The organism is Listeria floridensis FSL S10-1187 (genome assembly GCF_000525875.1).
GTDB classification, from domain to species: Bacteria; Bacillota; Bacilli; order Lactobacillales; family Listeriaceae; genus Listeria; species Listeria floridensis.
This window is the reverse complement of the sequence record NZ_AODF01000024.1, coordinates 1-57,671: the sequence shown is the minus strand read 5'-3', so window position 1 is coordinate 57,671 and position 57,671 is coordinate 1. Positions and strand designations below refer to the sequence as shown.

The window sequence follows — 57,671 nt, the reverse complement described above, 5'->3', positions numbered from 1 at the left end:
AAAAAGTCTTTTAGATACTGATTTTTATTCCATTAAAAAGCCAGTTATAACCTCATTAAAAATGCTGGATGATCAATCATCATCCAGACCAAAGCAGACACAACAAAGAACATAATTCCAATACTGAGCCGCCTATTTTTTTTCATGTGCTTCACTCCTCATTTCATCTAGTTGATTTAAGCCAAGAGATAGAGCTACATTGAAAACATGAAAATAACACCCCCAAAAAAAATGATGCGCAACTCTTTTCATTTTTTTCACGCTTCATCCTTTGCCTTTTGTAGCTCAGCTCCGTAGCGAAAAACTTCAGTCAAACAGAAAAACAAAAGCGCGAAGAAAAACGTTGCCCCAACACCGATTCTAACATAATATCCCGGCATGAAAAGCGTATATAAAATCGAAAACAAAAGCTGTGGAATTATCGCATAAACCAACAATACCCAAGAAATTTTCCGAAGCCGCGTTACCTGTTTCTCCTCAAATGGTTTAAAACGCTTAGAAAGGTCCTGCAAAATCCTTCCAAATGTCCAGAACAGAAAAGTAAGCAAACTCGCTGAAACTAGCATAACAATCATAAAAATCCATGATTCTCTCACAGAAAGATTGAAGCTGCTTTCAACCGTTTTTTGAAAAGTAAAGAAAAATCCGCTCTCATCCTCAAGCATATTTTTAGTCAGATCTGCACCGCTAAATTTCGCAATTATACTGATCAAAGCAATAATTAAACTGCCGACTGCCACAAGCTTACAAAGCACACTTAACATAAAACTAATCTGTTGAATTCGTATTTTCTTCATCTGTTTTCTTCCTTTCTTCTAGCTGCATAAGCCAAGTATAGCACGAAAACAGTTCCTCACTATAGTATTTTTGTAAGCTCTTTCTTTTTTTGCAAACTAACACTCATTTTATCGCTGCATTTCATTCATTTTACATATTCTGCATACAAAAACAACCTGCGAATAAAGTCGCAAGTTGTTTTATTTCAAGATCATTGTTTTATCTTTCAAAAGCACATTCCCAGAGATCATACCGCTATAAGCTCCACCAAGAACAAGCATCCCCATGCTACTTACCCGAAGATAATTACCCTCGTCTAAATACTTGAGCGAATATGGTTTTGCAAAAATCGTCCCAAGATTTGATTCAATTTCTGCTGCATATTCGCCAAGTTCCGCATCCTGATTCGCGAACACAACGTCAAACAGCAAATCGAGGCTACAGCTTCCGGCAACGTCAGAAAACATTCCCGCACCGTCATTCAGATTTAAAACCAGCTTAGCATTCTCAGGTTTCCGCTTACGAATAATTTCTGCAGCTTCTTCCGAAATATCTATCCGCATCTTCCTCACCACCTCATAAAATAAAAAAGGCGGCCGAAGCCGCCTTTCGAATTTCCCTTACAAGTTCGCAAATTTTTCAAGCAAGCGAATCATTTGGCAAGTGAAACCATATTCATTATCATACCAAGAAACTGTCTTAACTAGTTGTTTATCACCAGCAGTTGTTACCTCAGTTTGAGTTGGATCATAAATCGAACCGAAAGTCGTTCCGATCACATCACCAGAAACGATTTCACGATCATCATAACCGAACGATGGGTTATCAATCGTATGTTTCTTAAGTGCTTCGTTCACTTCATCAGCTGTTACCTTTTTATCAAGAATTGTAACAAGCTCAGTAAGAGAACCGTCGACAACTGGAACACGTTGTGCGTGACCTTGAAGACGTCCGTTTAATTCCGGAATAACAAGACCAATGGCTTTTGCAGCACCAGTCGAGTGAGGAATTGTATTGTCAGCAGCCGAACGAGCAGCACGCAAGTTTCCACCGCGAACCGGACCGTCAAGAAGCATTTGTGTCGATGTATACGCATGCACAGTTGTCATCGTACCTACTTGGATACCGAATTCTTTGTGTAAGAAGTAAGCCATTGGTGCCAAGCAGTTTGTTGTACAAGAACCAGCCGAGATGATCTTATCGTCAGCCGTAAGTGTATCATCATTAACATTATAGACAATCGTTTTCATTTGACCAGCCGGAGCTGAGATTACAACACGTTTCACACCAGCATCCAAATGCGCTTTCGCTTTTTCTTCGGATGTATAGAAACCTGTACATTCAAGAACAATATCTACACCGTTTTCTTTTGCCCATGGAATTTTGCTTGCATCTGGTTCTGCATAAACACGAGTTTCTTGTCCGTCAACAACAATCGAATTTTCAGTTGCTGTAACCGTTCCTGGATAAGTACCGTGAGTCGAATCAAATTGAAGCAGTTGTGCGAGCATTTTCGGATTGGTCAAATCATTAATTGCTACAACCTCAATATCATCAGAAACTTCCTTGATTCTGCGGAAAGCTAAACGTCCGATCCGTCCAAATCCATTAATACCAACTTTTACTGTCATATGAGTTCTCCTCCTAAAAATAAATATATGAAAGTAAATCCTGCTGTCCGTGCTAAACTCACGCGGGTTATAAAAAACCCCACAATCCATCTATACCCACTTTTTTCCATTCTAACTACATATTTTTTCACTTTTTTTTAATGAAAGCGTTATTATTTATTATTTTTTCGTTTCATCCACGTATAAATCTCATCGAACGGCTCAATTTCCTCAAAGCCAAAACTTTGATAGAGTTTAATCGCCGAGTGATTTTCCGGAAGAACACGGATGTAAATGAATGGGTAAGAATAACGTTTCGCCTCGTCAAGCAACCCTTTCAGAACTTGTTTTCCAAAACCTTGCCCTCGAAATTCCGGAGCTGTCATCAAATGGGCAAACTCTAAGTCCTCTTCCGCGTCATCTATCCATATTTCACCATACGCCGCTGCTTTTTCACCGTTCATCACGATGAAAGCTTCTTGATCCTCCGACTCTATCCAGCTTGCGATCCGATCTTTCTCTACAATCCGATTTCCCGTTGCCAAGAAATTATCTGCTTCATTTTGAAAAAGCGGCAAAAGCAGCCGCACATCCGCTGTCGTTGCTCGTCTCACAACAATCCCTCCATTTTCCTAATAAATATCGCGTTTCGTGAATACCCAGTAAGATAGCACGAGTGAGACCAGCCCCCAACATGCTAAAACCATAACCGAAAATCCGAGTGTCATTCCGGGAACAGGAGGTGCCGTCCCATTTAAATAGCCTGTCAGCTGCAAATTCACCATAAATAAATATTTCGCACTTGGCCAAGAACTGACAAGATTCGTCAAAATCGTTCCCGTAATCAGCGCCGCAAGCATGATTCCCATCACAGCCGCTGTTTGCCGAACCAAAACCGAGCAGAAAATCGTCAGCATTCCAACCACAAGACTAACAAACCAAGCAAGCCCAAACTCCATAAGCAGCAAGCGCCAGACTGGAAGCTCGTAAACATTTGCCGTATTTACCGTGTCGCCGTTCACTTCAAACCCTGATAAAACAGGAGCATTCCAGCCACCATAGCCAAAAACGACGCCCGAAATGAGATAGGCAATCACTCCTGCTAAAACCATAATCAGCGAGATGGATAATAAAAGCGACAAATACTTGCTTGTCAGAATTCGTGACCGTGCAACAGGCCGTGTTAACAGAAACTTAATCGTCCCAGAACTCGTTTCAGATGAAATTAAGTCTGCCGCAATCACCATCATGAAAAGTGGGAAAAGCAGGCTGATTCCATTTTCAACAAAGCTCTTCAAAAACATTGGTGCCCCAGGAGCATCTGGATTAATATCGTGCGCAAGATAATACTCAAGCTGTCCGATCAACACCTTAAAATAAGCCTGATAATCATCCGGAAGCCGGCCAGAACCCAGCCGATTTTCAAGGTCAATAATCCGCTGCTCCGTCTGCACATGCCAATCCGCTGTCCCCGCTTTCGCTTCCTCTTCCGCATGTTCGCGGTACTGCGCGTAAGTAAAAATCCCTGAAATAATCGCGACAATCAAAAGAATAATCAACATTCGCCGCTTGCGCCATAATTTCAGCTGTTCATTATACACAAGATTATACATGATCTGCTTTTCCTCCCGTCAGCTCGAGAAAGAGTTCTTCAAGCGAAGGTTTCACGATCTCCATCCGCCGAACCGCAACTTGCCCGCGAACGAGCGCTTCATTCCACAGCGAGTGTTCCGGATTTTTTTCGGTAAAAAGAAACTTTCCACGTGTTTCTACTTCGGTAAACGAAGCCAAAATCTCCCTACCCTGAATTTGCGGCTCCACTTCCCAGCGAATTTGTTCACGCGAACCAAGCAAATGCTTCACTTCATCCGTAACAAGAAGCTTTCCTTCCGTCATAATCGCTACCCGGTCAGCGAGCAATTCAATTTCACTTAACAAATGCGATGAAACAAGCACGCTGATACCAGTTTCCTCCGCCAAAGCACGAATGAAATCCCGCATTTCATGAATACCGGCCGGATCAAGCCCATTTGTTGGCTCATCGAGAATTAAAAGTTTCGGTTCACTTAGAAGCGCTTGTGCAATCCCAAGCCGCTGCCGCATGCCAAGTGAATATGTTGAAACTCGCTCATCAAGTCGTTTATCAAGCCGCACAAGTTTGGCTACTTCGCGAATTCGTTCCGGCTTAATCGACCTGTCCATCCGCGCTAAGTATTCCAAATTTTCTCGCCCCGTTAGAAACGGATAGAATTCTGGGTTTTCGACGATTGCCCCCATCCGCTGCATCGCTTTCTTAAAGTTTTTCCGAATATCATACCCGTCAACCAAAATCGTCCCCGAACTTGGCCTAATCAGCCCAACGAGCATCCGAATCGTCGTCGTTTTCCCCGCCCCGTTTGGCCCAAGAAAACCAAATACTTCGCCGGGCCCCACTTGAAACGAAATATCCTCGATAATCCTTTTTTTCTTAATCATTTTCGTTAAATTTTTCACTTCGAGTACCCATTCGCTCATTTCAGCACGCCTCCCGCCTTCAAAACTTCCGCAAGCCGATTTCCAATAAGCGTGTAGCCAGCATGATTCGGATGGAAATGGTCAGATGCCAAGTAGCTTTCCGTATCAAGCTCAAGCAAATCATAAGTAGGCACAAAAATGATCCGCTCAAATTCCCCTGCAAGCTTCGCCGTATCAAAATTCCATTTCGCAACCACTTGCCCCATTTCCTTTCCGTCCGCTTCAGCCGCAAACGGGTGGTAAAGCCCGACATGATACACATTTGCTTTCGAATTCAATTTGCGGATTCGCTCATAAATTGCCCGCAAATTTTTAAGGTAAACCGTTTCCGCTTGATTGGCTGTTTCCGTTTTAAAATCAGTCAGTGCAGCCCCGCCGCGGAACAAGTCATTTCCTCCGATTGTCATTACAATTAAATTCGCATCTTGAACGCGCTTCACAACATCAGGTTTCCTAAGCTGCTCTAGGAGTCCATTCGATTTTGCCCCGCTAATTGCCAAATTAATCTTCAGCGGATTCAGCCCGGACTTTTGCAGTTTCTTTTCCACAATCCCCACATACCCCGCGCCTTCCTGATCCCCAACGCCGTAAGTAAGCGAATCCCCTAACGCCGTGAGTCGAAATGTATCACTTTGCTTTTCTTGTTTAGCCGTTTCCGGCTGCTTTGTTTGTATCTTCGCTTGATCTTTCGGTGCCGCAAAAACACTTAAAAGCCCAACTGCTGAAAGTAAAACCGCCGCACAAGACAGTATTAGCACAAGCCAAACCGTTTTATTTTTCTTCACTTTCGTCACCGCCGCTCTTGTAGAATTAGTCTCATTATAGCAGAAAAGCCGTGCAACTTTCGCCGCACAGCACGCTAGATTTTTTCAATAAGCCGAATCGAATGTTCGCCCTGCGGAAGGTTTGTCCGAAGCGCATGATCTTTCGTCACTTCAACCATTCCCGTTTCAGCCTGATACATGCCCGGTTCTGGCAAAACATAATCAGAAAGACCCGTCATTAGGCCGGCATCAACCGTTCCCGTGATATACCGCGGATGCCCAAGCAACTGTTCCGCTTCAAGAAACTCAGCACGACGAATCAGCGCTCGAATATCCGTCGAACTAATTTTTCCGTCTTCCCCGTCTCGTTTCACTGGCACTGCCGTTACTTCAATCTCAAATGAACGACATAGCGAACGCAAAAGTTTCACATCCGAAGCCCTGCCCTTACCAAAATTAAATTCCTCTCCAACGATAATATGAGATAAATTCAACTTGCTGAGATGCTCATAAACGAACAACTCCGGCGTTGTCTCTGCATATTCCGCCGTAAAATCCGTTTCAAATAAAACATCAACGCCGTAATGCGCTAGCCAGCGTTCCTTTTCCGTACCCGGCGTAATGGCTTCACGATATTCCGGCATTTTTTTAAGTGCCCAAAGCGGATGCGGACTAAAACTGATGACCGAAAATAGCTCCGCCTCCTTCTTGATCCCGAGTGCCGTTTCAAGAATTCGCTGATGCCCGCGATGCACGCCGTCGAACTTTCCGATTGAAAGCACAGCTGGACGCGGATCTTTCGGCGGCGCCAAACTCACATGATGAACCTCCACACACTTCACCCCCTTTTGTTACTTTATGATAAGAAAGCAAAATTCACAACTTTGCTGTTTCAAGCCAAGTTCGCGATGACGCATTTTAACTTGCTGAGCCGTTCAGTTTCCAAAGAAAACCCCCGCCGCAGTGCAATTTCTTCCGAAAGTTCTTTAAAAACCTCAAGCTTTTCCATTATTTTTCCGGTTTCAAAAAAAAAGCTCCACTTTTCTAAGCCAGCTCGGTTCGAGCCATTCTGCCATATGCCGCCCTGAAAATTCGGGCTCCTGACCATTTAACCGGCTGAGTTCATCTAAAAGTGGCAGTAAATACTGTTCGCGCATTCCTGCTTCTAGGTTGAAAACGAAAAACCGCTCACCGCGGCAAGTAAATTTTGCTACATAGTGCGCCTCAAGATAGAACTGATCAACAAGATCGTGAAAAACGGCTTCCGAAAGCGGTTCTTTGCTATCCATCACAAGAAATCTGGTCAGATTCTTTGCTAAATTCTCCTTGTCTAGTAAAACGAGATAGCGTTCATAATACGGAAACGGTTTCGCAAGCATTTCGATCGGCCAAAACGAAAAATCGGCTTTCACTCCATTTTCAAAGATCACAATCAGCGATCGCATTCCTTTTGCTACAGGAAAATCAAGCGGCACCGCAACAAGCGTTTCCATAATCTGCTCAAGCCAATGCCCGGCTGAAAAGTCCCGCTCTCCCTCTATCCAAAAATTTAGATCAAGGTCTGATAGCTCATCTACATAGCGCTCTTTCGCAAGCGAGCCTTCCTGTACAACCATCCTGATTTCCTCTGTCTGCTCCGCAAACTTTAAAATCTGAGCAAGTGTTTCATTCCGAGCATCCATCCGCATCCCTCCAAGCACTATTATAACAAATAACATCGGCTTCCTACGAAGCCGATGTTTTCAAACGGTAAATCTGCGGGGCACTGACTTGACCTTGCTCGCCTTGTTTTTCTTCCGGAAGTTTCCGGTTCGGCAAAAGCAGTCTAAGACCGTTCAAGATGACCAAAATGGTACTGCCTTCGTGTCCGATAACACCAAACGGCAAATTAATCGTTTGAAACAAGTTGGCAATCACAAGACTGATAATGACGAGAATCGCAAACGCAATATTTTGCTTCACAACACGATCAAGTCGTACCGAAAGCGTTCGTGCATAAGCGAGCTTCTCCAAATCATTTTTCATTAATACAACATCTGCCGTTTCCATCGCGATATCCGTTCCCTCTCCCATTGCAACCCCAACCGTCGCATGAGCAAGCGCAGGCGCATCATTAATTCCGTCCCCGACCATTGCAACAGCGCCATAAACCGACTTCAAATCTTCCAAAACTTCCACCTTATTTTCCGGAAGACAGCCGGCAATCACGTAATCAATCCCAATTTCCGCACCGATCGCAAGCCCCGTTGCTTCGTTGTCCCCCGTCACCATAATCGTTTTAATGCCGCGTCGTTTTAATTCTGCAATAGCACGAACAGCCTCGTCACGTTTCACATCTTTCAGCCCGATCAGCCCAACAATTTTGTCTCCCTTTGTCACATAAACAAGCGTTTTTCCTTGTCGAACCAAATGATCTGCATCCGACTCTGCAAAGTTTTCCGCTTGATTACCTTCCTTGAAAAAGGCTTTCCCAACACGCCAAACTTGATTTTGAAAAATCGCTTCAACACCAAAACCGGGAACATCTTTCATTTCAATCTCTCGAAGCGTGCCACTAACTTTGTCCCCAAACTCATTTACAATTGCCTTAGCAAGCGGATGCATCGAATTTTTCTCAACCGCATAAGCCAAATCAATCACTTCTTGCCGGTCCGCATCAGGATGAACCAAAAAGTCCGTTACAACCGGCTTTCCTTGCGTGAGCGTTCCTGTCTTATCAAACGCAACAGCCTTCACATTCTTTAAGTTTTCCAAGTGAACGCCGCCCTTGAACAGAATCCCATTACGCGCGCCATTTGAGATCGCAGCAAGCGTAGCCGGCGTTACAGCCGCAACAAGCGCACAAGGCGAAGCGACCGTAAGCAGCACCATTGCCCGGTAAAACGTCTCATTCCAGCCCCAGCCGAATGCAAAATGCGGCAAAAATAGCATAACCAGAACGAGCAGCAAAACAATTTTCACATATTTATCTTCAAACCTCTCGATAAACTGCGCGGTACGTGAAGGTTCGCTTTGTGCTTCTTTCACCATTCGGATGATTTGACTGAACAATGTCTGATCAGCCGTCTTCGTAACTTCAAGCGTAATCGCGCTACTGATGTTCACTGTTCCGCCGAATACCTCTTCGTCCATTCCCTTTTCAACTGGTATCGACTCTCCGTTAATCGCCGCTTGATCGACCGATGTCGTCCCTTTTCGGATAACACCATCAATTGGAATCCGTTCTCCAGGACGAACCAAGAGGAGCTGACCTGTTTTGAGATCATCAACCGCTGTTTCTTGCAACTCTCCATTTTCCAAAAGTAAAAAAGCCGTTTCTGGTTGAAAAGACATTAACTTTGTAATTTCACGCCGGCTTTTATTGGTCGTATATGTCTCAAGCGCCCCGCTAAGTGAGAAAATAAAGATTAATACGGCGCCTTCAAGCCAGTACCCAATAATAGAAGCCCCTGTCGCCGCTAGAACCATCAGCAGTTCCACGTTTAACTTCTTCGTCTTAATCGTATCCCTAATCCCATCACGCGCCTGTTCAAAACCACCGATAATAAATGCGGCAACGAAAATAACCGCTGTCATCGTTCCCGATACTTCCCCGTCCAAGCGCCAGCCAATTAAAATCAATATTCCACTGATTGCCGTTGCTGCAAATTGCCAGTTTTCCTTTAACTTCTTCATCATTTTTATCCGCTCCTCTCTTAATGAGAATATTTCTCAGAACCCTAAAAAACACGAAAATCTGCTTTTGCTACCGCAAAACCAGATTAAAATCATTATAATTTATTGAGTTTTTTATCCAACTTAATTATAACATGTATCAAGTTATCCATCAATACAATTGATAAAATTATATTCTAATTGAGAATGAAAACCATTCCCGTTATCCATAAAAAAGAGCTAGAAGAAAAGATTCTTCTAGCTCTAGGTATTCATTTAACTTTAAGGCAATACATTCCCGGCAGCGCGATAAATTTCATACCATTCTTCACGCGAAAGTGTAATATCAGCACCTCTTCGAATCGAAGCAATTCTTTCAGGATTCATTGTACCAAGAACTGTTTGAATCTTTGCAGGATGACGTAAAATCCATGCAACAGCAATTGCCGAGTTGCTAACTTGATATTTATTGGCAATTTCATCAATTTTCGCATTCAGTTCCGGGAATTTCGGATTGTCTAAAAAGACCCCTTCAAAAAATCCATATTGGAAAGGAGACCACGCTTGAATTGTCATATCATGAATCCGACTGTAATCAAGAATACCGTTATCACGATCAAGCCCTGCATCAACCTTCATATTAACATTAAAACCAGCGTCGATCATTCCCGTGTGCATCACACTAAACTGCAGCTGGTTCACGATCAGTTTTTGCTTCACGCTTTTTTTCAAAAGTTCAATTTGAAGCGGACTTTGATTACTCACACCAAAGTGACGTACTTTTCCAGCTGCCTCAAGCTCATCAAAAGCTTCAGCCACCTCATCTGGTTCAACAAGTGTATCTGGACGATGAAGCAGAAGAGAATCCAAATAATCCGTTTTTAAGCGTTTCAAAATCCCATCAACCGATTCTACAATATGTTGCTTGGAAAAATCGAAAAAACCGTTACGAATTCCGCATTTGGACTGCAAAATAATCTTTTCGCGTGTAGCTGCATTCATTCCAATCGCATCTGCAAACACTTCCTCAGATTTTCCGCCACCATAAATATCTGCATGATCAAAAAAGTTAAGTCCATTTTCAAGTGATGTTTGGATCACTTTTTCTGCCTTATCCTTTGTAAGATCAGCCATTCGCATACAACCGATTGCAATACTCGGAGTTTCTAGTTCTCCGCCAAGTTTCAGAGTTTCCACTTGCTTCACCTCTTCATTTAGAATACCTTTATTTTACCATTACATGAAAGGGTTACCAAGTTTTAACTTGATTTTGGAAAAAAGCCTTAAATTCTTAAAAAACACTAGCATTTTCCGCCATTTTATTATACAATTATTTTTGTTGACCAATTATCATGGAGAAATACCCAAGTCCGGCTGAAGGGGACAGACTCGAAATCTGTTAGGCGTCCCTGTGGCGCGCCGGGGTTCGAATCCCCGTTTCTCCGTTCAAAGAAAAAACCTTGAAAACTCAAGGTTTTTTTCTTTGCAAAAAATCTCATTTCTCTCTGCTAATTGACTTTATAATTTTATTTCCCGATCAATCCAGCTTTCATAAAAGCGCTCCTCATGCGAAACCAAGATCAAACTTCCATGATATAACTCAAGTGCTTCCCTAAGAGCCGTTTTACTTGCCGCATCCAAATGATTGGTTGGTTCATCCAAAATTAAGAAATTACTTTCCCGAAGTAGTAGCCGCGTCAACTTGATTTTCGATTGCTCACCTCCGCTAAGAGTTCCAACCGGCCGCGTAATATACTCCGCTTGCATCCCGCTCCTAGCCAGAACTTGACGAATTTCCTTTGTCGAAAGCAACGGATATTCCGCTTGAATAATTTCAAGTGCCGTCAAATTCTGATCTTCAAAATGAATATCCTGTTCAAAGTAACTGACAACAGCATGACGTGCAAAATGAATATCCCCAGAAATCTTTTCAACCTTCCCTAAAATCGTTTTTAGTAACGTTGATTTCCCAATACCATTAAAACCTGTAATTACTACTTTTTCATTTGCTCGAATTCCAAAGTTTAGCGGCGCAAACAAAGCCTGTCCGCCGTATCCAACTTCAAGTTCTTCTACAACAAGACTTTTTCCAGTAACCGTCTCATTCACCTCCGGGAATACAAAGCGCGGCTTCCTTTCAAATTCAGGCGCATCAATTCGCTCCAACCGATTTAACTGCTTTTGCCGACCACGCGCCATTTTCGAATTTACCCCAGCCTTATTTTTCCGAATATAACTTTCCGTTTCCTTAATATGGCGCTGCTGTTTAACATATTCTCGCTGATATTCCTCTCGTAAATGTTCCTTTTGACGCACAAAATGCGAATATGGACCGCTATATTTCTTTATCGTCCCAAACTCAATATCAAGAAACTGTCCCGCTGCCTTTTCCAAAAAGTCAAAATCATGCGAAACCACCATAAACGCTCCTGGAAACTGCGCCAATTGATTACTAAGCCAAGTCACATGCTCCTTATCCAGAAAATTTGTGGGCTCATCCAGCAAAAAAATTTCAGGCTTTTCGAGCAAAAGTTTTGCTAGGATAATTTTAGCTCGCTGTCCCCCGCTTAACTGTCCAATTTTACGATCCATTCCAAGCGCTTCAATTCCTAGTCCGCGTGCCGTTTGTTCAATCAGCCGATCACTGGCATAAAAATCCGATTGAATCAGCCGATCTTGAATCCGAGCCGCCCTTTCAAGTGACTTTTCATCTGCCTCCGCGTAAAGCCCATTCATCTCTGCTTCCATCCGGTAAAATTCTTCAAACGCCAGTTCCAGATATGCTTGAATTGTTAGATCTGCTTCAATTTCCGCATACTGATCCAAATGTGCGACTTTCAATCCTTTTTGCCACTTTATTTCTCCAGAATCTGGCAAACGCTCGCCAAGAAGTATCTTAAGTAGCGTACTCTTCCCAACACCATTTTGACCGACAACACCAACATGATCGCCTTGAAAAATCTCAAATGATGCATCCTTATATAAAGTTTTTTCTGGCAAAGCAAAATTCAAATTTTTAACAGTTACAATACTCATGCTTAATTCCTCTTTCTTTTTCCATTTTACTAACACAAAAAAGCAGGAGACATATACATGCCTCCTGCTAAAAACAAAAGGCCCTCGACAAAGACATGTCGAGAGCCGTTATTTTTCCAATTAACTTTTGTCGGTAAAAATGAGTACACGAAACAAAACTGCATTTTGCAGTATTCACGCACATTCATTTACCGACGGGGAAATTTATAACTGATTAGCCTCTACACAATGCCTCGTCTCTTTCATTTGTGCAGAGGAAATTCTTTCAATAAATGGTAAATTCTTTCTCATAGTTAACACTTCCTATTCCCTAACAGAATAAAGGAAAAAACACGCTTTGTCAACCGCTCCTATTTTACTTTGCAGTTTCAAAAAAACAGCTATTGATAGTCTTGAAAGAACAATCAATGGTTGATTAATTAAAATTTACAACCTATCAGCCATTGATATATTGTATTATTTTTTAACATACAATGCTCTCGAAATGGATTTTTTTAACAAAAACCAAAAAAAAAACACAAAAATGTTTAATTCCTCATAAACAATGGTATATTAAAGCAATTCGTTTTTAAAAGGGGGAATTTTATGTGGCTTTATGAAAAATCTAAAATAGAATGTGAAATTCCAGCAAACATACATGACGTGTTTAAATTTCTAGCCGATAAAAGTAATGTTGCTTGGCGCAAAAACATCGTTCGAGTACAGACAGAAGCTTCGTCAAAAAATATCATTGAAATCTACTTAAATGGACAACAGTTAACATATAATCTTTTAGACGAAAACCCCTCAAAATACCGTATCTATAAAATTCAACATCGTTTTTTTAGTGGCTATATTATGGAGGAATTCAAATTTCTTTCTAAAGAATCCACACGAATAATCATTACTGAAAAAATCCGCATGCATAATGACTTTCTAGGTATTTATTCTAAACTAGCCCTTAATTTCAAATTGGGTCAAGAAAACTATGTGAATGATTTAAAAACTCATCTAATCAAATGAAAAAGTCGATTTGTACAAATCGGCTTTTTCATCATCTGGATTCCTACTGAACTTCAATCCGCAAATCATCTTTTCCTGCCCACCCCATTTTTTTAAATGCTATATAAACCAAAAATGTAATGACACCTGATAGAATAACCCCAACACCAATGTAAACTATAAATTGTGTGATATCAGTTGAAAGAATATTAAGTGGCGCAATAAGTGAGTTCAGCCCAAGCCCAGCCAGCTCGTAGGTTGAGCGAAAACCTAGTCCAGCGGTTGCAATCGGTGCACAAATTATCGAAGCGATAAATGGAGGAATTGCAAGTTGCGGGTGCAAAGTTAAGTTCGGAAACTGAACTTTGGGTGTAATTAATCCTTGAGAAATATTAGCTCCCAAATTATTTTGCCTAAATGACATCACAGTAAATCCAACAAACTGAGCGGTACAACCAATCAAAGCAGCCGCCGATGAAATCGGATCAAGTTGAAGGGCTATAGCAAGCGCAGCAGATGAGGCAGGTGTCATAAGCAACAAACTCCACACTAGCGAAACAACCATTGAACCAATAATCGGATTAATAGTTATGGACTTAGCCATAAATGCACTTACTTGGAGCAGGAGAGGTGTAGTAACCGCCGCTAACCCAAGCCCAGCAACACCACCTACCAAAATCGATAAAAAGGGAATAAACACCATGTCGAGAAAAGTTTTTCCGGTAATCCATTTCCCCACAAGTGCCGCAATTAAGCCCGCTAAAACAGCGCTAATCGGCTGTCCAGTTACAAAAATACCACTACTTTCCGGCTGCATCACAATATGCCCAGTCGCGGTAATCGCCTGCATTGCATCACTAGTAAAATACACTGCATTGGCACCGATTGTAGAAGCAACCATTGCACTAAAAATAACTAAGGTATTTCCTCTTAGTTGATAAGCAATTCCAGCGCCGAACGCAGGAGCCAGTAATAACTTAGCTATAGTTCCAATTGCATGAAAAGCGGGCCAGTGAACAAAATTTCCAATGGTCTCAAATAATAGCCCAATTCCCAACATCACTAACACAGCGTTAGAAACCCCTGCGGCAACCCGATAAACATATTCTTTGATTGTTAGTTTTTCTTCATATGTTTGGTTCATTGTTGTAACACCCCTTTTTAATGTATGTTCATCATCATATCATAACCTAACAAAATTGTCTAAAAATTCTTTTTAGATAAAAAACAAAATATTTTAGAATTATTCCATAAATTGAAAGCGTAAAAAAAGAGCCTTTCATCCCATAAAGCCCTTTGATTTTCTTTATTTTTAAAGTTGCTCAATTGATTGTCTCACTATTAAAGCCGAATTATAAATAACTGCTATTTCGTTATAGGATTCATTTATGATAAAACTTAAATTCTTTATAAATCTATATTTACAGCCTCTTTTCTCTGTACCCTATCTATACATAAGAGAATTGCTCAATTTCATTACGAATATGAGAAATTAATAAAGTCGGATTAATTCGTAAATTTGTTTTATGACAATTAAATCTCAAAATCTTCCGTCGACTTAAATTATTACAAGCTTGCTCTAACTCCCCTTCAGAAGCAGAAATATCAAGGTCAGCCAGTTTTATATCAAACATATACTTCCAAGGAAGTTCTTGAAGTGCTAAATTATCCAGAATTGCTGCATATATTTTCCATTTTATATCATCATTTCTTTTTAGATGGTCTGCCCAACGTGTTTCTTTACAGAGGCCTTCTAACAGCAAAGTTCTAATTTTATTATTTTCTGTTTCAAGTATTTTCAAAAAATCTCGTTCCACTTCCCAAATTATTGTATGTGTCATTGCTTTAAATTTAATATTTTCTTGGCACAATATATCGTCTTCAATATAAAAGGTATGCCCAAATTGTTCGGAAAAAGAATGTAAAATCCCACTGTCTACCAAGAAAAAATTTTCATTAATCCAAACTGTTTCGCCAGGATTCACTTGTAACACCCGCACATGTTCTTGAAAAGCAGGAAAATCAGCAAAATAAAAGATTTTCTTTTTCAAAAAAACATCCCTTTCTGTTGATCCTATTTTAAATTATTTATAGTAGGTCCCGCAAACTGCTTACATTGACCATGAAACAGCTGCGGGATCTCATCTACTCACCTTTAGATTTTCGTTTCAGACGATACATCAAGAATAAAATAATACCTACCAAAATTACTATAACAATAGCACCACAAAGAATATATATCCACGTGTAGTCTACATCTAGCTCAACAGCTTTTTTGTTGAAATCCTTGGCTTCATCACCCTTAATGGTAAATTCTTTATTCAGCACCCACTTTTTATCCCCTGCTTTAGCAACACCTTTGAAGAGGTAAGTTCCTGGCTTAAATGGTTTATTATCCAGTCCTACTCCAAAATTAAAGTTAGTATTGGGAGCCATTCGCAGGCTTTTTTGTGTGCTTTCATAAAGAACATCCGATTCGCCTTTTCTATAAATTTTCGCACTAATCGTCATATCCTTAATAATCGCTGCTCGCTCATTCTGAATGTTGGCAGCAACAGCATTCCGATAATTAATTTGAGTTGCCTTCACAGAATTCAAAACCAAATTAGGTTCAATTTTTGTATCTGTTTCAGTCAACTGAACTCCGATAGTATAAGCATATTTATTGATAATCTGACTTTTTTTTGCTTTTTTTTATCATCGTTTTTCGCTTCATCTTTTTCGGTAAAATACAGTCCGCCTAACACAATACCGTCAAATTTTTCTTGCGGCATCTTGAGATGAACTTTTACACGTTGGCTCGTTCCAGGTTTAAGGGTTGCTTCTTTTTGAACTTTCGCGATTTCATTAAAGTCTACTTTTAAACTAGGGTCCTTCTTTTTCGTAGAATTATTATACTCTACAACTCCATTGTCATTAGTAATGGATCGATTAGCTTGTATTTCAATGGTTACCGCTCGCTTTGTATCATTCCGAAGTTCAACTTCAATATCTTGTTTTTGTCCAGGTTTCATTCTCAAATCAAAATAAGTCTGTGTCTTATCCACTTGATTACTTGGAATAATAGCTTGAACCGCAAAATTCATTTCTGCAGCTTTAGTTGGTTTAGCTACGATTGCAATACTTAGTAAAGCAATTAAAACGACTGCAATGATTCTTTTAAATTTCAATATCATGTTATCCCTCACTTACTATTTTCATCCAAATGTTTGGACGCAACAGGATTTTTTACAATCACGGATGATGAGCTTGTAAAAAATCAGTCCCACACACCTGTTGAATTTTCCTTTGTTACTTCATCACTATACTATTCCAGCAGTTTAAGTGAAGCGAACGCGACAAAGTATGTTTGGAAAGCCCTTATATTTCCTTCTAAAATAAAGCACATGGAAAAATTTAAATAGGTGCATCGAGCAATATCCAATTGAGTATTGCAGAATATGTAGTCCCTTTTAGCTTTACCGATACCCCAGGAACATAGAGTTGTATACTACTTGATCCTGTTGTTTCATCACCAAAACTTTGTATCCAAGTTGCCATTCCCGTATTCTTATCTGCTAAAAAGATAGTTTGTGCATCTCCCGCAACACCATCTTTTCCAGGCTTTAAAATTGTTGTTTCCTTTGTAAATTTTGGTTTGGCAGACTGGTTATTTGCAGTCGTTGTAATTACCGGATTGCTGAGTCGCAGATATGTGCCTTTTAATTCCTGATCTGCACCTGCTGAAAAAGTTGTTTGTTGTTGGACTTGAAGTGCCCACCCTTGATTACTTCCTCGTGTGTCTGTAACTTGAACAAAAGCAGCTCTTTTTTCTACCGCCCCCTCTGCAGTTTTAATTTCGTCTAGCTCTACATCATATGTTTTATCATCTGTTGCAATGACCTGATCACCGAAGTGAAAATCTGATACATAATCAATGCTAAGCGGTCCAGCAGTTCCTTTTGCTTCACTCGGATCGAGAGGCGTAATCGGTTTATCTGTATTAGGAGATTTAGGATCAAGCGGCTTTACAGGAGCTATATCTTGCGAAAAATTAACTTTACCCGTTGTATTTCCCGCCACTTTTCCAGTATCCGCAAAAGCACTCGGAGTCTGGATGAAAGCAATAGAGCTTATTGCTAGAATACTCGCAATCGTAAATTTAAATAAGTTCATTCAAAGCCACCTCCTATCTCCTGCCTGTTTTAACAACAAATAACCGCCTACTAGTAATGCCACCCCAGCAACAAGTACTGGTATAGATGAGCTATCCCCTGTAGTTGGCAATTTCCCTGTCATAACAGCTAGAACAGGCTGACTATCATTTGGAATTCTAAACTCATCTCCAGAAGAGTTTGATCCCTTGTTCCCAGAATTCGTTGTTTCTTTGCTACCAGTAGCTTTACTCGGCGGAGTATACGTCCCGTAGAACTGAATACTCGCATGACTATCTATGCTCTCTGCTGCCACATGAAATGGGGCAACTAGACAAATACCGACTAGCAAAACAAGCCAAATTGCTTTACCAAATAATTTCAAGTCTCTACCTCCCTCATATACTCTGTTAAATTTCTGATGTATCGTGTAAGCATCAATCAAACATCAAAAGTGTCCATTCTTCTCAAGCCCACTCCTTTGTATTTCTCAAGTACACTCACACCTAATATTCCTACCATCATAGTATAAAAGGATTCCTAACTACAGCGCTGTCACTTTGTACCACTTAAATATAGTTTTATTTACAATTTTATGAACGTATTCAAAAATATAAAACACAAAAAAGCACAGACCATCTAAAGTCTGCGCTCTAATAGATTCACTTTTTACAATGTATTTCCACCATCTACACTAAGAATGGCACCTGTCATAAATGAAGATTTTTCAGAAGCTAGAAAGGACACCAATCCGGTTATTTCATTCACTTCGCCAAGTCCACCTTCACGCAAAAGCCCTGCAGCAGATTTAGGCTGAACAAATTGATGCTGCATCATATAAGCACCAATCTTTTCAGTCATACCTGTCATAATACCGCCAGGACAAATTGTATTTACCCTAATATTATTTCTTGCATACTCCATTGCAGCATCTTGAGCAAGCCCTACAACTGCATGTTTTGTTGCAGAATACATGCCAAATCCCGTCTCAGAACGAATACCAGAAGATGAACTTACAAGAACAATATGTCCTTTTTCTTGCTCTAACATCGCTCGAAGCATATATTTCAAACCAAAAAAAGTTCCTTTTATATTTGTGTGGATATTATAATCGGCTTCTTCTTCTGTGATCTCATGAAGTAATTTAGGATCGTGAACAACACCTTGGTTATTCAAGTAAAAATCAATTTTTGAGTACTTATTTCGCGCGAAATCCACCACTCGTTCTGCATCTTTTTCAATTCCCATATCTGCATAAATAAAATCGGCCAGCACACCTTCCGCACGGCAAAGCTCTGCTGTTTTTTCACCATCCTTAGTATTCCAATCTGCTAAAACTAAATCAAAACCATCTTGTGCCAGCTGAATCGCGCTACCACGTCCAATTCCGGTTGCAGATCCAGTAATAACCGCTGTTTTTCTCATTTTAGCTTCCCCCTCGCATAATTAGAATAAACATCTTCCTTTGTTATTATACCACTGGTTTATTCGGCTAACGCGGTACTTTGTTCCATTTATTTTCGCTTTTTTTTTAATATTTCTATGAATTTTCGAATTACTATTCCCATTTTAAAAAGACTGTGCTACAATACATCACTATGTAAAGGAGTTGAAATTGTGAACTTTATCAGTTTTTTCAAAGATGAGGCTTTATATACTTCAGATGTCAGACGCAGCCACTACACATATAAAGATGTTTTGTTCGAATATTCGTCTCTGAAAAAAAATGAAGACATCGGTATTTTACTTTCTGGAAATGCCGTTATGGAAATTCGAAATACAAAAGGGGTTTGGGTTCCAAACAAGATCATTAAATCGGAAGATATTTTCGGACTTGAAAATTTTGCATCAGCCATTAAAAAAAAACAGACTGGCTGAATATCGAATCACCGGTCTTGATGAAGGTAATTTTTTACTTTTTAATTCGCGAATATTTACTCATTCATATGTCTACTCAACCAGAAATTTTACAATTTATTCTTGACAAATCTGTAAATGCTCTAGTTGATATTACCTATATTCACCGCTACAGTCAGGCGACTTTAACCTATAAACTTCTTTTTGAACTTTCTCGTTTACGAATTGATCTCGGCTTACCAACAGATCGACATATCGTTTCCTTCCCAAAATATATCACTATTACTTTTTTAGCTGGTTATTTACGCTCTAGCAGAAATCGTATTCTTGAAGAAATTATTAAATTAGAGAAACGAAATATTGTTCTTTCAAGAAAACCTCTAGTAGTAGATCTTAAAAAAAATAAAACAAGTTTGCTTAGCACAGCAGTATGAGTAGAAGGAGGAGTTGGCCTTAATAAGACCAGCTCCTCCTTCTTTCATTTCAAAAAACTTTGAAAACTGAATATGCACCTAACAAATAACCAACCAACATATTTAAACCAATATTAAATGGATAAAGAATTTTCCGCTTTACTTTAAACGTATGAAAAATGCTCTTACAGCAATATTCAGTTAAGATCAAAATAGCAAGACCGATAACCCCCGGAAAAATATAATTGTAAATCCAGCTTAACAATTGTGTTTGTAGCGAGATATCGCCTTTTGAGTCAAAGGTAAATAAAAGTAAATACGCGACCACATAAAACCCCACAAAAATTTCTGCAGCAAAAGAAAAAGAAAAAAAACTTTTTTCCAGGTTTGATAAAACATTTCCACTTCTCTATCTCCATTTCTTTTGCTAATATACCTATTCTTCTAATCATTTCAACTCTAAAAGTGCACGACCCATTTTCCAATGATGTTTGATACATCTACAAAACCAAAATCACGACTATCACGCGAGTGCAGGCGATTATCGCCTAGTACAAATATTTTCCCCTGAGGTACAGTCTTTACTCCGGAAGAATCTTCCAAAGAATAATTTAATCGTGCTAAATTTTTCTCTTGTCGAAGATATTGTTCTTTCTTTTTTTCTCCGTTTATGTATAGACTACCACTTTCAATCTCAATTCGATCTCCTGGAAGTCCTACAATACGCTTAATGTACTCCGCATTTGGAGTATCCGGGGAATAGAAAGAAATAATATCCCCGCGTTCATATCTCGCTGCACGTTTGTAGATCATGCCGTATTCACCAGTGTGAAGCGTAGGAAGCATCGAAACACCTTCTATCTTAACCAGTGAGAAATTCACAAAAAAAAACAGTCAAAATCACAGCTATAAGTCCAAGAGCTATTGTGGATTGAAGCAATAATTTCTTGATATTCCTCTTTTTCTGTTCACTTTTGTTTTTTTTGATATAGATTTTTTTTTTTAGCTTTGTTAAGTGTTTGCATAATGCTAGATTCTACATTTTGTTCAGCCCTTTTTTTCTTCCATCTCTTTCTGTTCTTCCATTTTAATCTGACTCTGATCAGAATTTTGGAAAGCTGTGTTCCCTTTTTTACTATCAATCTCATGAAGAATAGAATTGAGCCGCGCAATTTTTTTTATCAATTTCTTTTTCTTCGGGGCTATTCACAACAGCACTATCTTTCCTAATCGGAATTAATAGCTCTTCTAAGACAATCACCTTTACTTTCGATAGAAAAGTTTCTATCTTTTGTTTGCTGAAATCAAATGATCCTTTTGCCAATAGAAATTCAAGCTCGTACTGACTAACAAAAGTTTTGTCAACTGTAAATCGGGTCCAAAGTATCTCTGGAAACTCAGCATTTAGATGTAAAATAAGCTCTTTGATTTTGATTGCCTTAGCTTGAGAAAAATTTTAGTTGAATAACATATCTAGAATCCTTTAATAAACAGTCAATTTCTGTTCGAGTCACATTGAATTTATTACTAAATTTCTGTATTTCCTCTGCCGTAATCGCATATAACACGTGACCATCCAAATTACCCTGTTCTTTTTTAATTGAAATTTCCATACTTAACAGCCTCGCTTTTATTGTATATCTTTCATAATCTCATCAAGTTGATCCATGCATTTATCAAACAAATGATCATTCATATGTTTGATATTCATCACTTTTTCCTGATATTGCTCTACTTGCTCGGTTATTTTCTGAAAATCCTTTTGTTTTTGGAATAAAATGTCACTTGCCTTTTTCTCAGCTTTTTTCACTATCTGATCTGCGGCAGTTTGAACTTCAATCAATATTTCTGCAAGGTTTGCCTTTGTCAGTTCTGAATCCACACTACACAAGTGCTCTTGATTTTTATTACGCTCGACTGCGCGTAAGAATGGCTTCTCGGGCACTGCAACATTTTGTTTTCCAACGAAAGATTCATGCTGGTTTTTCAAATTTTGAGAAGGTGCTTCTTTATCCCTTATAGCGTTCAGTTCATTTTGAAGTCTTTGATTATCCTTTAATAATTGGTCACTTTTAATTTTTTCTTTCTTAAAATCTAAAAGTAACTCCTTCACTTCTTTTTCAAGTTCCACTAACTCTCTATCAGGTAAAGCTTGATGTATTTCCTGCATTCTAACAAGCTCCTTTCCTACCGTTTAGCAAATTATTACAGCTCATTATATACAGTTTTCTTTCCAACGCCATGATACTTTGTAACATAAAAACACTCTTTCTTTGACTTTTTTGTGGACAAAATAACATTTTACAATTTTTGTGATAGAATAGAGCATATTAACAAATAAAAACCTTTTAAATTTTGCATATTTCTTAATTTTCCGATATATGTAGATCTGCTTACCTTTGAGCATGAGTCCTGCATTTGTCTAAAGGAGTATGATAAACATTGAGGGAAGATGGAAAGATATGTGCGTTAAATCTGATGAAGTATCTAAAGAAACACAGATTATTCATTTGTGGAAAGGCGCTTCCAAAAGAACTAGAGCTTTATTCACAAGAGCAGATTTATGAGATTTTAGATGCATTATTTCAGTATCACTTGCTATTTAAAATTTACGACAGCTATGGACTGGAAAAATATGCATTAACCAATCGAGGTAGATATGTGACAAACAAAATAAATAATAACAGCAACAACTAGTAAATAACAACGAGCCAAATGCAGGGCTCACCTTGAAAATAAGCATGAATTTAGGGTAAGCATTTAATTTATTCATTACTAAACCGAATGCATGGAACTCAAAATAGATTCCATGCATTCCTTCCTTTTACACTATACATATAAATTTTAAAAAAACATCGTTAAGCTTACACTTTAACTTTCAATGTTATTGCAAATTTGCATAACAGATATCTCTGCCCCAGTCACAGCATCACCCAAATTAATTGCAACGAAATAGGTTCCAGAGGCAGTTGCAAAAGTTGAATATTTTCGATCCCCAACTACAACAACCAGATAAGCATTTGGATTTGTATTTCCAGAAATCAGCGACGTACTCAGAAGAACCGTATTAATGCTTGGACTCTCTGAATAAACAATAATTACTTTTATCTTTGTTTGACAGAGGACAGATCAACTGCCGTTATTTCAACATTTTGTCCTGCTTAATAAGTTTGAGTCATTCGAACCATAAATATTCCCAAAACTCTTTTTACTGTCAATGGCCTATAATATATAAACCTTTTACTCTCAGCCTATCTCCTAGGCTTCTTTCACACTTGACTTCACCTAAACGTTCCAATCTTCTTTCCATTTCATTTCACCCCAAAAAAACATCTGCTAGCCAATTGTGGACAAACTAACTTTTTTACAAAAAAACGCGAAAATTCTGGTTTGCCAAACCAAAATTTTCGCGCGTCCTATCCAATATTTTTATAGCTTCACATTCCGATTGTGAGTCTTACCGGCTGACTTTCAATATTATTACTAATTTGAATAGCACTTACCTCAGCACCGCTAACCGCATCATTCGGATTAACCGAAACAAAGTAGTATCCAGACGCAGATGCAAAAGTTGCATATTGACGACCGCCAAGAGTAACTACCACATACGCATTAGGGCTTGCTTGACCAGAAATTGTTGGAGTATTTGGAAGCACCGTATTAATACTAGGCTTTCCGGATAAACAATCACAACTTTCCTTTCCGATTTGCCAGATGCAGGGTCTGTTGCTGTGATTTCAACATTTTGTCCTGCTTTATAAGCTTGGCTCATTTGAACCATAAACGTACCAAAACTAGAAGCTTTCCCTCTATAAATTCGGTTTCCAATTTGAACCTTAATATCAGAGTTAGGCAACGCAATTCCAGTAACAATCGAATCCTTATCTGAAATATAATTAATTCCTAAAGTAAAACCACCTTGTTTGACTTTTGATGTTGTAATCGGACTTTTTTGAACTCCATCAGTTACGTATACAGAAATCAATGAATCTGCCGGATAAGTGTGATCTAGAAAGATTTTGAAATTCCCGTCTGCATCCGTACTTCCTTCATAGCTATCGCTTCCAATATCTAGCTTCACCATTACATTTGCAGCTGCCTTCCCCGTGATCATCTGATCTTCTGTAGTCACGTCATTAATTACCGGAGCAGTTAGCGCATTTTGACCTTGTGTCACGTAAATAATAGTCGAATCACTAATTGCCCCGTCTCGGGTCGCATAAGCGACAACTTTTGTTCCAACTGGATAGCTTTTTCTCAAGTTCACCACAAATTTATTGTCTTTACCTGGCTTTACTTGGTAAGCATCTCCACCAACATTGATTAAAACCTCTGCCCCGCTAGATTCACCTGAAAGCACCTTATCAGTGGAAGTCAATCCATTGAGCTTTGGTGGATCAACCTTAGCAGGAGGCGGAGTTGATCCTTGGGTTACATAAATAGTGGTTGTTTCACTCATAGTTCCATTTGTTATTGCATAAGCTGAAACCTTTGTCCCTACTGGAAGATGACCTACACTCAGTACAAACACATGAGTCTGTGAGTCAGGCACTACCGTTCTGACTTCCCCAGTAGAACCTACTAAAACTTGAACAATCGATGAGTTCGAATACCCAATGACATTTGTATCATCTGTTGTCATTTGATTTAAGGTCGGTGCTAGCAAGTTCTGCTCAACTTTTTGCTGTACATAAACAGCCGTTGCCGGACTTTGATTTGTACCAGTTACCGCATATACATTTACTTGAGTCCCAGCAGGATAACTTCTTCCTAATTCCACCTTAAACTGTTTAGTAGAAGAATTTACTGTTCCAAAATAAGTAACTCCATTGATCACTACTTTAACCTGTTCAGAATTAGAACTCCCCGTAACCGAAGTATCCGTTGAAAATACTGCATTTACGCTTGGAGCTTGTAATTGGGGCACGGGTTTGGCTACTACAGTTCCCCCAGCACCATCCACAAGGCAATTACCGACATATTGACTAACATGAAAGCCTGATCCAGCCGGAAGGTTCATATTCGTTACATTAAAATAAAATTGCCCTGTTCCATCAGCAAATGTGTAATATCTTTGACCGTTTATCGAAAAGATAAGCTTTGCATTAGGCGTTGCATGTCCAGAAATATTGGGTTGTCCCTCTTCAAAACGATCCAATCTCAGTGGATTATAAGAAGGATTTGACCAAAATAGAGTATCCGCGCTCGCTTCATTTTCCTCTGCTGCAAATGCTTGAAGTGGCTGACTGCTAATAAAAATACTAGCCGCAACTACAGTCGCGATCAGTAATCGAGCCCAAGTATTCCTTTTCTTCATTATGTAATTCCTCTCTTTCTTCTTTCCAAATTTTCTCGTATTGTTTCCCTAATAAATATTGGGGCGAGACGCCCCAATATTTATCAAAAAATCGAAATTTCTCCGCGTTCACTAGGATTTTTTACACCAAGCATAGTAGAAAACACATCCAATGTATCTCCATACCGAATAGGCGATACAAGTGTAAAAGTTGCATTTCCAGCTTCATCAGCTTGAACTGTCTGTATATCCCCTAGCCCCCCATCCAAATGTGTAATTGTCAGCGTTACATCACTATTTGGGTCAGCCTTAAGTGTAATTTTCTTCATTCCTACACGAGGACTATTTGATGTTGTAAAAGTCGGCATACGCAGTAACACAGTCGTGTTAGCTTTACCGATTTTATCACCTATGCCCATGGTTGCCGTTACTTCTGTTCCTGCTGGGAACATTCGATCTAAGTGCAATATAAATTTGCCACCATCATCTGTTTTCGTTTGATAAACCTGGTCTCCCACCTGCACAGTTACCGGTGTGTTCGCACGTGTTGCTGTTCCAGTTAGTTGAATATCTTGACTGCTAAGATCACTCAGGGACAAAGTCGGCTTTTCTTTACTTGCAACAATTGCATTTGCTGCCGAACTAATATTTCCTGCAGCATCTTCTGCCGTTGCAGAAATCGTAGTTCCTTCTGGGAAGGTTCCTAACATGTTAATCTTGAAGTTCCCATCTTTATCTGCCGGTTTTTGGAAAACAGCTGTACTCCCATCAGGTCGAGTAAAAACAACCCTGACCGTAGAGTTAGGTTCAGCTGTTCCTGAAAGTGTTGTATCCGTTGGCAGCACCGAATTTATAGCAGGGGCATTCGGCGGAGTTGTATCTTCAAATTTTATTTTCTCTGCATCACTTGCAATCCCAGAAGTCCCAGTTGCAATAACTGTCCCTTCACTAGTAATGGGATATTTTTGATTCAATTGAATCTTAAAATTTCCGTTTTGATCTGCTTTACCTTTATAGACATCCTGCCCAATCGTAACAGTTACATCTGCATTAGGTTCAGCAGTTCCCGTTAATTCTAAATCAGAATCGCCAACTGTGTTTACAGTCGGTGTTTTCGTTTTCTGTGTTCCTTTAACAGTTACAACAGTTGGATCGCTTTGCTGATTTTGCTGATCAATTTCAATGACTTTAATTAGCGTACCACCTGAAAAAGTTCTTCCAAGATTGACTGTAAAAGTTTTATCTGCGCCTACCTTCCCGTAAAAAACTTGATTATTAACCGACGCAACAATAGTACTACCGACCTTACTTCCTGTTCCAGTCAACTGTTTCATTGTGTCATCCACTGCATTTACTTTAGGAGCTGTCGGCTTTACTGTATCTACAACTTTCACGTCTGTTCCAGTACTTTCAAGCCCTGCACTGTCTGTAGCCGTTACAGTAATAGTTTCTCCAACAGTAACCGGCTCAGTCAATTCAAACGAGAATTCACTATCATTACTTTTTGAAATTGCTTTTCCAGTTGCTGCTCCTTCGCCGACAATCTTTCCTTGAGCATTTTTCGCCAAAATTTTTGAACCAGTTTCAGCTGATCCGCTAAGCATCTGATCGCTCACTTCAATATTCTGCGCTTTAGGAGCGTCTGGGGCAACAGTATCTTCAACCGTTGCATCTACAGGATCACTTGCTACTTTATCTTGATTTAATTGAGTAGCTGTAATCGTTTCGTTATAAACAAGCGGACGGCTCAATCCAACTGAATAACTGTTATCGCTTCCGACCGTTCCTGTTCCAAGAACTTTACCCACTTGATCTTTAATAACAATTTGGTTGCCGGAAACACCAGTACCTTTCACCTGTTTATCCCAAGCTTGCGGAGCTACTAGTGTAGGCTTAGGAACATCTTGTTCAACAAATCCCCCATCAGATGCCGAATTAGCATCATATCCGATCATCATATAAACATTTGAATTTCTAGGAGCATCATAAGACATTGTCACAACATAGTCTTGATCTTTATTCGATACAATCGTTTTCTTATAAAGTGTTTTAGCATTTCCTATCGAAGCATCGGCTACCTTTACATCTCCATTAAAATCAATGCTCGCATGAGCACCATTTAATACCCTAAGCCCATAATACCAATTGATTTTATAGGTTTTTCCTTTTTTTCATGTGAAAAACATGCTGTGCCTTGAATACAGAATTCCCAATATTAGCAAAGTTAATATAGGCCGTATCCAAAACTAAACCATTTCCATCTATAACCGGTCTATTTTGAACAAATGTATCATTAAGCGATACATTTAAATCACTCGAATACTTTAGAACGTTCCATCCAGAAGCGATCGTGTTCTTCGGATCCACAGCTCTAGCACTCATTGCACTCTTTGCCTTAGGTAGCTTTTTTGCGTCCGCCGTACCATTATAGATTGGCAAACTCGTTAATGTTGTTGTAGCAAGCAGTCCTGTTGCAATAATTTTTAATAATTTGTTTGATCTTCTCATAATTAAACTCCTTTTCTCTTGTCAATGGTTCCTAATAAATCTTTACTTTCCAAAATAAGCAAAGCTCCTATCACAATATCAAAAACCGAATCTACATCTCCCGTACTCGGAAGGCTTCCATGCGTTTGTCGATATTTGACTTTCGCCACGCTTTCTTGCCGCCGATGAAACACCGACTCCGTTCGAACATCTTTCAGCCTACACAATGACCCTATTTTCCGGAGCACCAGTTTCAGCCGCTTTTTCTCTAACAGGCTTCTGTTGAGACTTCTGCCCAGTTCCGGTTTCTTGCTTCCAAGCTCTTCCATTAAGGCTATTCTGTCCCTCTTGAGGGTGGCTATTGAAACTATTTTCGCATAAACAAAAGTTACAGGTTCATCCTCAGAACGGAACTCTCCAGGTTGATTACCCGATATCCGCCTTAAGCGATAACCCGGAATATCTTTTGCTGTTGCCACATAATGACTTCCGATGTCTTCTTTAAGCACAGCCGTTTTTTTAATCACGTTCCCTTGTCCATCTTGATAGTTGATCGTAACCTGACCTTGACTTTTCCCATAAGTCAAGATCATAGTTTGCGGTTTTGTTCCAAATGTTCCATTCACATTGCCGCTTGTGTTTTGCAATTTGTATCCATATATCTCAGGTATTGAAATGGTATACGGCTTGCCAAGCGTGCCTTCAAGATTTGCTGCTGGTTTAATATCCTATCCAGAAAGCTGATCGACATCTCTTACCGTAACCTCGCCTTTCTCAGTTGCTGTATGAGAAACAGTAAAACCGCCATCCAGAGTATTCGCATTATAATAGCCCAGCATCAAATATACATATGATTTTTTAGAAGCATACTATTTTATTGTAAGAACATAGTCCTGATCTTGATCAGCGACAATTGTATTTGTATACGGTTTAAGCACGTTATCTCGTGAAGAATCTGCTGTTTTCACTTTCTCATTGAAATCAATGGTTGCAGTAACTCCTCCAGTAACACGAAGACCATAATACCAATTGATTTTGTAAGTCTCACCTTTTCGCAAATGAAAAATACGTTGCGCCTCAAAAGTTGAGTTTCCAATATTGGCAAAGTTGATAAGCGCCGAATTTAACACAAGTCCTCTTTGTTTATCCAGCTTTTGCCTTTCCATAAATACATCTTCAACAGGTATATTTAAGTCATACGTATACTTCAAAACCGTCCAGTCATTTGAAACATTTTCAATCGGCTGAGGTTTTGATCTTCCCTATGCCTGCGCTTCATTTGGCATTACCATCCAGCACAAACATGTCGTTAAAACAATGAGCAGTGAAATTACTATCCTCTGTGCAGAGTATCTTCTCATTATTGTTGACTCACGAGATAAATGCTTCATACCAAAACTTAATAGCTCCTTTCTTTAAATTTAGCTAGTGCCCTTAGTATATCTAGTTGTCAATACCACCTCCTTAACTGCTTTACTTAGCGGACGTAAATCCCTTGATTCTCTTTCACAGCAAGCCTCATTACTCGCACACACACAATAATTTGACGCTTGTTCATAAAAATCATATTCTCATTAGTTAATTTCTTGCAGATCTTTGAAAATGCTGTCGGATCCACATCGCAATAATCAGCTAACAAATAATGGTTAATCGAATTCGGTACTTTAAAAAACTCACATTGGGCATCTGCCCCTAGTGCATAAGAAATATTCAGCAGACCAATCATCACACGATCCTTTTGATATTTGCCGTTAATGCCCATCTTCACAATAAAATGATGCAAATTTCGAGTCAGCTTTTTGATGATAAATTCCATGAAAATCGGTCTAATTGATAAGTAATCCATAAAAAATTGTTTATCCACCGTTATTAATTCGCAATCCGTCAATGCTTTAAGCGTAAACTTGTTTTGCTCTTTTAAAACAAAAGCCTGATCAAAATCGATTAATTCTTCTCCCGCATAAAAATCAACCGCCTTTTCTTGTTTTTTAACGTGCATGAACTTGACAATGTATCCTTCCTCTAAAATTAGTATCCTGCCGCAATCTTCTTCGATCAGTTCATTTTTAACATATGTTTTGCGACGTATTTGTTCCCGATTTAGCGCATTATGCTCAAGTTCCTGAATAATGTCTGCTAGTGCAACTTCTTTTTTAATCTCTTTTCTATACATAATTCCACCTCTTGTTTAAAAATATCACTTATGAATACACACTAACTTGAAAATAAACATCTATCTCTTTTTAATTGTTAACAATTCGTTAAATAGCATGTAAAAATATATTTTCTCTCTGAAACGTCAGACTTTTATTCACAAAAAAAGCTGTAGATTTTCATCTACAGCTTAGCCTCATCATTATTCTATTTTTCCCCATCTTCACTTTTCACCATCCTCCATTCCCGTCAACTAGCAATTGTACAGAAATAGAATCCATTTATCCACAAAAAACTTCTTGAATCCGCAGATTCAAGAAGTTTTTTTTGATTTATGATTACATTGTAAGCGCTCCACCATCAACCAAGTATTCGCCTCCTGTGATAAAACGAGCTTCATCAGAAGCAAGAAATAGCACACAATAAGCGACATCAATTGGTTGACCAATATAAGGCAGTGCACCGCTTGATGCGGCCGCTTCTTTACTTTCCGTTGTTTGCAGAACATCCTTAAGCATTGGAGTATCAATTGTACCCGGATGAACTGAGTTTACGCGAATTGATTCCTTACCATAATCTAGCGCCGCATTTTTAGTAAGTGTTCGGACAGCTCCTTTACTGGAATTGTAGCTGCTCCGCCAACCCCATATATTCCTGACAGCGAGGAAATATTTACGATAGAACCGCCACCATTTTCCTGCATATTAGGAATCACATATTTCATGCCGAGAAAAGTTCCTGTCGTATTAATAGACATTATTTTCTCAAACTCTGCCTTACTGATTTCCGTAATCGTTTTAAAACTTAAAATCCCCGCATTATTTACGAGAATATCAATTTTCCCAAACGCTTTTATTCCTTCAGCTACAACATTTTCCCAGTCTTCTTCACTCGAAACATCTTGCTTAAGCGCCAATACAGAACCGCCATTTTCTTTAATTTGATCTGCCAATTTATTTAACTCTTCCACTTGCAAATCCGTCATGATTACCTTTGCACCTTCTTTTGCAAAAAGTTCAGCTTCTGCTGCCCCTTGTCCGCGTGCTGCTCCGGTAATTAATGCTACTTTTCCACTTAAACGACCCATGTTGATTCTCCCCCTTTAAATTGTTTACTACAATTTGAGTATACCGCTTGCAGTAAGCGCTTTCAATTTTAAAGCTTGCTTGTTTTTTCACAATTTCTACAATTAACAATATAGTTTCTCAACATGTTATTAGTAGTGTTATCTAAAAAATGAATGTATGATAAATAATGGAGGAGATGCTATGATAAAAAGATTAGATAAAAAAACACTCATCATTACACTTCTGCTTCTTTTCTTATTCATGTTGCCGCTCTTTGTACTTGGTGGGAATAGTCATGTACGAATTCATGATAATTTGGATTCGAATGTGGCTTGGTACAAAATGCTACTTAACAGCGGAAATTACACAGCAGAAGTTGGAACTGCCAATATTCCACAAATTATGGGCGGCGCACCTTCGCGCGATATTTTTGACTCTGAGTTTGTTGGTATCGTTTGGCTTTATGCGCTTTTCAATACCCCAACTGCCTTTTTCATCAGTCAGCTGATAACACGAGTTTTTGCCTTTTTAGGAATGTACCTTTTGGCGCGTGATTATCTTGTAAAAGAAAATAAATTTTTACCGCTCGCTGCTTTCGCTTCACTGACCTTTGCACTCACACCATTTTGGCCATCAGGAATGCTTAGCACACTCGGAATGCCGCTTGCACTTTGGGCTTTCTTGAATATTCGTAGCGGAAAAAAAAGAGTTTCGCATATATTTATTTTGACTTTGCTCCCCTTCTATTCCAGCTTTATTTTGGGGTTTTGCTTCTTTTTATGCGGCATCTTTATTTTATTCTTGTTTGACTGGATTAAGAAAAAACAATTTAATATCCGTTTTTTAGCAAGTGCGCTTTATATGACGTTGATGTATTTGGTTGTTAATTATCGCTTTATTTATACCATGTTCATTGGTGGTCCGCCTGATTCGCGCACTGAATTTGAAGTACCCAAACAATCATTTTCACATTCTGTCATTTTATCATTGAAAAATTTTGTTTTCGGGCATACGCATGATCAAACTATTTCTTGGTGGATTATTTTACCGACTATACTTATCACTTTTATTTTAATCATTGTTCGAAAAGAATGGAAAACCCAAAAACTGTTTATCGGCTTATTTTTATTTAACCTGGCTCTATCGTTTTGGTATGGTTTTTGGTGGAACGAAGCTTGGGCCCCGCTAAAAAATAATTTCGTTTTACTACGCGAATTTAATTTTTCTCGTTTTCACTTTTTGCACCCTTTAATTTTTTACAGTTTATTTGTTTTAGCTCTCGTTTATCTTGCTCAAATCAATTCACTGCTTAAGAAAGCAGCCTATGTTCTCGTTGCCTTGCAGATTATTGTTTGCTTTGTTTATAATCCTGAAATTTATTACCGTTATCCGACGGCTACGCCAACAATTAATCAATTTTATGCTGAAAAGCAAATGCAGGAAATTAAAAATTACATTGGAAAACCTCAAGATAGCTACCGAGTTGGCAGTATCGGACTTCATCCTGCCATTTCTCAAGAAAGCGGGTTTTATACCGTTGATGGCTATGTCAATGCTTACCCGCTCAAGTATAAACGTGAATTTCGTAAAATAATCGCACCTGAACTAGAAAAAAGCAAATCGCTGAAAGATTATTATGATGGTTGGGGCAACCGCTGCTACTTATTTTCTTCCGAACTTGGAAAAAAATATTTATACAGTAAAAACTCACAAAAACGAATTCACCACTTGTCACTTAACATCGCTCAATTTAAAAAGTTAGGCGGAAAGTACATTCTTTCGAGTGTTCCAATCGAAAACGCGCCACAAACCGGTTTGCAATTTGAACGCTCATTCAGCGACAGTGCTTCCTACTGGAAAATCTATCTTTATCGAGCAAAATAAAAAGAGCTGCCGCGGCAGCTCTTTTTATTTGTCGAATCCCTTCACGACTTCATTTGATTCAGCTGCTTTAAAAATTGCCTCAATCAAACGAAGTACACGAAGGACTTCTTTATTCTGAATCATCGGTTCTGCTTTCCCTAAAATGACGTCCCCGAAATTATCATACAAGCTTTGCTCTAACACATCCGGTTTTGGTAATTCGAGCTGTTCGACAGCATCCTCATGCGGCGGTGCCATTGTTTTAGTCAAACCTTGTCCCGCTTTAATCGGCACCGGCTGGACTTTTTCTGCCGTATCCACCATTTTCACAATCGAACCACTTAAATCCCAATCTTCAATCACCGCCGTTCCAGATGTCCCTTTCAAATACCAGCGTGGCAATTTAATGAAGTTTGTCGTCCCAACTTCAATCAAAGCCGTCACACCATTTTCAAACCGAATCGTACTGCTAAATCCGTCATCCACTTCATCACCAAGCACATAACTTAAATCAGCTGAGACACTTGCTATTTTAGAATCCACCATAAAGAGTAGTTGATCGAGCAGATGTACACCCCAATCAAGTAACATTCCGCCACCTTGAGCCTTCAAATGACGCCAATCTCCCGGGATACCATTAGCACCTTGCACACGCGATTCAATCTGAAAAATTTCACCAATCGTTTTCTCTCGGTTCATCCGTCTTACCATCAAGAAATCCTCATCCCAGCGCCGATTCTGATGCACCATAAAAGTTTTTCCGGTCTGTTCAGCAACCGCTAGAATCTCTTCTAACTCTGCACTTGCAATCGTGACTGGCTTTTCAGAAAGAACATGTTTCCCTGCTTTAAGCGCTTGAATTGCCAAGTCTTTATGCACATCATTCGGTGTTGCAATCAAAACAGCATCCGCTTCTGAGTCCGCCAAAACCGCTTCATAGTCCGCATAAGCTTTAAGTCCGCGCCTTTTAATTTCCGCTTGCTTTACCGCATCAATATCGTAAGCACCAAGAATTTCGACATCCTTGCTCGCTCCCGCAAGCTCCACATGATAACTGCCCATGCCGCCGAATCCGATAATTACCAACCGAATCTTTTTCATTTTTTAAGATCCTCCTTCCCTATGCCCACCACATATCTGCTGGGGTTTCGCGTATTAAAATTGATTTCAAATTAGAAGCCGCGCGATTAAAACCTTCATCAATCGACATCAGCGGATCTTCATGTTCAATACTCACCACATAATCGTATCCATAAGTCCGAAGCGCACTCATCATTTCAGACCATTCCGCCAAACTGTGACCACAACCGACCGAACGGAACGTCCAAGCACGTGTTTTCACATCCCCATAAGGTTGCATATCCGTTAAGCCATACATATTGACATTATCTTGATCGAGATACGTATCTTTTGCATGAAAATGATGAATCGCTCCTTGTTCCCCGAGAATTTTGATTGCAGCAACCGGGTCAATCCCTTGCCACCAAAGATGACTTGGGTCTAAATTGGCGCCGATCGCATCACAAGTTTCTTCACGCAGTTTCAAGATTGTATATGGCGTATGACACAAAAATCCGCCGTGAAGCTCTATCCCGATTTTCACACCGGCATCTTCTGCTAACTTGCCGATCTCTTTCCAGTACGGAATTAGTTTTTCTTCCCACTGCCAAGCCTTCATATCGCTATAAACCGTCGGCCATGGAATCACCGGCCAGTTAGGTGCTGTCGCGCTGTCGCTATCGCCAGCCGTTCCCGAGAAAGTATTCACAACCGGAACCCCTAGGAGCGCTGCGAGTTTGATCGTCTTACGCAAAATCAAGTCCGCTTGTTCGCGCTCCTCCTTGACCGGCGAAATCGGGTTATCATGGCAGCTTAGTGCGCTGATCGTAATTCCTTTTTCAGCAAACTTCGAAAGATAAGCTTCCCGAGCCGCTTCACTTTCAAGAAGCTCATCCGTATTGCAATGGGCATTTCCCGGATTTCCTCCCGTGCCGATTTCAACCGCGTCAAGCCCTGCATTGGACACCTTTTCAAGCATTTCATCTAAACTTAAATCCGCAAAAAGCGGTGTAAACACGCCTAATTTCATTGTTCATTTGTCCCCTTTCCAATCGGATAAACCGCTTCTTCATGCCCATAAGTTGGATAAGCACGGTTGCCCTTGCTGCACCAGTTTACGCCGTTAATAATGACTTTCTGTACATTTTCATTATAATAAGTCGGATAGGATTCATGTCCCGGCTGAAAGTAGAAAATCCGCCCATTGCCGCGTCTATATGTCAGCCCGCTACGGAAGACATTCCCACCTTCAAACCAACTTAGAAAAATGGTTTCATCCGGCGCAGGCACATCAAAATATTCGCCGTACATTTCTTCCTTTTCAAGCTCAAACGCTTCCGGAATACCGCTCGCAATTTCGTGACTTGGATCAACCACAAAAATCCGTTCCTTTTCATCCGCTTCACGCCACTTGAGGTCACAGCTCGTTCCCATCAAACTCATAAAAATCTTTGACATATGACCAGAATGAAGGACAACAAGCCCCATTCCACGAAGAACATGATGCTTTACACGTTCCACAATTTCATCCGCCACTTCGCCGTGCGCCATATGTCCCCACCAGATCAACACATCCGTTTCACTCAAAACCGCTTCCGTCAGTCCATGTTCTGGCTGATCGAGCGTTGCCGTCTTTGTGTGAAAACCCGCTTTTTCTAAAAAAACAGCCAGTTGCCCGTGTATCCCTGCCGGATAAACCTTGCGAACTAATTCGCTTTCCTGTTCATGACGAAATTCATTCCAAACCGTTACATGTACCATCCTAACCATCCCTTTCTATTTGAAAAATACGGGTTCTCCCGTTTGCGACGACTTATAAATTGCTTCCAAAATTTCCGTTACAACAAGTGCCTCCTCCGGTTTCACAACTGGTTCCTTGTCATTTCGTACCGCATCAATCCAAGCTTTTGCTTCAAGCAGTTCTGCTGTTTCGCCCGCTCCGTCATAAAAATCCACTCCGCCAGTTTCAAGATCCACATGCTTCGTATAAGTCAAGCCGTGCTCTTCCCCGTTTATCCGCAGCCCATCTTCCATATCTGCTCCGCCAAGAGTTCCGCAAAGCGTCGTTTTTGCTTCGCCAACATCAAGCGAGTTAAGCGCCCAGCTCGATTCAAGCACAATCGTCGCCCCATTTTCCATCGTAATAAAACCAAAAGCCGAATCTTCGACCGTGAATTTTTCTGGGTCCCAAGCTCCCCAAGCATTTGCAGCATTTTTAGTTTGAGAAAGTTTATGATAGCTATTTCCTACCACATATTTCGGTTTGTAATTTTGCATCATCCAAAGCGTCAAATCAAGCGCATGCGTTCCAATATCAATAAGCGGTCCACCACCTTGTGCTTCCTCGTCCAAAAAGACACCCCATGTCGGCACAGCACGACGTCTGATTGCTTTTGCTTTTGCATAATAAATTTCGCCAAGCCGTTCCTCGGCACAGATCGCATGTAGGAAACTTGAATCCTTGCGAAAGCGGTTTTGATAGCCGATCGTAAGTTTCTTTCCGGTTGCATCCCTTGCCTCAATCATCGCTCTTGCTTCTTCGGCCGTTTTTGCCATCGGTTTTTCACACATCACATGTTTATCCGCATAAAGCGAAGCAATCGTAATTTCTGCGTGCGAAATATTTGGCGTACAAACATGCACGACTTCAATCTCCGAATCCTTTAAAAGCTCACGATAATCTGTGTATACGCTTGCATTTTTACTTCCAAAATCACGTTTCGCCTGCTCCGCACGTTCTGGAATCGTATCACAGAAAGCGACCATTTCCACGCCTTCCACTTGTTTCAAACTTGGCATATGTTTACCGTTTGCAATCCCGCCGCAGCCAATAATTCCTACTTTCATAAAAAAATCCCCCATTCGTTTTGTATAGCTTAATCATACAAAACAAATGGCGGAATTTCGTCCTACTTTCTTGTCCGATTATTCCCGTATATTGTCTTCCTATATTTCAGCGGCGCCATCCCCATTGCCCGCTTAAACGTGTGATGAAAGGTCTTCACACTGCTGAATCCGACTTTTTCAGCTACTTCGATAATTGGAATTTCTTCATTCAGTAAAATCCATTTTGCTTTATTCAAACGATAATCATTCAAAAACGTCACAAAAGTCATCCCAGCATTACGCTTAAAGAACTTTGTAAAATAATAGCTGCTGAATCCGATCTCATCTGCCACTTCTTGAAGCGTAATCGGATTTTGATAGTTCGCTTCGACATAAGAAAAAATTTCATCCAGTTTTTCAAGTGTTTCTTGCGATTTCAGCACAATGTCGTCACGCAGCACGCTTTTTTGCTTACTTGGTTCTGTTGGGAAACTGCGGTACATCAGCGTAATCAGCTCGAATAGTTTAGCTTTGATCGAATACAGGTGGCCGGCTTGTTTGGCTTCACTTTCGAGAAGCATTTCTTGGATCAGCCGGCCGACTTGCTGTTCAATTTGTTCGCCCCACGTTCGGCTGAGTAAGGCGCGCTCGGAAAAGAGCTTTCGTAAATTTGTGTCCGTTTGGTTTAATAAATCTTCTGCTTGAAATAAGGCCAAATCAAATTGAATCACGATTCGTTCGCTGTTTGGCGATGCTAGGAAATAGTGAACGTCACCACCGTTAATGATTTGGATTTCACCGGCATGAAGTTCAATCGGAACATCATTGATGCCAAGATTGAGACTGCCGTGAATCACATAAATTAATTCAATTTCTTTATGCCAATGCGGATATACCAGTACTTCTCCGTCATTTGTAAAGACACGAAACGGGAATTCTTTATTTAAATTTGGGATTTCTAAATAGTTGCCCATAAGAATCCCCCCTTTCTTCGATTCATTCTTCTTTATTTTACTATAAAAAAAGAAGCAGACAAAGTTTTCACTTGGTCGGCTTCTGACTTATTTTATAAAAAGACAACTTGATAAAGAAGAACTGCAAGTATCCCCGCTAAAATCGGAGCAACAACTGGAATCCAGGCATAACTCCATTCTGAACTTCCTTTATGTTTCAGTGGAAGAAGCGCATGAAGAATCCGCGGCCCTAGATCCCTCGCAGGGTTCAGTCCAGGCCCTGTTGGCCCGCCAAGGGAAGCTACGAGTGTCCAAACAAGGAAACCAAGCGCTAAATGGGCTGTTCCTAAGTTATCTGCAAAAAAAGGTGCTTTTGTGATGCCAAGTGCGCCGAAGAAAAGTACAAACGAGCCGACAAATTCGTTTATAAACCCATTCGTTTTGCTTCGCACAGCATTAATCGTCGAAAAGGTTCCTAAGATATGATCTGGCGAAGTCGTTTGATCATAGTAAGGTTTATAACAAGCCACCACGATTAGCTGACCAACCATGGCACCTGCAAATTGCGCGATAATGTAAGGTACAACTTCTGCCCACGGGAAAAGTCCTGCTACAGCTAGTCCGATCGTGAAGGCCGGGTTAATGTGGTTGCCGCTTATGCCACCAAACATCATCGCTGGAATCATAACCCCGCAGCCGTAACCAACAGCTATTAGCATCCAGTCGCTGCCAAACCCTTTCGTTCCTTTTAAATCAACATTTGCTACTGCACCGTTACCTAAGATAATGAGTAAGGCGGTTCCAAAAAATTCGGCCAGTAAGCGCGTCATCAGTGTGTAATCCAATTTAATTCCTCCATTTGCTTAGAATTTCACAAAAAACTTTACGGAGCGCTTTTAAACAGACGAAGCAAAAACTCGCTAAGCTGTGTGAAATTGATAAGCAAATCAAGCTGCGGCTTTTTAAAAGCGCAATAATCAAATTCATTATACGCCTCTCGATTGATTTAGCAAGTCTTGTAAAGAGCCAGTGAAAGCGATTTAGATGGCGGGATAATCTAAATGAAAAGGCTTAATTGTTCTTTTGAAATTTTTTGGCATAAAAAAATCACGCGTTTTCGCGTGATTTTTAACCTAAATCTTGTCCAGTAATGAAAATATAGCCGAGCAAGAAAATATTGAGTGCTATGATAACTGCTGTTACAATCCAAGCAATGATTTGCACCGGAATTGAATTTGCAAACTCGCCCATTTTCTTTTTGCTGCTTGTAAAGAGCACCAGTGGAACGACGGCAAACGGTAATTGCAAACTTAAAATCACTTGGCTCCACAGAAGTAGCGAACCGGTTCCTTTTGCACCGGAAATCAGTGTGACAATGAAAACAGGGATAACAGCTAGAAGCCTTGTTATAACCCGTCTTAGCCAAGGTTTCATTCGCAAATGAATAAAGCCTTCCATAACGATTTGGCCGCTGAGTGTTCCTGTGATGGTTGAATTTTGCCCGGATGCAAGCAAAGCAACAGCAAAAAGCGTGCTAGCAAGCCCAATTCCAAGTGTTGGACCAAGCAGTTTATAAGCCCCTTCAATTTCCGAAACATCTAGTCCCGTTCCGTGGAAAGCGGCTGCGCCTAAAATCAAAATCATCGAATTAATAACAAAAGCAACGGTTAGGGAAAAAGTGGAGTCGATCTTAGCAAATCGAACAGCTTCTCGTTTCCCTTTAGGCGTCCGTTCATATTTACGCGTTTGAACGAGCGATGAATGCAAATACAGATTATGAGGCATAACTGTTGCACCAAGAATCCCAAGTGCGATAAAGAGCATCGCTGGATTCGTTACTACTTCTGCATGAGGGAGATAGCCTTCAAGCAGTGCAGATACGTTTGGATGCGAAGCTGCCATCTCGAATGCAAAAATGACAAAGATTGTTGCCATGAGCACAATAACGATTGATTCGATGATCCGAAATCCTTTACGTTGCAAAAGCAAAAGCAAGAGGACGTCAAGTGTCGTGATCGCAACGCCACCAAGGAGCGGTATCCCAAACAGCAAGTTCAGCGCAATCGCTGACCCAATTACTTCGGCAATGTCGGTCGCTATGATCGCGAGTTCCGTTAAAATCCACAAAACCACAGCCGTTTTTTTCCCAACAGCTGCTCTTGTAGCCTGTGCCAAATCTTTCCCGGTTGCAATCCCCAGTTTCGCGGAAAGTGACTGCAAAAACATGGCAATTAAATTGGAAAGTAAAATGACGCTGAGAAGTGTATATCCAAACCGCGCTCCCCCAGCAATCGAAGTCGCCCAGTTGCCCGGATCGACGTAACCTACTGCAACGAGTGAGCCCGGCCCCATAAAAGCGAGTAGTTTTTTGAAAAAACCTGCATTTTTAGGAATCGCAATGGAGCTATTTACTTCTTCAAGACTGACATTATGTGTCTTCGTAATCCAAGCTTCTTTTTCTTTCTTTTCTTTCATGATGACTGTTTCCTGCTCCATAGTCTATCCTTCTTTCTGTTTTGAACTACCTATATTTTGCACCTAGGAAACATTTTTGTCAAGGGGAAAATTCGGAAGCTGACGTAATCTTTCTGGTACTTCGTAAAAAAAAGCTGAACCCCTGCGGGTTTCAGCTTTTTTACGAATGGTTCGACTGGATTGAAACTGGATAACCAAATCAAATACAGCACAGATTAAAATGGAGATGAAACTTGTGATCAGCGGAAGCGCTGTAAATTGATTAATCAAATAGAATACTGCGAGTGCCAAAAGCAAAATAATTTCTTTCCATAAATAAAATTCTACTTCGGCTTTTTTATGCAAGCCGAAAACGATTTGCTTGGATACAAAAAAGAGCGCTACAGAGCCGTACATCAGCAGTAAGAGCAAACTTTTATTGAGGTGCCCTAAAAATAATAGATGGATATTGGCTGCAAGCATCATGATGGCGACAATAATGAAGTAATGACCATAAAGTAAGATTTGGCCGTTTGTTTTTTTTATTTTGATCCACTATGTGCTCAAAACTGTGGAAATAGGATGCCCATAAAACAGCAATAATCGTGAAACTTAAAAAAACATACGACAATGTATAAGGTTCTTTCGTATGTCCAACCAAGATGTTTGTAATCGCAACGATAGTTTCACCGAATGTGATGATTACAAATAAGCCAAAGCGTTCAGCCAGATGCGGAAAGTGCACTGGAACTTGTTTAAGTCGTTTGCTGTTTGTAAGCGGAAGTAGGATATCGAGAAAAATACCAATATACATAATGATAAATCGCAAGTCACCTTCAAAGAAAATCGAGCTAAGCGAAATTAAAATACCGATCAGAAATTCGCTTCCAAGCAAATTCGCAACATATTTAAATTTCCCAGCGTGTCGCCTACCAACAATAAAATATTGAATGACGGTAATAAGACGAATACCGGCGTAGCCGATAATGAACGTGTAGAACGTGTCAGAAAACTCAAGGTCAAAGCTTGCGGTCATCAAAATTAAAAAGAACATTTGGCTCAGCATGAAAAATTCCGGCCGATTCATTTTTTCACCAAAACGATTGTAAAACATGGTTTGCCCAATCCATGCCCAAAACATCGGTGTAACCATCAAGAGATATTCGCCGAAATAAAGTAGCGTATGATCCGGGTGATGGTCGATCGAGACGAATAAATGTGTCGTCGAAGAAACAGCCGTAACGAATATTAAATCAAAAAAGAGCTCAAGCCACGAGACTTTTCGCTCTTCAAAGATCGCTACTTTCTTAGCCATTAGCGCTTAAATTCAACTTCCTGATATTCAGTTTTCTTTTGGAATTCGGATTTTGCAAATGGGCAAAGCGGCAAGATTTTCTTATTTTCCTTCCGTGCTTTTTCTACCGCATGTTTCACGAGTTCTTGGGCAATCCCTTGACCGCGCGCTTCGTCGATTACGCCCGTATGGTCAATGATAAACATTCCGTCCCCTGCATTTGAAAAAGTAACTTCCCCGACTTCTTTTCCGGTCTCATCTACTGCAAAAATTCGATTTTCGCCATTCTTATATTCGATCACTTGCTAACCCCTTCTTTCTCAATATAATGCAACGCTCCGCTTGGACATGTATCAATCACACGTTTCACTTCATCTTTAGATGCATTATCTGGAAGAATCCAAGGTTTTCGCTCCAAATTAAAAATTTCACCGTTTCCTCTTACGCAATTTCCAGAGTGCTGGCAAACATGCGTATTAAAATAGACATCAATTTCCTCGCCTGTATATTTGCGATATCCTTTTTCAAGCAATTCTTCTTCCGTCATATAAACTCCTCCATTCTAATTAAAATACGGGTTGGTGTCTTTCTCGTGTTTAATCGTAGTAGCTTCGCGATGTCCCGGATAAACTACTGTATCATCAGGAAGCGTGAAAAGCTCCCGCGTAATACTTTCGATCAGCATATCATAATCGCCTGTGTAAAGGTCCGTTCTACCGATACTTCCTTTAAACAAAGCATCTCCGACAATCGCAAAATCATCAAAAATAAAGCTGACACTTCCGATAGAGTGCCCTGGCGTTGCAACGACTTTAAAGCGAATGCCGTTCAGTTCATAAGTTTTTAGTTCAAGCAGAAAGTCAGCAGGTCTAGCGGTAATAGGCGGAAATCCGTGTTGTTTCAACATTACAGAGCCGTTATGTTCTGGATTGCCAAGCCACTCATTTTCTTCTGGACTAACATAAACAGGAATCTGGTATTTATCACGGATCGCATCAAGCGCGCCGATATGGTCGTAGTGCGTATGTGTCAGTAAAATTGCAACAGGTTTAGCTCCGGTTTGTGCGATCATCGCTTCAATTCGCTCTGGTTCGCTTCCAGGGTCAATCACAAAAAGCGATTTTCCATCATGAACCACGTACGTATTTTCTTCAACCGGCCCAGTCACAATGTGTTCAACTTTTAGCATAATTTTTCACACCTTTTCGAAATTCTACTCAAATTATAACAACGAATTCACGGAAAGGGAAATAATCGTTCTTGATATTTGTTTTTCTATTTTTTCTATACTAGAATAAAAGAGGAAAGACTAAGATCTTAGAGGAGGAATTGTGATGACAAATATGCTACACACATGTATTCGTGTTCAAAATCTCGATCAATCACTTTCATTTTACGAAAATGCGTTTGGTTTAAAAGAAGTCCGACGCAAAGATTATCCTGAATATGAATTCACACTAGTATATATGGCATTTGAAGAAGGCGGTTTCGAACTTGAACTGACTTACAACTATGATAAAAAAGAACCTTACAACCTTGGTGACGGCTACGGACACCTTGCTGTTGGCGTTGACGATTTAAAAGCGTCTCATGCTGACCATGTTAAACAAGGCTACACGGTAACAGACTTAAAAGGTTTGCCTGGAAGCGAACCCAACTATTATTTCATCACCGACCCAGACGGCTACAAAACCGAAGTCATCCAAAATCATACTTTATAAAAAAAAGCGGCTCGCTACGGGCCGCTTTTTTCTATTCATCATAATACACAATCATAAAATTCCTGCCGCGATCATTATCAAAGCCCTGTACAAAATCATTTTCATCAAGATTTTCCAAATCTTTAACAGTAAGTGTAATATTTTTCCCGAGCTTCAACGTTTTGCGTACCTTCTTACTCAGCTTTTCAGCCTGTTCTTCATCAAGCTCAAACTCCTCTGGAAAGCGGATATTATGTTCTTGCTCATAATTTTCAACTACCGTTTTAAATTCAGCTTGCTGCCTTGGATCAGCCAATGTTTTCTCCGCAAAAGTATCAATACTTAGATTTTCTTCCTCTTGCAGATACTCGCTTGTCGCCTTTACAAAATGCGATTTTTCCATTAGCGATTCTTCTTTTTGCTTAATATAATCTGTACAAATATTTACAAAGTTTTCCGTTAAAAAGCTATCATCCGCAATTTTTTCAACACCAAGAAAGCGATCTTTCCAGTAAATCGAATCATTTTTCGATAGACGACTTAACACAAGAACCTTTCCGCCAGTTTCAGCCGAAGTATTCAAAATAATACAGCCTTTGTCAAGATCCGTTCCTGTAATTCCTTTATCATAGCTAACTGCGAATTTTTGCCCATCAAAATTGTTTTTCACATAAATTTCTTTATTTTCTACTTTAAAAATCCCAAGCGCGTTACACATTTCACCATCTGCTACAATACCTTCAATTTCAAAAATCCATAAATCGCCGCTTTTAATATTAGGATGTGTCGATTCACTGTAAAGGTGCTTCAAAATACTTTCCGAATCCGCCAAAAAATGCGTATCATCTGCAAAAATATTTTGACTGTAAGTAAACACTTCATTCAAATTCAAATCCGATTCATGAACAAACTGAAAAAATTCTTCTTTTGTAAAACTATCGAGAAAAATCGAAAGGAGTGTTTGACTCAGCTCCTCCGAAAACTCCGTCAACACATTTTGTGAAACTTCGTAGCCCTCTTCCTGCGCCTTGTTTCCAACAAAATGTACCGCTAACTGTTTCAATTTAGCATAAGTAAGTTCCACTAACGCCGCACCTCATTTTTTCAAAAATACTTTTGATTTTGCTATACTTAAATTAAAAAGGAGACAAACCATGGCAAATCCAGAATTCATTCAAGCCGTCTACCAAACCATCGCCAAAATTCCGCTTGGCAAAGTGACCACTTACGGTCAAATCGCTTATATGATTGGCCATCCCAAAAATGCACGGCTCGTCGGAAACGTCTTGAAGCACGTCGACCGCTCCCTTTCCATGCCTTGCCATCGCGTCGTAAATGCAAGCGGTCGCACCGTCCCCGGCTGGCATGAACAAATCGAGCTTCTCAAAAAAGAACACGTTCCCTTCAAAGAAAACGGCTGCGTTGATTTAAAACGATCTTTCTGGCAAGGTTAGAATTCATATTTAGATCTTGCTTACTACAAACGTTTTTTCCAGTTCATTCAATACACCCGCATCATTGTTCGATAACGCGGTATATTTCGCAGCCTTTTTCACTTTTTCTGGCGCGTTAGCCATTGCAAAACTTGCACCAGCAAGCTCAAGCATTTCGATATCATTCCCACCGTCGCCAAAAGCCATTACATTTTCTTTTGCGAGTCCAAGATAATCAATCAAAAATTGCAAAGCATTCCCTTTATGCAAGCCTGGTTGAATCAAATCAATACTGCCATGCCCGCTACTGACAGGAATCGCAATCTCGCTTATTTCGCCGTGTAGCTCAAGTAAAAGACGTTCCGTTTCTTCTTCTGGACAAGCGAGCGCAAATTTCAAAATTTCATCATCAATTTCGCTATAATCCGCTACTTTCTCAAGCACAGGACAATAAAACCGAATACTTTCAATAAATTGGTCGGAAACCGAATCAAGAACATAAGCACCTTTCTTGCCGCAAAGTACCGCTTGAAATTCTGTCCGTTCTTCTAAAACCTTTGCAACCCTTGCAACGTCCGAGCGCTTAAACGTACCCGAAAAAATCTCCTTGCCATTCCTTGTAATCAATGCACCATTATCCGAGACAAATGTAATCCGAGATTTAATCTCCTCAAAAAACTGTACCAGCTGAACATACTGATTACCACTTGCAACCACAAACTCAGCATCCCGGTACTGCATGACTTCAAAAATCCGCTTAAAACGCTCATCATCATATTTCTTACTATCATCTAAAAATGTGCCATCCATATCTACTGCAACTAATTTAATCATCCACTAACCTCTCAACTTCCACTGAACAGCAAACAGCTATCCAATTTATATTTACTCTTCCATTTTAGCATAAAGTGTAGCCTTCTTCCGCCCAAGTCGCTATCCCACACTAAGCCCTTAAATAACAACCCATAAAAAGCACCACGAACAGATGCTCTTCCATCACACACTTTCTAATCCAAAATAACGAAAAAAGCTGTACCACAACGGGTACAGCTTCTTTCAGCGCAATCAAAAGGAGAAATTCACACAATCAAATAAAGGGGGTATTTGTTTGTGATTTATTTCACGGTAATAATATACCATATTCTAAAACATAATTCAATACTTCACAAACTAATTTTATGAAGGTTTTTCCTTGCTACAGCTTCATTTTTCACACTCTTTCATAGCAAAGAATTTCAACTGTTCTTAGAATCACAAACTTTGAAACAAACACCCTTGCTAAATCCTTGCCGCATCTCTGTACAGAAGAGTAGTTGAAAATAGTACAGAATCTCAAAACACAAAAAAAAGAAGAAAGCACAAGTGAATAAATCGGCTTTCTTCTTCAAATTTTTTTTTATTTTTTTTTTACAAATTTACAATTTCACAATCTTACTTTTCCAATTCTTCGAGCTCTGCCAAGCGCGTTTCAAAAACTTCCAGCGCATCTTCAACCACTTTCGGACTTGTCATATCTACACCAGCACGCTTTAGAACCTCGATTGGGAAATCAGATCTTCCGGCCTTCAAATAATCTAAGTACGGTTTCACAGCTGATTCACCTTCCGTCAATATCTTTGCACTAAGCGCAGAAGCTGCGGAAAAACCTGTTGCATATTGATAAACATAGTAATTCATATAAAAATGAGGAATTCTCGACCATTCATAGCCAATTTCAGCATCATATTCTACTGCTTTACCATAGTAATCTTGGTTAATTCTAAAGTACTGTTCCGTAAAAAATTCTGCTGTGAGTGCTTCTCCATTTTGATCTGCTTGATGAATCAAATGCTCAAACTGCGCAAACTGCGTTTGACGGAAAACAGTCCCCTTAAAGCCATCCAAGTAGTGGTTAAGCAAATAAGAGCGCAACTTTGGATCATCATATTTCTTGAGCAAATAATCCGTCAGCAAATTTTCGTTTGTTGTTGAAGCAACCTCAGCTAGAAAGATCGAATAATCTCCGTAAACATATGGCTGGTTTGTCCTTGTATAATAGCTGTGTACGCTATGTCCAAGCTCATGTGCTAGCGTAAAGACATTATCAATATTATCCTGCCAATTCAACAAAATATACGGATTTGTGCTGTAAGCTCCTGACGAATAGGCTCCGCTTCTCTTCCCTTGGTTCTCGACAACATCAATCCAGCGTTCATTAAAAGCCTTCTTAAGAATCGCTTGATACTCTTCGCCAAGTGGCTTCAACCCTTCAAGCACAAGTTCCTTCGCTTCATCGAACGTAAATTCCAAATGGACTTCACTAGAAAGAGGTGTGTACAAGTCATACATCCGCAAGTCTTCAAGACCAAGAATTTTCTTCCGCAAGCCCACATAACGATGCAACAGCGGCAAATGCTTATTCACCGTTTCAATCAGCGAGTCATAAACCGTTTCAGGAATATGGTTATTGGAAAGAGCCGCTTCACGAGCTGACTTATAGCCTCTTACTGTAGCGTAAAAATTTGATTTCTTCACTTGCCCGCTAAGCGTTTGCGCAAGGGTATTCTTAAGTCCTCCATAAACTGAGTACATCCCTTTAAAAGCGGCTTCACGCACCTTGCGATCACTGCTTTCCATTAATTTGCCATAACGTCCGTGCGTAATTTCAATCTCATTTCCAGCCTCATCTTGAATCGTTGGAAATTTCAAATCGGCATTGTTTAGTGTATTAAAGGTTCGCGATGAACTACCGAGTACTTCTCCCGCACTGGCAAGAATGGCTTCTTCCTTCTCAGACAGCACATAAGGTCGACTTAAATTCAACGCTTCAATTTCATGCTTATATAAGCCAAGCCCTGGATGATCATTTAAGAAACCATCAAGACGAGCTTCATCAATTTCCAAAATTTCCGGATCAAAATAAGACATCTTCGCAGCAACTTGCGTAATCAAGCTCCCTGCTCGGCTGTTCATTCCTTGATAAAGTGCATTAGTCGTATCCTGATCAAGCTTCAAATGCGCATATACATACAAGTTCTCAAGACGGTCAAACAAACTATCCCGAAATTTCAAAGCTTCGAGAAGAGCATCTGCACTTTTCCCAAGCGTTCCTTTATACTCTTCGCTTTTACCACTCAAGTTTTGAACTTCTTTAAACTCCGCTTCGAACGCTTCATCCGATTCGAAAATAGTTGTCAAATCCCATGTTAATTCTTCCGGGACTTCATTTCTAGCAGGTAATGCTTTTACTTTATTGTCTGCCATCTTAAAACCTCCCCAAATAAGTCTACCTTTTCATTATGAGCTAAAAAATATAAAAATGCAAAAATCATAATTAAGACAAAATTCGAGGATTTCCGTGCCATTTCATTTTCTGCTTCATCCGAAAGCGTCCTTCCGCAAATTCAACCAATATATCACTTTCCTCAAGATAAAGTAAATAGTCTCGTAGCAGTTCCAAATGCTCATCCGAATCAAGTACAATCGTTTTCATTACCCTTACTGACTTGCTGAAACGCTCGGATATGCTTTCAAAACCGAAGATATCCCCCGGTTCCAAGCGATCAAAGAAATCAAGCCACAATCCAAATTGCCATTCAACTGGAGGAGTATGAACCAAAAACTGTTTATCAAGCTGTACGCCAACTTGATCAGGCAAATTCTGGAGCGCAAAACCTGATTGGTATAAGTGATTCATAAATTTACTATGCTGCTTAAATTTCGCATAATAGTAACAAAGTCGTGCCCTGTCACACCTAACATTTCTTTCGCGACTCGAAGAATAAGCACGCGCCTTGGACATTTTCAGCTCCATATCACGAACCGAAAGATGCAAACCCAGCACAAGCTTTTGACCATAAAAATGCTTGCCTCCTGCATGAATTAAATGATGAATACATTCAAACTGCTTTTTTTCTGGTGAGAAAAATAAAAGGTAGTAGCCTAACAAACTTGTTTTCCTAACGAAACCAAGCTGAAATTTAGAAATTGAATAGCCAAGCTTACTTTCCGAAACACGCTGACCAAGTAGCCAAATCGTATTGAGAGGTAGCTCCGAGTAATCATAATTACGCTCAATCAGCTGCTCAATTGGAACTGTTGAACATTGAAATTCTATCACCATCTGCCCATCAACCAGTATATCTGCTTGTCGCTTAATCAACTTTAAAAAACTTTCCAGTTCGACTTCATGACCTTGATATGCTAGCCATTTTGCCAGGGTTTGCTTACCAAGCAAGTGTTTCTCTGATTCTCCTTCCGATGCAAAGCGACATTTCGTTCCACGTTTATGCGCAAAATGCGGGACTTTGATGTTGCCATTTTTTACAAGAACTTCCTCATTACAGCAAGGACAAAAAAAACAAGAATGGTTGTGCCTTTAGCAAAGTGGCATTGGAGCGAGTTAGCGTAAAGCGCTGTCCAGAAATATTCTTAGCTGTAAACATATTTTCAACATCCTTTATCGTTTACTAACTAAATTCGCCATATTTTATGCAGTTCCTCCTTTAAATACTAAAATCAAAAAAAGATCTGGTTTCTGCAATTTTGCAGGAACCAGATCTTTATTGAATTAATCTTTAAAATATTGTCTTACCTGCATGAGTGCGGGAGTATCAAAGATTAGCTTACCATATTCTTCAAGCATATAGCCGGTTAAATTTGATTCCGTACCATATTCAAGCAAGACGCTTACCGTATTGTCAATGTTTGTTTCGCTGTACTGCGCTTCTGGAAATTCCACATAAAGGAAATATTTGTCTTGGTAGGCATATAGCTTCGTCGTAATATTTGTAAGTCCAGCTGCACTACTCATCAGAATCAAATCTTCAAAGTCTTTGAACTCCAAAATGAATTCGAGTGTATCAGCATCATCTTGTGAATCCTTTTTAGCTGGATTAAAGTTTTCCTCTAACATTTTCTCGATTCTTTCCTCAGCCAGCTCATCTGGGTTTACAGAATTCATATCAAAGTTTCCGTCACCTTTGCCAGACAAACTTGCTTTCGTTACGAATACTTCCAAGCCATGTTTCAATGCTTGAACTTGTATCCAGAGCGGACCTTCTGGAGAGAACTCTTCTTCATATTTCAGCTCATCCATCATTTCCCAAAAAAGTTCTTCACTTTTTTCACGATCATACCAAACATCTTCCTGATTAAAACCGCGCTCTTCGAGATCCAGATAAGAGATGTAAAATTTAATTGTATCTTCATTAATTCGTTCAATTTCCATCGTCACACTCTCCCTTCCTAATTAGTCATTGACAATGAAGGGTAAACTCTATATTTATATTTTATCTTATAATGAAATATTATACCACCTTTTCTTCTTGTGGTTTATCATCTTAACGCAAATTTAACAAATGTGCAAGTAAAGTATACTAAAGGCAAAAAAAAGCTGCTGAAACCTCAAACGGATTTCAACAGCCTGCCATTAATTAACCATTTTTTGTGCTTCGCGCAACTGATAGGTTCTCACCTTTCTAGGTAAGAAGCGACGAATTTCATCTTCATTATATCCGACTTGAAGGCGCTTCTCATCAATGATGATCGGCCGACGCAACAATCCGGGATTTTTCTGAATCAACTCAAACAGCTCTTGTAGAGGTAAACTGTCTAAGTCAACGTTGAGTTTTTGAAAAGTTTTTGAACGAGTTGAAATAATTTCGTCGGTTCCATCTTCCGTCATACGTAAGATTTCCTTTATTTCATCCAAACTTAAAGGTTCGGAAAAAATATTTCTTTCTTTGTATGGAATTTCATGGTTCTCAAGCCAAGCACGTGCTTTGCGGCAAGATGTACAACTAGGTGAAGTGTATAACGTTACCATTAGACATTCACACTCCTTAATCGGTTAAATTTTTTGTTTCATTCAAAAAAACGAAATTGCTAATCCTCTCTCTTTGTGAAAAATAGCAATTAAGAACTTACTTCTTTATTATACACTAAAATTGTGAAATTCTATAGGCTATTTTCAAAAAAAAATTTTTTTTCTTATGTAGAAACGGGTTTAGCAAGCCGTTAGAAGTATGTTACCCTTACTCTACAATTTTCAAACTAAAGTCACATGAAAAAAGATTTTTTCAGTTAAATCTTTCATTAGAGTTTGATTAAATATTACTCATAATAAAAAAAGTTCCGCTTACGCGGAACTTTTTTCGATTTATTGAACTTTTCCAGCCAGAAGATTGGCATGTTTTTCCTTGTACATTTCTTCTTCAGCTTGAGAGCAATATACGTAGTGACCAGGTGAGATTTCACGCATTTTCACTTCTTCACCGTCTTTATAATTATGAGCACTTGGATCATACGCTTTACGTACACGCGAGCGTTCATAATTTGGATCTGGAAGAGGAATTGCTGAAAGAAGCGATTCCGTATATGGGTGGAGCGGAGCACGATACAAATCGTCTGCCGGAGCAAGTTCCACTAATTTCCCAAAATACATAACACCAATTCGGTCGCTAATGTATTTAACCATCGACAAGTCATGGGCGATAAATAAATACGTAAGGCCTTTTTCTTTTTGCAAATCTTTCAACAGGTTTACCACTTGAGCTTGAATCGACACATCAAGCGCTGAAATTGGTTCATCGGCAATAATAAATTCGGGTTGAACAGCTAGCGCACGCGCAATCCCGATCCGCTGACGCTGTCCGCCGGAAAATTCGTGCGGATAACGACCCGCATGTTCTTTACTAAGACCAACCGTCTCTAGCAAACTATAAACTTGTTGATCTGACTCTTCTTGAGTTTTGGCTAAACCGTGAATTTTGATTCCCTCTGCAATGATATCACGAACTTTCATACGCGGATTAAGCGACGCATATGGATCTTGAAAAATCATTTGCATTTTACGGCGGAACTCATGCATTTCTTTACGACTTTTTTTTCGCATGAACATTTTTGCCGTTGTATAAAACTTCACCACCTGTTGCATCATATAACCGAATAATCGTCCGGCCGGTCGTAGATTTTCCACAACCTGATTCTCCAACAAGCCCGAGAGTTTCACCTTTATAAATATCAAACGAAATATCGTCTACAGCACGAACTTCATTCACTTTTCCTTTGTTGAAATACTGCTTCAGATTGTGAATTTCGAGCAATTTTTTCTTTTTTCACTCATTGTCTTCAACTCCCTTAGCATGAACAGCCTGCATGCCCGGATGTTCTTTTGCAAATTGCTCTTGGCGTCTGAGTACAGCATCAGGCGGTGTTACTTCCGGCGCATCTGGATGAAGCAACCAAGTGGCAGCGTAATGCGTATCTGAAACCTTGAACATTGGCGGCTGCTCCTCTAAATCAATTTGCATCGCATACTGGTTTCGTGCAGCAAATGCATCACCTTTTGGCGGTTTCAAAAGATCCGGGGGCGTTCCCGGAATAACATACAACTCTTCATCATCAGTATCAAGTGTAGGCATAGAACTAATAAGTCCCCATGTATACGGGTGTTGCGGATTATAGAAGATTTCGTCAACCGTTCCAATCTCCACAATTTTCCCAGCATACATAACCGCTACGCGATCTGCTACATTTGCCACAACTCCAAGGTCATGTGTGATGAAAATAATTGAGGTGTCGATTTTCTTTTGAAGGTCTTTCATCAGGTCAAGAATCTGCGCCTGAATGGTTACGTCAAGCGCTGTAGTAGGCTCATCTGCAATCAAAATTTGTGGGTTGCAGGCTAACGAAATAGCGATTACTACCCGCTGCCTCATTCCCCCAGAAAATTGATGCGGATATTGCTTAATACGTTCTTCCGCTTTCGGAATCCCCACAAGCTGAAGCAAACGAAGTGCAGTTTTATGTGCTTCAGATTTGCTAATTTTTTGGTGTTTAATAAGAGGTTCAGCAATTTGTTTGCCGATTGTCATTGTCGGGTTAAGCGATGTCATCGGATCTTGGAAGATCATCGCAATATCTTTCCCGCGAATTTTTTGCATTTGTTTTTCACTAGCAGTAGCTAAATCTTTTCCTTCAAAAAGGATTTGACCGGATTTGATTTTTGAATTACTTTCTGGAAGAAGCCGCATAACTGCTTTTGTTGTTACCGACTTCCCAGAACCTGATTCCCCCACGATAGCAAGTGTTTCTCCTTTAAAGAGATCAAAGCTCACACCACGAATTGCTTGAACTTCACCGGCATAAGTGTGGAAGGAAATGTGTAGATCTTTTACTTCTAATAGTTTTTCCATTTTTCCTCACCTTTCCTTTAGTCACGCATTTTCGGATCAAACGCATCGCGAAGTCCGTCAGCTACTAAGTTAAATGCTATCATGATAATACAAAGTACTACCGAAGGATAAAGTACCATGTACGGCAAGACTTGAAGCGTCTTGTATCCGTCATTTATCAGCGTCCCAAGTGAAGCCGTTGGCGCCGGAAGTCCGAGTCCGATAAAGCTTAGGAAAGCTTCAAAGAAAATCGCACTTGGAATACTGAACATAACGTTGATGATAATAACCCCAGAAATATTCGGAAGTAAATGTTTTACTAAAATTTTAGGGATAGATTCTCCTAATGTAAGTGAAGCGAGGACAAACTCCTGATCTTTCAGTTTTAACACTTGTCCCCTGACTACCCTGGCCATCGTTATCCAACTGGTCATGGCTATGGCGATAATAATCGACGTAATACCAGGATCTAAAACGAGCAACATCAAGATAACTACAACAAGGTTAGGGATAGCCGAAATAACTTCTAGAATACGCTGCATAATATTATCGGTTCGACCACCGACAAATCCAGAAACGAGTCCGTATGTCACCCCGATTATCAAGTCACATAGAGCCGCAACAACGGCAATAATGAGTGATACACGTGTTCCTGCCCAAATACGAGCAAATTGGTCACGTCCTAATGTATCAGAGCCAAGCCAATAATTGGTTCCTTCTTTAACATTCTTTTGTTTATATACGTCCACTTCCGTACCGCCGATATTTTGCTTCCCATTCCAAAACGGCATATTGTCAAAGCCTGGAACTTTTGGTGGCAAACTGGCATACGGTGTGTTTTGATAGTTTACACTGCGTGCTGGTCCTAAATTGGGAGATAGATACTGTCCAAAAATAGCCATGAGCACAATAACGCCAAGAACGATAATAGAAACAAGAGCAGCTTTATTTTTTCTTACCCGAAGCCAAGAATCTTGGAGGAAAGTAAGGCTAGGGCGCGAAATTTTTTCTGCTTCTGCATCTTTAATATGCGCTGGCTGAAACATTTCTTTTGCAATTTTTTCTGCCATTATTTCTTACCTCCAGACACACGAATTCGAGGATCAATTAATCCATATAATATATCCACTACAAGGATGATAAAGATTAACATAACTGCAAACAGGATAGTTGTACCCATAATTACAGGATAGTCATTTGTTTGAATGGACGAAACGAACTGACTACCGATTCCTGGAATACCATAGATATTTTCAATAACAAGCGAGCCGGTCATTAGTGATACTGATAGTGGCCCTAAGACTGTAATAAGCGGTATTAAAGCATTTCGAATCGCATGCTTAATCGCGATCTCAGTTCGACTGTTACCTTTTGCTTTTGCAAGTAATATATAATCCGATGCAAACACATCAATAAGTTCAGTTCTCATAAATCTGGCGGCTGTAGCGAGTGGGAACATCGCAAGCGCAAAGGCCGGCAAAATTGAATCTGCAAAGGTTCCCCAACCGGCTACTGGTAGCCATTGTAGTTTTGCTCCAATCCAGTATTGCAAGACTGTTGCAAAAACAAATGAAGGAATAGATTTCCCAAGTATTGCTATAAATGTACTGGTGTAGTCAGGCCACCTATTCTGATACATGGCGGCGATTACCCCAAGTAATATCCCAAATAATATTCCAAAGAACATAGCCTCTAGCGCTAGAGTGACGGATGGTCCAATAAGTGCGCCTAAAATTTCTGATACTGGTCGATTATCAAGTTGGAACGATACTCCTAAATCCCCTTTTACAAGACCCGTCATGTAATTAAAATACTGAACAGGTACTGGATCATTCAAGCCATATTTTTCATTCATAATATGAATTTGTTCCTCAGAGAGTTTCTCTTGGTTACGATATGGTGTACCAGGCAAAAGCTTCATTAGGAAGAATGTAACAGAAGCAATGATGAATAATGTAATCAACATGTAGAAAACGCGTTTTAACGTATATTTTGCCATCTTATCTCTACACCTCCCAAATTTTTTATATTTTATTTCATAAGCTAGTATAAATGAAGTTTATTTTATGCACCTGAATTTTTCTTAATACAATGGTTTTCATTTAATTCGCCTTTTTTGTCGTCGGTTTAATGCGTCCTTTAAAGTGTTAAAGTGCATTTTTCACAAAAATTAACCACAATAAAACATCAGCAAAACGAGAGAGTATACCGAAATATACTCTCTCCGTTCAATCAAGTATTTCTTAAAGATATACTTTTATTTAGTCACATATGTGTGTTTATACGTGTAGTCAGGACCAAATGGATTTTTTTGTAAGTCTTTGATGTAGTCTTTTTGCAAGTATGCTGTTGCACGAGAGTAAAGTGGTTGGATAGCTACGTCATCTGTAAGCAAGATTTTCTCAGCTTTAACCATTTCATCCCAACGTTTTTGTGGTTCAGCAGCATAAGTTACCGCTGCATCTTCAAGAATCTTGTCATATGCAGCATTAGAGTAGCTCATTCTGTTTTGCGAACCGCCAGTTTTAAATAGATCTAGGAAAGTCGATGGATCTTGATAGTCAGGACCCCAACCACTCATAGAGAAGTCGTAGTCTTGGTTTTGGTCATTTTGCAAACGAACTTTAAATGGTACGTTTTTAAGCTTCACAGTTAGACCTTCAAGATTTGTTTGAAGTTGGTTTTGGATGAACTCAGAAGATTTTTTCGCATTTTCTGTATCATCACTTGTAAACTCTAGCGAGATTTTATCTACGCCAAGCTCTTTAAGACCTTGTTCCCAAGCTTTTTGAGCTTCTTCTTTGTTATATTCCAAGTGTTTGCCAGATTCTTTCACATAGTCCTCTTTGTTACCAGGATCAAATGTGAAGTTTGGCGGTACTAAGTTATTAGCAGCTTTTGAACCGTTTTGCAGAACTGTGTCTACATAAGATTGTTTGTCAATTGCAAGTGCAATTGCTTTACGGATGTTTTTGTTTGCAAGAGGTGTTTTAGCCCCTTTGCGTTCTTGGTTAAATTTGATGTAGAAAGTAGATGAATCATTTACTACTACATAATCTTTGTTACTCTTGTTTTGTGCCGCATATTCAGCACTTAGGACAGCACGGTCAATTTTGCCCGTGTTGTAAAGATTTAAGCCAGTACCTGGATCTTGAACAACTTGAACATTGATTTGTTTCAATTTCACGTTTTTCTTATCCCAGTAGCTGTCATTCTTCACGTAAGTCCATTTTTTGTTTGTTCCAGTCCAATCTTTAAGTTGGAAAGGCCCGTTGTATAAAATGTTATCACTGTTTTGAGCGTATTTTTCGCCTTTTTCAGTTACAAATTTTTCGTTAAGCGGGAAGAATGTTGGGAAAGCGAATAATGAATTGATGTATGCTGTTGGTTTAGAAAGTGTTACTTCTAAAGTAGTATCATCAACTGCTTTAACTCCTAATTCTTCAGGTTTTTTCTTACCAGCTACGATGTCGCCACCATTTTTGATTGCATCAAAAAGGTACGAATATGTTGCAGCTGTATCAGGGTTGACTGCACGTCTCCAAGAATACACATAATCTTTTGCTGTTACAGGATCGCCGTTAGACCATTTTGCGTCATCACGCAATTTGAAGGTATAAACTGTCTTGTCATCATTAACTTTTGGTTCTTCAGCAGCACCAGCAATTGCAGGCGTGCCTTCTTTATCAAGAGCATAAAGCCCTTCATTTGTTTGGTTAAGTACGTTTAACCCTACTTGGTCATCCGCTTTTGAACTGTCTGCCGACGGAATCAATGCGCTTTCTGCCAAGTTAAGTACTTGCTCCCCAGATGCTTTACCAGAACCAGAACTTTTACTGTCTGAACTCGAAGAATCTTTTCCTCCTCCACATGCTACAAGAACTAAGCTCAGTATTAGTGTCAATCCAAGTGCTAAAAATAATTTAGATTTCTTCACTAAACTATACCTCCCTTTTTTATTTTTTCTGAAAAATTGTTTCACTTAATATTATACTCTAAAATTTAAAGCTTTGTAAATTGATTTAGACAAATAACAGGAAACAGGATGAAAGTTGCAAGTTATTAAAAAATTATCACATTAACCAAAGAGAACGAAGAGTCTGAAAAGAATACGTTCAATTTTATTTGCGATAGTTTGTTAAAAACTCCCCATTGATTAAGTTTTCAGAAAATAAATCCAGTTTAATCAAATAATTTCATTCCTGAATTCGCTATTTAGCTTTCAAATAAACTAAACTTTTTTAGAGACGAACTCAAGTGAATGCATCCTAAAGTAAAATTAGGATTATCTTTATTTATATACTTTTTTTTGGTTCTTGTCCATATAAAAACACTAAAAAAAAAAATTTAATTTTTACAAAATATTCATTGATGACTGATATAAAAGCATTTTCTTATGAAAAAATTATGAAATTATTATGAATAATAAATAGCTTCTCTCATTTATGAGTCTACTTAACATTTTTAAAAGCGAAGCTAGCTAATTCATGTATTTTGAAATTAGAGTTTCACTTCGATTTGTGCTAGAGTTAATATGATTCTATTTATGAGGTGAAAGATGTGTATAAAAGAACTCTGATTTATTTGCTGATTCAAGAAATCATTATTTTTGCCATTCTATTATTCGGGACTGGTATCTCATTACTTCACTATATCAATTTTTCTTTTTATGTAAGCCTAGTTGCCTTTTTAATCGGTTTGATTGTTTATGTAATGCGTACTGGATTTTTAGACCGTGTACATTATGGATTTCGAAAAATGTCGCGTAAAATTAGAGGAGATGAAGAAAACGAGTTTTCGGATATGATGCTTTCTGAACTTGTCGGCATCCCTTACTTGGATATAATTCTAAGCAGTATTATCGTCTTTTTGAGCAGTATAGTTTCGCTCTTTTTTTTATTACGTGTAATTTGACATCCGCTAGTGGGTTTTGATAGACTATTTCTATTATAACTGATGCGTTATTAGGAAGATGAGTAGGTTCAAGTTCTTTTCTAAAGAGAGTCTGCGGTTGGTGGAAGCAGATGAAAAGGCTGAATTGAATGGACTTCTCGAGGACCAGTTGCGAAACATAAAGTAACAGCTGGCGGTATAAGGCCGTTATCCTTTTAAGTGCTTTTTGCTTACAGAGCGGAAGGTAGTAGGGTGGCACCGCGGAAAACCATTCGTCCCTAGCTAAAAATATTTTTA

General features: G+C 39.5%; 55 protein-coding genes, 1 tRNA gene, 4 pseudogenes and 1 other annotated feature. Of the genes and pseudogenes, 9 read left to right on the top strand and 51 right to left on the bottom strand.

Going from position 1 to position 57,671, the window contains the following annotated elements:
* Positions 1 to 257 precede the first annotated feature (257 nt).
* The 11 genes from MFLO_RS09535 to MFLO_RS09485 form a co-directional block, all read right to left on the bottom strand.
* Positions 258 to 797, bottom strand: a complete 540-nt coding sequence (locus MFLO_RS09535; protein ID WP_036097725.1) for a DUF2975 domain-containing protein — start codon at positions 795 to 797, stop codon at positions 258 to 260.
* Positions 798 to 977: 180 nt separating this feature from the next.
* Entirely contained in the window at positions 978 to 1,340 is a 363-nt protein-coding gene (locus tag MFLO_RS09530) for an iron-sulfur cluster biosynthesis family protein (protein ID WP_036097723.1), read from the bottom strand.
* A gap of 57 nt (positions 1,341 to 1,397) precedes the next feature.
* On the bottom strand, positions 1,398 to 2,408 hold the full coding sequence (gene gap, locus MFLO_RS09525) for a type I glyceraldehyde-3-phosphate dehydrogenase (RefSeq protein WP_036097721.1): 1,011 nt from the start codon (positions 2,406 to 2,408) through the stop codon (positions 1,398 to 1,400).
* Between the two features lie 152 nt (positions 2,409 to 2,560).
* Positions 2,561 to 3,001: a GNAT family N-acetyltransferase gene (locus MFLO_RS09520; RefSeq protein WP_036097720.1), complete on the bottom strand. Its 441-nt coding sequence runs from the start codon at positions 2,999 to 3,001 to the stop codon at positions 2,561 to 2,563.
* A gap of 18 nt (positions 3,002 to 3,019) precedes the next feature.
* Positions 3,020 to 4,000: an ABC transporter permease gene (locus MFLO_RS09515; protein ID WP_036097719.1), complete on the bottom strand. Its 981-nt coding sequence runs from the start codon at positions 3,998 to 4,000 to the stop codon at positions 3,020 to 3,022.
* Positions 3,993 to 4,901, bottom strand: a complete 909-nt coding sequence (locus MFLO_RS09510) for an ABC transporter ATP-binding protein (RefSeq protein ID WP_036097718.1) — start codon at positions 4,899 to 4,901, stop codon at positions 3,993 to 3,995. Before MFLO_RS09510 ends, MFLO_RS09515 begins: the two co-directional genes overlap by 8 nt.
* Positions 4,898 to 5,686 carry an SGNH/GDSL hydrolase family protein gene (locus tag MFLO_RS09505; RefSeq protein WP_036097749.1) on the bottom strand — a complete coding sequence of 263 codons (789 nt, stop codon included), beginning with the start codon at positions 5,684 to 5,686 and terminating at the stop codon, positions 4,898 to 4,900. Before MFLO_RS09505 ends, MFLO_RS09510 begins: the two co-directional genes overlap by 4 nt.
* A 74-nt stretch (positions 5,687 to 5,760) precedes the next feature.
* Positions 5,761 to 6,498 carry an FAD synthetase family protein gene (locus MFLO_RS09500; protein ID WP_036097717.1) on the bottom strand — a complete coding sequence of 246 codons (738 nt, stop codon included), beginning with the start codon at positions 6,496 to 6,498 and terminating at the stop codon, positions 5,761 to 5,763.
* 189 nt (positions 6,499 to 6,687) lie between these two features.
* Entirely contained in the window at positions 6,688 to 7,347 is a 660-nt protein-coding gene (locus MFLO_RS09495) for an aminoglycoside 6-adenylyltransferase (protein ID WP_162148153.1), read from the bottom strand.
* Between the two features lie 43 nt (positions 7,348 to 7,390).
* Positions 7,391 to 9,343 carry a heavy metal translocating P-type ATPase gene (locus MFLO_RS09490; RefSeq protein WP_149023017.1) on the bottom strand — a complete coding sequence of 651 codons (1,953 nt, stop codon included), beginning with the start codon at positions 9,341 to 9,343 and terminating at the stop codon, positions 7,391 to 7,393.
* 258 nt (positions 9,344 to 9,601) lie between these two features.
* On the bottom strand, positions 9,602 to 10,516 hold the full coding sequence (locus tag MFLO_RS09485; RefSeq protein WP_036097716.1) for an aldo/keto reductase: 915 nt from the start codon (positions 10,514 to 10,516) through the stop codon (positions 9,602 to 9,604).
* 157 nt (positions 10,517 to 10,673) lie between these two features.
* Between MFLO_RS09485 and MFLO_RS09480 the strand changes: the two genes are divergently transcribed.
* Positions 10,674 to 10,764 (top strand) — tRNA-Ser (locus MFLO_RS09480).
* Between the two features lie 73 nt (positions 10,765 to 10,837).
* On the opposite strand, the gene MFLO_RS09475 is transcribed toward MFLO_RS09480, so the two are convergent.
* On the bottom strand, positions 10,838 to 12,355 hold the full coding sequence (locus MFLO_RS09475) for an ABC-F family ATP-binding cassette domain-containing protein (protein WP_036097715.1): 1,518 nt from the start codon (positions 12,353 to 12,355) through the stop codon (positions 10,838 to 10,840).
* A 585-nt stretch (positions 12,356 to 12,940) separates the two neighbouring features.
* On the opposite strand from MFLO_RS09475, the gene MFLO_RS09470 reads away from it, so the two are divergent.
* Positions 12,941 to 13,357 carry a hypothetical protein gene (locus tag MFLO_RS09470; RefSeq protein WP_036097714.1) on the top strand — a complete coding sequence of 139 codons (417 nt, stop codon included), beginning with the start codon at positions 12,941 to 12,943 and terminating at the stop codon, positions 13,355 to 13,357.
* Between the two features lie 43 nt (positions 13,358 to 13,400).
* On the opposite strand, the gene MFLO_RS09465 is transcribed toward MFLO_RS09470, so the two are convergent.
* From MFLO_RS09465 to MFLO_RS09440, 7 genes are all read right to left on the bottom strand, one after another.
* Positions 13,401 to 14,480 carry a PTS sugar transporter subunit IIC gene (locus MFLO_RS09465; protein ID WP_036097713.1) on the bottom strand — a complete coding sequence of 360 codons (1,080 nt, stop codon included), beginning with the start codon at positions 14,478 to 14,480 and terminating at the stop codon, positions 13,401 to 13,403.
* Between the two features lie 304 nt (positions 14,481 to 14,784).
* Complete coding sequence (locus MFLO_RS09460) at positions 14,785 to 15,387, bottom strand: hypothetical protein (RefSeq protein ID WP_036097712.1); 603 nt, start codon at positions 15,385 to 15,387, stop codon at positions 14,785 to 14,787.
* 94 nt (positions 15,388 to 15,481) lie between these two features.
* Positions 15,482 to 15,973, bottom strand: a complete 492-nt coding sequence (locus MFLO_RS14690) for a DUF3324 domain-containing protein (protein ID WP_051993583.1) — start codon at positions 15,971 to 15,973, stop codon at positions 15,482 to 15,484.
* Entirely contained in the window at positions 15,970 to 16,512 is a 543-nt protein-coding gene (locus tag MFLO_RS14685; RefSeq protein ID WP_051993582.1) for a DUF916 domain-containing protein, read from the bottom strand. The genes MFLO_RS14690 and MFLO_RS14685 overlap by 4 nt, the downstream gene beginning before the upstream one ends.
* 220 nt (positions 16,513 to 16,732) lie before the next feature.
* Positions 16,733 to 17,491, bottom strand: coding sequence for a WxL domain-containing protein (locus MFLO_RS09450; protein ID WP_036097711.1), 759 nt, complete (start codon positions 17,489 to 17,491; stop codon positions 16,733 to 16,735).
* The gene (locus tag MFLO_RS09445) at positions 17,492 to 17,854 is read right to left on the bottom strand and encodes an LPXTG cell wall anchor domain-containing protein (protein WP_036097709.1); all 363 of its coding nucleotides are present in this window, start codon (positions 17,852 to 17,854) and stop codon (positions 17,492 to 17,494) included. It abuts the gene before it with no gap.
* A gap of 284 nt (positions 17,855 to 18,138) precedes the next feature.
* Entirely contained in the window at positions 18,139 to 18,894 is a 756-nt protein-coding gene (locus MFLO_RS09440) for an SDR family NAD(P)-dependent oxidoreductase (RefSeq protein WP_036097707.1), read from the bottom strand.
* A gap of 192 nt (positions 18,895 to 19,086) precedes the next feature.
* On the opposite strand from MFLO_RS09440, the gene MFLO_RS09435 reads away from it, so the two are divergent.
* Positions 19,087 to 19,347 carry a hypothetical protein gene (locus MFLO_RS09435; RefSeq protein ID WP_036097706.1) on the top strand — a complete coding sequence of 87 codons (261 nt, stop codon included), beginning with the start codon at positions 19,087 to 19,089 and terminating at the stop codon, positions 19,345 to 19,347.
* Positions 19,348 to 19,364: 17 nt separating this feature from the next.
* On the top strand, positions 19,365 to 19,760 hold the full coding sequence (locus MFLO_RS09430) for a hypothetical protein (protein WP_149023016.1): 396 nt from the start codon (positions 19,365 to 19,367) through the stop codon (positions 19,758 to 19,760).
* A gap of 438 nt (positions 19,761 to 20,198) precedes the next feature.
* Here the strand turns inward: MFLO_RS09430 and lepB are convergent, their stop codons facing one another.
* On the bottom strand, positions 20,199 to 20,621 hold the full coding sequence (lepB, locus tag MFLO_RS09420) for a signal peptidase I (protein WP_277619781.1): 423 nt from the start codon (positions 20,619 to 20,621) through the stop codon (positions 20,199 to 20,201).
* A 748-nt stretch (positions 20,622 to 21,369) separates the two neighbouring features.
* The gene (locus tag MFLO_RS09410) at positions 21,370 to 21,909 is read right to left on the bottom strand and encodes a hypothetical protein (protein ID WP_036097701.1); all 540 of its coding nucleotides are present in this window, start codon (positions 21,907 to 21,909) and stop codon (positions 21,370 to 21,372) included.
* A 272-nt stretch (positions 21,910 to 22,181) separates the two neighbouring features.
* Between MFLO_RS09410 and MFLO_RS09405 the strand changes: the two genes are divergently transcribed.
* The gene (locus MFLO_RS09405; protein ID WP_036097700.1) at positions 22,182 to 22,436 is read left to right on the top strand and encodes a hypothetical protein; all 255 of its coding nucleotides are present in this window, start codon (positions 22,182 to 22,184) and stop codon (positions 22,434 to 22,436) included.
* Positions 22,437 to 23,176: 740 nt separating this feature from the next.
* Here the strand turns inward: MFLO_RS09405 and MFLO_RS15585 are convergent.
* The 8 genes and pseudogenes from MFLO_RS15585 to MFLO_RS09370 form a co-directional block, all read right to left on the bottom strand.
* Positions 23,177 to 23,344, bottom strand: a complete 168-nt coding sequence (locus MFLO_RS15585) for a hypothetical protein (RefSeq protein ID WP_156065850.1) — start codon at positions 23,342 to 23,344, stop codon at positions 23,177 to 23,179.
* A complete protein-coding gene (locus MFLO_RS09400; RefSeq protein WP_036097699.1) occupies positions 23,338 to 25,056 on the bottom strand; it encodes an Ig-like domain-containing protein in 1,719 nt (572 codons plus the stop codon). Before MFLO_RS09400 ends, MFLO_RS15585 begins: the two co-directional genes overlap by 7 nt.
* An 83-nt stretch (positions 25,057 to 25,139) precedes the next feature.
* Positions 25,140 to 27,185: an Ig-like domain-containing protein gene (locus MFLO_RS09395; protein ID WP_420912531.1), complete on the bottom strand. Its 2,046-nt coding sequence runs from the start codon at positions 27,183 to 27,185 to the stop codon at positions 25,140 to 25,142.
* A 1-nt stretch (position 27,186) separates the two neighbouring features.
* Positions 27,187 to 27,543 carry a hypothetical protein gene (locus MFLO_RS09390; protein WP_036097695.1) on the bottom strand — a complete coding sequence of 119 codons (357 nt, stop codon included), beginning with the start codon at positions 27,541 to 27,543 and terminating at the stop codon, positions 27,187 to 27,189.
* A gap of 2 nt (positions 27,544 to 27,545) precedes the next feature.
* Entirely contained in the window at positions 27,546 to 28,247 is a 702-nt protein-coding gene (locus MFLO_RS09385; RefSeq protein WP_277619783.1) for a MucBP domain-containing protein, read from the bottom strand.
* A 144-nt stretch (positions 28,248 to 28,391) separates the two neighbouring features.
* Entirely contained in the window at positions 28,392 to 28,763 is a 372-nt protein-coding gene (locus MFLO_RS09380) for a hypothetical protein (protein ID WP_420912530.1), read from the bottom strand.
* A gap of 236 nt (positions 28,764 to 28,999) precedes the next feature.
* Positions 29,000 to 29,695, bottom strand: coding sequence for a Crp/Fnr family transcriptional regulator (locus MFLO_RS09375; RefSeq protein ID WP_036097692.1), 696 nt, complete (start codon positions 29,693 to 29,695; stop codon positions 29,000 to 29,002).
* A 319-nt stretch (positions 29,696 to 30,014) separates the two neighbouring features.
* Positions 30,015 to 30,763, bottom strand: a pseudogene (locus MFLO_RS09370) (SDR family NAD(P)-dependent oxidoreductase).
* A 181-nt stretch (positions 30,764 to 30,944) separates the two neighbouring features.
* On the opposite strand from MFLO_RS09370, the gene MFLO_RS09365 reads away from it, so the two are divergent.
* Positions 30,945 to 32,627 (top strand): DUF6044 family protein, encoded by a 1,683-nt coding sequence (locus tag MFLO_RS09365; RefSeq protein WP_036097691.1) that lies wholly within the window; start codon positions 30,945 to 30,947, stop codon positions 32,625 to 32,627.
* Positions 32,628 to 32,651: 24 nt separating this feature from the next.
* On the opposite strand, the gene MFLO_RS09360 is transcribed toward MFLO_RS09365, so the two are convergent.
* The 11 genes and pseudogenes from MFLO_RS09360 to MFLO_RS09310 form a co-directional block, all read right to left on the bottom strand.
* A complete protein-coding gene (locus MFLO_RS09360) occupies positions 32,652 to 33,707 on the bottom strand; it encodes a Gfo/Idh/MocA family protein (protein ID WP_036097690.1) in 1,056 nt (351 codons plus the stop codon).
* A gap of 19 nt (positions 33,708 to 33,726) precedes the next feature.
* Positions 33,727 to 34,695, bottom strand: coding sequence for a sugar phosphate isomerase/epimerase family protein (locus MFLO_RS09355; RefSeq protein WP_036097689.1), 969 nt, complete (start codon positions 34,693 to 34,695; stop codon positions 33,727 to 33,729).
* Positions 34,692 to 35,426, bottom strand: a complete 735-nt coding sequence (locus tag MFLO_RS09350) for a ThuA domain-containing protein (RefSeq protein WP_036097688.1) — start codon at positions 35,424 to 35,426, stop codon at positions 34,692 to 34,694. The genes MFLO_RS09355 and MFLO_RS09350 overlap by 4 nt, the downstream gene beginning before the upstream one ends.
* Positions 35,427 to 35,441: 15 nt before the next feature.
* Positions 35,442 to 36,512 carry a Gfo/Idh/MocA family protein gene (locus tag MFLO_RS09345; RefSeq protein WP_036097687.1) on the bottom strand — a complete coding sequence of 357 codons (1,071 nt, stop codon included), beginning with the start codon at positions 36,510 to 36,512 and terminating at the stop codon, positions 35,442 to 35,444.
* A gap of 62 nt (positions 36,513 to 36,574) precedes the next feature.
* Positions 36,575 to 37,465 carry an AraC family transcriptional regulator gene (locus tag MFLO_RS09340; RefSeq protein WP_036097685.1) on the bottom strand — a complete coding sequence of 297 codons (891 nt, stop codon included), beginning with the start codon at positions 37,463 to 37,465 and terminating at the stop codon, positions 36,575 to 36,577.
* A gap of 92 nt (positions 37,466 to 37,557) precedes the next feature.
* Complete coding sequence (locus MFLO_RS09335) at positions 37,558 to 38,289, bottom strand: MIP/aquaporin family protein (RefSeq protein WP_036097684.1); 732 nt, start codon at positions 38,287 to 38,289, stop codon at positions 37,558 to 37,560.
* A 283-nt stretch (positions 38,290 to 38,572) separates the two neighbouring features.
* Positions 38,573 to 39,922, bottom strand: a complete 1,350-nt coding sequence (locus tag MFLO_RS09330; protein WP_277619782.1) for an Nramp family divalent metal transporter — start codon at positions 39,920 to 39,922, stop codon at positions 38,573 to 38,575.
* A gap of 159 nt (positions 39,923 to 40,081) precedes the next feature.
* Positions 40,082 to 41,213, bottom strand: a pseudogene (locus MFLO_RS09325) (low temperature requirement protein A); the annotation flags it as partial.
* The gene (locus MFLO_RS09320; RefSeq protein ID WP_036097747.1) at positions 41,213 to 41,491 is read right to left on the bottom strand and encodes a GNAT family N-acetyltransferase; all 279 of its coding nucleotides are present in this window, start codon (positions 41,489 to 41,491) and stop codon (positions 41,213 to 41,215) included. The pseudogene MFLO_RS09325 and the gene MFLO_RS09320, both read right to left, overlap by 1 nt.
* Positions 41,491 to 41,739: a (4Fe-4S)-binding protein gene (locus MFLO_RS09315; protein ID WP_036097681.1), complete on the bottom strand. Its 249-nt coding sequence runs from the start codon at positions 41,737 to 41,739 to the stop codon at positions 41,491 to 41,493. Before MFLO_RS09315 ends, MFLO_RS09320 begins: the two co-directional genes overlap by 1 nt.
* Before the next feature lie 15 nt (positions 41,740 to 41,754).
* Positions 41,755 to 42,381, bottom strand: a complete 627-nt coding sequence (locus MFLO_RS09310; protein ID WP_036097680.1) for an MBL fold metallo-hydrolase — start codon at positions 42,379 to 42,381, stop codon at positions 41,755 to 41,757.
* A 142-nt stretch (positions 42,382 to 42,523) separates the two neighbouring features.
* On the opposite strand from MFLO_RS09310, the gene gloA reads away from it, so the two are divergent.
* Positions 42,524 to 42,913 carry a lactoylglutathione lyase gene (gloA, locus tag MFLO_RS09305; RefSeq protein ID WP_241433609.1) on the top strand — a complete coding sequence of 130 codons (390 nt, stop codon included), beginning with the start codon at positions 42,524 to 42,526 and terminating at the stop codon, positions 42,911 to 42,913.
* 31 nt (positions 42,914 to 42,944) lie between these two features.
* Here the strand turns inward: gloA and MFLO_RS09300 are convergent, their stop codons facing one another.
* Positions 42,945 to 43,976: a nucleoid-associated protein gene (locus tag MFLO_RS09300; RefSeq protein WP_036097677.1), complete on the bottom strand. Its 1,032-nt coding sequence runs from the start codon at positions 43,974 to 43,976 to the stop codon at positions 42,945 to 42,947.
* A 70-nt stretch (positions 43,977 to 44,046) separates the two neighbouring features.
* Between MFLO_RS09300 and MFLO_RS09295 the strand changes: the two genes are divergently transcribed.
* Positions 44,047 to 44,346, top strand: coding sequence for an MGMT family protein (locus tag MFLO_RS09295; protein ID WP_036097675.1), 300 nt, complete (start codon positions 44,047 to 44,049; stop codon positions 44,344 to 44,346).
* Positions 44,347 to 44,355: 9 nt separating this feature from the next.
* Here MFLO_RS09295 and MFLO_RS09290 read toward each other — a convergent pair whose 3' ends face one another.
* The 10 genes and pseudogenes from MFLO_RS09290 to MFLO_RS09245 all read right to left on the bottom strand — a co-directional run bounded on the left by MFLO_RS09290 (position 44,356) and on the right by MFLO_RS09245 (position 56,418).
* Positions 44,356 to 45,159, bottom strand: a complete 804-nt coding sequence (locus tag MFLO_RS09290; protein WP_036097674.1) for a Cof-type HAD-IIB family hydrolase — start codon at positions 45,157 to 45,159, stop codon at positions 44,356 to 44,358.
* Positions 45,160 to 45,756: 597 nt separating this feature from the next.
* On the bottom strand, positions 45,757 to 47,568 hold the full coding sequence (gene pepF, locus MFLO_RS09285) for an oligoendopeptidase F (RefSeq protein WP_036097672.1): 1,812 nt from the start codon (positions 47,566 to 47,568) through the stop codon (positions 45,757 to 45,759).
* Between the two features lie 70 nt (positions 47,569 to 47,638).
* Positions 47,639 to 48,661: pseudogene (locus MFLO_RS09280) on the bottom strand (competence protein CoiA family protein); the annotation flags it as partial.
* 213 nt (positions 48,662 to 48,874) lie between these two features.
* Positions 48,875 to 49,534 carry an adaptor protein MecA gene (mecA, locus tag MFLO_RS09275; protein WP_036097744.1) on the bottom strand — a complete coding sequence of 220 codons (660 nt, stop codon included), beginning with the start codon at positions 49,532 to 49,534 and terminating at the stop codon, positions 48,875 to 48,877.
* Positions 49,535 to 49,735: 201 nt separating this feature from the next.
* Positions 49,736 to 50,131 carry a transcriptional regulator SpxA gene (gene spxA, locus MFLO_RS09270; RefSeq protein WP_036071091.1) on the bottom strand — a complete coding sequence of 132 codons (396 nt, stop codon included), beginning with the start codon at positions 50,129 to 50,131 and terminating at the stop codon, positions 49,736 to 49,738.
* Positions 50,132 to 50,464: 333 nt separating this feature from the next.
* Positions 50,465 to 51,410, bottom strand: a pseudogene (locus MFLO_RS09265) (ABC transporter ATP-binding protein).
* A gap of 12 nt (positions 51,411 to 51,422) precedes the next feature.
* Positions 51,423 to 52,502: an ABC transporter ATP-binding protein gene (locus MFLO_RS09260; RefSeq protein ID WP_036097671.1), complete on the bottom strand. Its 1,080-nt coding sequence runs from the start codon at positions 52,500 to 52,502 to the stop codon at positions 51,423 to 51,425.
* 17 nt (positions 52,503 to 52,519) lie between these two features.
* The gene (gene opp3C / locus MFLO_RS09255; protein ID WP_036097670.1) at positions 52,520 to 53,551 is read right to left on the bottom strand and encodes an oligopeptide ABC transporter permease; all 1,032 of its coding nucleotides are present in this window, start codon (positions 53,549 to 53,551) and stop codon (positions 52,520 to 52,522) included.
* Positions 53,551 to 54,480: an oligopeptide ABC transporter permease gene (gene opp3b, locus MFLO_RS09250; RefSeq protein ID WP_036097669.1), complete on the bottom strand. Its 930-nt coding sequence runs from the start codon at positions 54,478 to 54,480 to the stop codon at positions 53,551 to 53,553. The genes opp3C and opp3b overlap by 1 nt, the downstream gene beginning before the upstream one ends.
* A 258-nt stretch (positions 54,481 to 54,738) precedes the next feature.
* Complete coding sequence (locus MFLO_RS09245) at positions 54,739 to 56,418, bottom strand: peptide ABC transporter substrate-binding protein (protein WP_036097667.1); 1,680 nt, start codon at positions 56,416 to 56,418, stop codon at positions 54,739 to 54,741.
* Positions 56,419 to 57,041: 623 nt separating this feature from the next.
* Between MFLO_RS09245 and MFLO_RS09240 the strand changes: the two genes are divergently transcribed.
* Positions 57,042 to 57,395, top strand: coding sequence for a DUF3899 domain-containing protein (locus MFLO_RS09240; protein WP_036097666.1), 354 nt, complete (start codon positions 57,042 to 57,044; stop codon positions 57,393 to 57,395).
* Positions 57,396 to 57,435: 40 nt separating this feature from the next.
* Positions 57,436 to 57,657, top strand: a binding site (T-box leader).
* Positions 57,658 to 57,671: the final 14 nt, after the last annotated feature.

Coding starts and splice junctions, on each gene's coding strand:
- MFLO_RS09535 (WP_036097725.1), bottom strand. CDS start 797: ATGAAGAAAATACGAATTCAACAGATTAGTTTTATGTTAAGTGTGCTT.
- MFLO_RS09530 (WP_036097723.1), bottom strand. CDS start 1,340: ATGCGGATAGATATTTCGGAAGAAGCTGCAGAAATTATTCGTAAGCGG.
- gap (WP_036097721.1), bottom strand. CDS start 2,408: ATGACAGTAAAAGTTGGTATTAATGGATTTGGACGGATCGGACGTTTA.
- MFLO_RS09515 (WP_036097719.1), bottom strand. CDS start 4,000: ATGTATAATCTTGTGTATAATGAACAGCTGAAATTATGGCGCAAGCGG.
- MFLO_RS09510 (WP_036097718.1), bottom strand. CDS start 4,901: ATGAGCGAATGGGTACTCGAAGTGAAAAATTTAACGAAAATGATTAAG.
- MFLO_RS09495 (WP_162148153.1), bottom strand. CDS start 7,347: ATGGATGCTCGGAATGAAACACTTGCTCAGATTTTAAAGTTTGCGGAG.
- MFLO_RS09490 (WP_149023017.1), bottom strand. CDS start 9,343: ATGATGAAGAAGTTAAAGGAAAACTGGCAATTTGCAGCAACGGCAATC.
- MFLO_RS09475 (WP_036097715.1), bottom strand. CDS start 12,355: ATGAGTATTGTAACTGTTAAAAATTTGAATTTTGCTTTGCCAGAAAAA.
- MFLO_RS09470 (WP_036097714.1), top strand. CDS start 12,941: ATGTGGCTTTATGAAAAATCTAAAATAGAATGTGAAATTCCAGCAAAC.
- MFLO_RS09465 (WP_036097713.1), bottom strand. CDS start 14,480: ATGAACCAAACATATGAAGAAAAACTAACAATCAAAGAATATGTTTAT.
- MFLO_RS14685 (WP_051993582.1), bottom strand. CDS start 16,512: ATGATATTGAAATTTAAAAGAATCATTGCAGTCGTTTTAATTGCTTTA.
- MFLO_RS09450 (WP_036097711.1), bottom strand. CDS start 17,491: ATGAACTTATTTAAATTTACGATTGCGAGTATTCTAGCAATAAGCTCT.
- MFLO_RS09440 (WP_036097707.1), bottom strand. CDS start 18,894: ATGAGAAAAACAGCGGTTATTACTGGATCTGCAACCGGAATTGGACGT.
- MFLO_RS09410 (WP_036097701.1), bottom strand. CDS start 21,909: ATGCAGGAAATACATCAAGCTTTACCTGATAGAGAGTTAGTGGAACTT.
- MFLO_RS09400 (WP_036097699.1), bottom strand. CDS start 25,056: ATGAAGAAAAGGAATACTTGGGCTCGATTACTGATCGCGACTGTAGTT.
- MFLO_RS09390 (WP_036097695.1), bottom strand. CDS start 27,543: ATGAGAAGATCAAACAAATTATTAAAAATTATTGCAACAGGACTGCTT.
- MFLO_RS09375 (WP_036097692.1), bottom strand. CDS start 29,695: ATGTATAGAAAAGAGATTAAAAAAGAAGTTGCACTAGCAGACATTATT.
- MFLO_RS09365 (WP_036097691.1), top strand. CDS start 30,945: ATGATAAAAAGATTAGATAAAAAAACACTCATCATTACACTTCTGCTT.
- MFLO_RS09360 (WP_036097690.1), bottom strand. CDS start 33,707: ATGAAAAAGATTCGGTTGGTAATTATCGGATTCGGCGGCATGGGCAGT.
- MFLO_RS09355 (WP_036097689.1), bottom strand. CDS start 34,695: ATGAAATTAGGCGTGTTTACACCGCTTTTTGCGGATTTAAGTTTAGAT.
- MFLO_RS09350 (WP_036097688.1), bottom strand. CDS start 35,426: ATGGTACATGTAACGGTTTGGAATGAATTTCGTCATGAACAGGAAAGC.
- MFLO_RS09345 (WP_036097687.1), bottom strand. CDS start 36,512: ATGAAAGTAGGAATTATTGGCTGCGGCGGGATTGCAAACGGTAAACAT.
- MFLO_RS09340 (WP_036097685.1), bottom strand. CDS start 37,465: ATGGGCAACTATTTAGAAATCCCAAATTTAAATAAAGAATTCCCGTTT.
- MFLO_RS09315 (WP_036097681.1), bottom strand. CDS start 41,739: ATGACGGAAGAAGAATTGCTTGAAAAAGGATATCGCAAATATACAGGC.
- MFLO_RS09310 (WP_036097680.1), bottom strand. CDS start 42,381: ATGCTAAAAGTTGAACACATTGTGACTGGGCCGGTTGAAGAAAATACG.
- MFLO_RS09295 (WP_036097675.1), top strand. CDS start 44,047: ATGGCAAATCCAGAATTCATTCAAGCCGTCTACCAAACCATCGCCAAA.
- MFLO_RS09290 (WP_036097674.1), bottom strand. CDS start 45,159: ATGATTAAATTAGTTGCAGTAGATATGGATGGCACATTTTTAGATGAT.
- pepF (WP_036097672.1), bottom strand. CDS start 47,568: ATGGCAGACAATAAAGTAAAAGCATTACCTGCTAGAAATGAAGTCCCG.
- mecA (WP_036097744.1), bottom strand. CDS start 49,534: ATGGAAATTGAACGAATTAATGAAGATACAATTAAATTTTACATCTCT.
- spxA (WP_036071091.1), bottom strand. CDS start 50,131: ATGGTAACGTTATACACTTCACCTAGTTGTACATCTTGCCGCAAAGCA.
- MFLO_RS09260 (WP_036097671.1), bottom strand. CDS start 52,502: ATGGAAAAACTATTAGAAGTAAAAGATCTACACATTTCCTTCCACACT.
- opp3C (WP_036097670.1), bottom strand. CDS start 53,551: ATGGCAGAAAAAATTGCAAAAGAAATGTTTCAGCCAGCGCATATTAAA.
- opp3b (WP_036097669.1), bottom strand. CDS start 54,480: ATGGCAAAATATACGTTAAAACGCGTTTTCTACATGTTGATTACATTA.